Source organism: Janthinobacterium sp. GW822-FHT07H10, from assembly GCF_058798675.1.
In genome coordinates this window covers 57,672-111,269 of sequence record NZ_JBXAKS010000015.1, presented here as the reverse complement: position 1 = coordinate 111,269, position 53,598 = coordinate 57,672, and the positions used below count along the sequence as shown (strand labels likewise).

44 protein-coding genes (1 of these 44 cut by a window edge) are annotated in these 53,598 nt (G+C 62.9%); 22 read left to right on the top strand and 22 right to left on the bottom strand.

Annotation, left to right across the window (positions count from 1 at the left end; translation table 11 throughout):
- Nucleotides 1–195: 195 nt before the first annotated feature.
- From AC1RDJ_RS25145 to AC1RDJ_RS25125, 5 genes are read right to left on the bottom strand one after another with little or no spacing between them, the layout of a single operon-like run.
- Nucleotides 196–924, bottom strand: a complete 729-nt coding sequence (locus tag AC1RDJ_RS25145; RefSeq protein WP_071321652.1) for a YfaP family protein — start codon at nt 922–924, stop codon at nt 196–198.
- Between the two features lie 29 nt (nt 925–953).
- Nucleotides 954–2,636, bottom strand: a complete 1,683-nt coding sequence (locus AC1RDJ_RS25140) for a DUF2300 domain-containing protein (protein WP_493029052.1) — start codon at nt 2,634–2,636, stop codon at nt 954–956.
- On the bottom strand, nt 2,636–7,189 hold the full coding sequence (locus tag AC1RDJ_RS25135; RefSeq protein WP_493029051.1) for an alpha-2-macroglobulin family protein: 4,554 nt from the start codon (nt 7,187–7,189) through the stop codon (nt 2,636–2,638). The genes AC1RDJ_RS25140 and AC1RDJ_RS25135 overlap by 1 nt, the downstream gene beginning before the upstream one ends.
- Nucleotides 7,186–7,860, bottom strand: coding sequence for a DUF1175 family protein (locus AC1RDJ_RS25130; protein ID WP_493029050.1), 675 nt, complete (start codon nt 7,858–7,860; stop codon nt 7,186–7,188). The genes AC1RDJ_RS25135 and AC1RDJ_RS25130 overlap by 4 nt, the downstream gene beginning before the upstream one ends.
- Nucleotides 7,857–9,488 (bottom strand): DUF2138 family protein, encoded by a 1,632-nt coding sequence (locus AC1RDJ_RS25125; RefSeq protein ID WP_493029049.1) that lies wholly within the window; start codon nt 9,486–9,488, stop codon nt 7,857–7,859. The genes AC1RDJ_RS25130 and AC1RDJ_RS25125 overlap by 4 nt, the downstream gene beginning before the upstream one ends.
- 111 nt (nt 9,489–9,599) lie before the next feature.
- Here AC1RDJ_RS25125 and AC1RDJ_RS25120 point away from each other — a divergent pair, with 111 nt between their 5' ends.
- The 9 genes from AC1RDJ_RS25120 to AC1RDJ_RS25080 all read left to right on the top strand — a co-directional run bounded on the left by AC1RDJ_RS25120 (nt 9,600) and on the right by AC1RDJ_RS25080 (nt 18,302).
- Nucleotides 9,600–11,120: a B12-binding domain-containing radical SAM protein gene (locus tag AC1RDJ_RS25120; protein WP_493029048.1), complete on the top strand. Its 1,521-nt coding sequence runs from the start codon at nt 9,600–9,602 to the stop codon at nt 11,118–11,120.
- 57 nt (nt 11,121–11,177) lie between these two features.
- Complete coding sequence (locus AC1RDJ_RS25115; protein ID WP_493029047.1) at nt 11,178–12,311, top strand: MlaE family ABC transporter permease; 1,134 nt, start codon at nt 11,178–11,180, stop codon at nt 12,309–12,311.
- Nucleotides 12,311–13,213, top strand: coding sequence for an ABC transporter ATP-binding protein (locus AC1RDJ_RS25110; protein ID WP_289889687.1), 903 nt, complete (start codon nt 12,311–12,313; stop codon nt 13,211–13,213). The genes AC1RDJ_RS25115 and AC1RDJ_RS25110 overlap by 1 nt, the downstream gene beginning before the upstream one ends.
- Complete coding sequence (locus AC1RDJ_RS25105) at nt 13,213–14,172, top strand: MlaD family protein (protein ID WP_071321645.1); 960 nt, start codon at nt 13,213–13,215, stop codon at nt 14,170–14,172. The genes AC1RDJ_RS25110 and AC1RDJ_RS25105 overlap by 1 nt, the downstream gene beginning before the upstream one ends.
- Before the next feature lie 12 nt (nt 14,173–14,184).
- Nucleotides 14,185–14,799 carry an ABC-type transport auxiliary lipoprotein family protein gene (locus tag AC1RDJ_RS25100; protein ID WP_071321644.1) on the top strand — a complete coding sequence of 205 codons (615 nt, stop codon included), beginning with the start codon at nt 14,185–14,187 and terminating at the stop codon, nt 14,797–14,799.
- Nucleotides 14,796–15,983, top strand: coding sequence for a VanZ family protein (locus tag AC1RDJ_RS25095; RefSeq protein WP_289889685.1), 1,188 nt, complete (start codon nt 14,796–14,798; stop codon nt 15,981–15,983). The genes AC1RDJ_RS25100 and AC1RDJ_RS25095 overlap by 4 nt, the downstream gene beginning before the upstream one ends.
- 40 nt (nt 15,984–16,023) lie before the next feature.
- Nucleotides 16,024–16,341, top strand: a complete 318-nt coding sequence (locus AC1RDJ_RS25090; protein ID WP_034781335.1) for a (2Fe-2S) ferredoxin domain-containing protein — start codon at nt 16,024–16,026, stop codon at nt 16,339–16,341.
- 48 nt (nt 16,342–16,389) lie between these two features.
- Nucleotides 16,390–17,043, top strand: a complete 654-nt coding sequence (locus AC1RDJ_RS25085; RefSeq protein WP_070280179.1) for an alpha/beta hydrolase — start codon at nt 16,390–16,392, stop codon at nt 17,041–17,043.
- 113 nt (nt 17,044–17,156) lie between these two features.
- Nucleotides 17,157–18,302: a D-alanyl-D-alanine carboxypeptidase family protein gene (locus tag AC1RDJ_RS25080; protein WP_071321642.1), complete on the top strand. Its 1,146-nt coding sequence runs from the start codon at nt 17,157–17,159 to the stop codon at nt 18,300–18,302.
- Nucleotides 18,303–18,380: 78 nt separating this feature from the next.
- On the opposite strand, the gene AC1RDJ_RS25075 is transcribed toward AC1RDJ_RS25080, so the two are convergent.
- Genes AC1RDJ_RS25075 through AC1RDJ_RS25065 form a run of 3 tightly spaced genes read right to left on the bottom strand, consistent with a single transcriptional unit; the run spans nt 18,381 to nt 22,339 of the window.
- Complete coding sequence (locus tag AC1RDJ_RS25075; protein ID WP_493029046.1) at nt 18,381–19,793, bottom strand: cytochrome c; 1,413 nt, start codon at nt 19,791–19,793, stop codon at nt 18,381–18,383.
- A 14-nt stretch (nt 19,794–19,807) separates the two neighbouring features.
- Complete coding sequence (locus AC1RDJ_RS25070; protein WP_232251013.1) at nt 19,808–21,595, bottom strand: GMC family oxidoreductase; 1,788 nt, start codon at nt 21,593–21,595, stop codon at nt 19,808–19,810.
- Nucleotides 21,596–21,646: 51 nt separating this feature from the next.
- Nucleotides 21,647–22,339: a gluconate 2-dehydrogenase subunit 3 family protein gene (locus AC1RDJ_RS25065; RefSeq protein ID WP_289889682.1), complete on the bottom strand. Its 693-nt coding sequence runs from the start codon at nt 22,337–22,339 to the stop codon at nt 21,647–21,649.
- A gap of 230 nt (nt 22,340–22,569) precedes the next feature.
- On the opposite strand from AC1RDJ_RS25065, the gene AC1RDJ_RS25060 reads away from it, so the two are divergent.
- Both AC1RDJ_RS25060 and AC1RDJ_RS25055 read left to right on the top strand, forming a co-directional pair.
- Entirely contained in the window at nt 22,570–23,133 is a 564-nt protein-coding gene (locus tag AC1RDJ_RS25060; RefSeq protein ID WP_493029045.1) for a TetR/AcrR family transcriptional regulator, read from the top strand.
- A 56-nt stretch (nt 23,134–23,189) separates the two neighbouring features.
- A complete protein-coding gene (locus AC1RDJ_RS25055) occupies nt 23,190–24,116 on the top strand; it encodes an aldo/keto reductase (RefSeq protein ID WP_071321638.1) in 927 nt (308 codons plus the stop codon).
- A 3-nt stretch (nt 24,117–24,119) separates the two neighbouring features.
- On the opposite strand, the gene pssA is transcribed toward AC1RDJ_RS25055, so the two are convergent.
- Nucleotides 24,120–24,890 carry a CDP-diacylglycerol--serine O-phosphatidyltransferase gene (gene pssA, locus AC1RDJ_RS25050; protein ID WP_493029054.1) on the bottom strand — a complete coding sequence of 257 codons (771 nt, stop codon included), beginning with the start codon at nt 24,888–24,890 and terminating at the stop codon, nt 24,120–24,122.
- Nucleotides 24,891–25,119: 229 nt separating this feature from the next.
- Between pssA and AC1RDJ_RS25045 the strand changes: the two genes are divergently transcribed.
- Together AC1RDJ_RS25045 and AC1RDJ_RS25040 are read left to right on the top strand one after the other, a co-directional pair.
- The gene (locus tag AC1RDJ_RS25045; RefSeq protein ID WP_493029044.1) at nt 25,120–26,073 is read left to right on the top strand and encodes a CAP domain-containing protein; all 954 of its coding nucleotides are present in this window, start codon (nt 25,120–25,122) and stop codon (nt 26,071–26,073) included.
- A gap of 108 nt (nt 26,074–26,181) precedes the next feature.
- Entirely contained in the window at nt 26,182–26,817 is a 636-nt protein-coding gene (locus tag AC1RDJ_RS25040; protein ID WP_071321637.1) for an Hpt domain-containing protein, read from the top strand.
- 17 nt (nt 26,818–26,834) lie between these two features.
- On the opposite strand, the gene AC1RDJ_RS25035 is transcribed toward AC1RDJ_RS25040, so the two are convergent.
- Entirely contained in the window at nt 26,835–27,032 is a 198-nt protein-coding gene (locus tag AC1RDJ_RS25035) for a hypothetical protein (protein ID WP_071321636.1), read from the bottom strand.
- A gap of 184 nt (nt 27,033–27,216) precedes the next feature.
- Here AC1RDJ_RS25035 and AC1RDJ_RS25030 point away from each other — a divergent pair, with 184 nt between their 5' ends.
- Nucleotides 27,217–28,914, top strand: a complete 1,698-nt coding sequence (locus AC1RDJ_RS25030; protein ID WP_493029043.1) for a M1 family metallopeptidase — start codon at nt 27,217–27,219, stop codon at nt 28,912–28,914.
- Nucleotides 28,915–28,937: 23 nt separating this feature from the next.
- Here the strand turns inward: AC1RDJ_RS25030 and AC1RDJ_RS25025 are convergent, their stop codons facing one another.
- The 6 genes from AC1RDJ_RS25025 to rpmH all read right to left on the bottom strand — a co-directional run bounded on the left by AC1RDJ_RS25025 (nt 28,938) and on the right by rpmH (nt 33,405).
- Complete coding sequence (locus tag AC1RDJ_RS25025) at nt 28,938–29,237, bottom strand: hypothetical protein (RefSeq protein WP_493029041.1); 300 nt, start codon at nt 29,235–29,237, stop codon at nt 28,938–28,940.
- A gap of 13 nt (nt 29,238–29,250) precedes the next feature.
- Complete coding sequence (gene mnmE, locus AC1RDJ_RS25020; protein WP_493029040.1) at nt 29,251–30,630, bottom strand: tRNA uridine-5-carboxymethylaminomethyl(34) synthesis GTPase MnmE; 1,380 nt, start codon at nt 30,628–30,630, stop codon at nt 29,251–29,253.
- 174 nt (nt 30,631–30,804) lie between these two features.
- Nucleotides 30,805–32,541, bottom strand: a complete 1,737-nt coding sequence (gene yidC, locus AC1RDJ_RS25015; RefSeq protein WP_493029038.1) for a membrane protein insertase YidC — start codon at nt 32,539–32,541, stop codon at nt 30,805–30,807.
- Nucleotides 32,542–32,552: 11 nt separating this feature from the next.
- Entirely contained in the window at nt 32,553–32,813 is a 261-nt protein-coding gene (gene yidD, locus AC1RDJ_RS25010) for a membrane protein insertion efficiency factor YidD (RefSeq protein ID WP_071321631.1), read from the bottom strand.
- Nucleotides 32,810–33,262 carry a ribonuclease P protein component gene (gene rnpA, locus AC1RDJ_RS25005; protein WP_083412080.1) on the bottom strand — a complete coding sequence of 151 codons (453 nt, stop codon included), beginning with the start codon at nt 33,260–33,262 and terminating at the stop codon, nt 32,810–32,812. The genes yidD and rnpA overlap by 4 nt, the downstream gene beginning before the upstream one ends.
- An 8-nt stretch (nt 33,263–33,270) precedes the next feature.
- Nucleotides 33,271–33,405, bottom strand: a complete 135-nt coding sequence (gene rpmH, locus AC1RDJ_RS25000) for a 50S ribosomal protein L34 (RefSeq protein WP_010401996.1) — start codon at nt 33,403–33,405, stop codon at nt 33,271–33,273.
- Between the two features lie 513 nt (nt 33,406–33,918).
- On the opposite strand from rpmH, the gene dnaA reads away from it, so the two are divergent.
- The 4 genes from dnaA (at nt 33,919) to AC1RDJ_RS24980 (ending at nt 40,663) form a co-directional block, all read left to right on the top strand.
- Nucleotides 33,919–35,313 (top strand): chromosomal replication initiator protein DnaA, encoded by a 1,395-nt coding sequence (gene dnaA / locus AC1RDJ_RS24995; protein ID WP_071326150.1) that lies wholly within the window; start codon nt 33,919–33,921, stop codon nt 35,311–35,313.
- A gap of 150 nt (nt 35,314–35,463) precedes the next feature.
- Nucleotides 35,464–36,570 carry a DNA polymerase III subunit beta gene (gene dnaN, locus AC1RDJ_RS24990; RefSeq protein ID WP_034754341.1) on the top strand — a complete coding sequence of 369 codons (1,107 nt, stop codon included), beginning with the start codon at nt 35,464–35,466 and terminating at the stop codon, nt 36,568–36,570.
- Nucleotides 36,571–36,723: 153 nt separating this feature from the next.
- The gene (gene gyrB / locus AC1RDJ_RS24985) at nt 36,724–39,222 is read left to right on the top strand and encodes a DNA topoisomerase (ATP-hydrolyzing) subunit B (RefSeq protein ID WP_071326149.1); all 2,499 of its coding nucleotides are present in this window, start codon (nt 36,724–36,726) and stop codon (nt 39,220–39,222) included.
- A 298-nt stretch (nt 39,223–39,520) separates the two neighbouring features.
- Nucleotides 39,521–40,663, top strand: coding sequence for a serine hydrolase domain-containing protein (locus tag AC1RDJ_RS24980; RefSeq protein WP_493029037.1), 1,143 nt, complete (start codon nt 39,521–39,523; stop codon nt 40,661–40,663).
- Nucleotides 40,664–40,766: 103 nt separating this feature from the next.
- Here AC1RDJ_RS24980 and AC1RDJ_RS24975 read toward each other — a convergent pair whose 3' ends face one another.
- Nucleotides 40,767–42,092, bottom strand: coding sequence for a hypothetical protein (locus AC1RDJ_RS24975; RefSeq protein WP_493029036.1), 1,326 nt, complete (start codon nt 42,090–42,092; stop codon nt 40,767–40,769).
- 2 nt (nt 42,093–42,094) lie between these two features.
- The gene (locus AC1RDJ_RS24970; protein ID WP_493029035.1) at nt 42,095–43,396 is read right to left on the bottom strand and encodes an McrB family protein; all 1,302 of its coding nucleotides are present in this window, start codon (nt 43,394–43,396) and stop codon (nt 42,095–42,097) included.
- Between the two features lie 505 nt (nt 43,397–43,901).
- Here AC1RDJ_RS24970 and AC1RDJ_RS24965 point away from each other — a divergent pair.
- A complete protein-coding gene (locus tag AC1RDJ_RS24965; RefSeq protein WP_493029034.1) occupies nt 43,902–44,828 on the top strand; it encodes a bifunctional helix-turn-helix transcriptional regulator/GNAT family N-acetyltransferase in 927 nt (308 codons plus the stop codon).
- A gap of 207 nt (nt 44,829–45,035) precedes the next feature.
- On the top strand, nt 45,036–46,097 hold the full coding sequence (locus tag AC1RDJ_RS24960) for a GGDEF domain-containing protein (RefSeq protein WP_493029033.1): 1,062 nt from the start codon (nt 45,036–45,038) through the stop codon (nt 46,095–46,097).
- Here AC1RDJ_RS24960 and AC1RDJ_RS24955 read toward each other — a convergent pair.
- Nucleotides 46,094–46,333: a hypothetical protein gene (locus AC1RDJ_RS24955; RefSeq protein WP_493029032.1), complete on the bottom strand. Its 240-nt coding sequence runs from the start codon at nt 46,331–46,333 to the stop codon at nt 46,094–46,096. The two genes, AC1RDJ_RS24960 and AC1RDJ_RS24955, sit on opposite strands and share 4 nt — an antisense overlap.
- Nucleotides 46,334–46,577: 244 nt before the next feature.
- Between AC1RDJ_RS24955 and AC1RDJ_RS24950 the strand changes: the two genes are divergently transcribed.
- Both AC1RDJ_RS24950 and AC1RDJ_RS24945 read left to right on the top strand, forming a co-directional pair.
- Nucleotides 46,578–47,588, top strand: coding sequence for a hypothetical protein (locus AC1RDJ_RS24950; protein WP_493029030.1), 1,011 nt, complete (start codon nt 46,578–46,580; stop codon nt 47,586–47,588).
- Nucleotides 47,589–47,760: 172 nt separating this feature from the next.
- The gene (locus AC1RDJ_RS24945; protein ID WP_493029029.1) at nt 47,761–48,912 is read left to right on the top strand and encodes an AI-2E family transporter; all 1,152 of its coding nucleotides are present in this window, start codon (nt 47,761–47,763) and stop codon (nt 48,910–48,912) included.
- Between the two features lie 129 nt (nt 48,913–49,041).
- Here the strand turns inward: AC1RDJ_RS24945 and AC1RDJ_RS24940 are convergent, their stop codons facing one another.
- The 3 genes from AC1RDJ_RS24940 to AC1RDJ_RS24930 form a co-directional block, all read right to left on the bottom strand.
- Entirely contained in the window at nt 49,042–50,778 is a 1,737-nt protein-coding gene (locus AC1RDJ_RS24940) for a methyl-accepting chemotaxis protein (RefSeq protein WP_071326141.1), read from the bottom strand.
- A gap of 349 nt (nt 50,779–51,127) precedes the next feature.
- A complete protein-coding gene (locus tag AC1RDJ_RS24935; RefSeq protein WP_493029028.1) occupies nt 51,128–52,744 on the bottom strand; it encodes a toxin-antitoxin system YwqK family antitoxin in 1,617 nt (538 codons plus the stop codon).
- Between the two features lie 40 nt (nt 52,745–52,784).
- A protein-coding gene (locus tag AC1RDJ_RS24930) for a DMT family transporter (protein WP_071326139.1) crosses the window boundary here: on the bottom strand, nt 52,785–53,598 show its 3' portion. Its footprint extends 101 nt past the window's final position; the window shows 814 of its 915 coding nt (coding positions 102–915); the start codon falls outside the window, past its right edge; the stop codon is at nt 52,785–52,787.

Below are 53,598 nucleotides of genomic sequence, written 5' to 3'. Positions count from 1 at the left end.
ATTCGGTTACTGCTTTCGCGCTATCGACAAAGCGTTGTGTTTGTCAGCTGCGAAGAAGGAAGAGTATGAAGCATTTCAGCACAATCGTCAACTCCTTCTTTTTCTCCACTTCACTCGGCATTTGCATGCGTCGTTCAGCGAGGGGGCGAATTATAGCCAAGGTGTGACGGCTCCGCAAGAGCCATTTGCAGCCAGTTATGGCAAGACGAACGATTTCACCAGGGTCAGCTCGCCGGCGGCCCGCATCGGCACCTGGAAGCTCTGCAGCTTTTCACGCGGAGTCCCTTCATTGGTGATGATCGATATGCGGGCGACGGTCAGCATCGAGGTGTTCTCGCCGCTGCCGTAATAATTGACGTAGGCGTGATAGTTGCCCTTCAGGGGTGCCGCGCTGGAAAAGATTTCCGGACCATAACCGGTGGTCACGTCCACATCCAGCGCGCCGCCGTCTTTCAAGACGCGGTTGCCATACCAGGCGTGGCCACCGTCCGGCGTGACCACATGCAGATCGAGATCGGTGCCGGCGCTGTCCCACGACAGCACGATGCGCAGGCGCGCCTGCGTCTTGCCCTGGTAGCTATCGACAAACTGGGTGCGTGCGCGGCTCCTGCCATCGGGCGAACGCACTTCCACGCTGTTCGAGCCGCTGCCGAATCCATACGGGCGGCCGTAGCTGCCGTCTTCGCCCACTTCCATCGGCATCGCCACGCCATTGACCACCAGGGTGGCCGGCTTGCCCTTGACGGCGCCGGCGATGCGTCCCCGTATCTGCGCCGTCTCGGCCTGGCCTGGCTGCAGGTTGACCGAGGAAGCGGGGTAATTGACCGCCTGCGTATAGTCCTCGCGCGCGCCGGCCGAATTGCGCCAGCCGCCCTTCGGCGCATCGATGGTGACCTGGGCCTGCGCCCAGAGTGGCAATAGCATTAGCGGAATCGTGCAACGGATAAGGGAACTCACAGGGCCTCCAGGTTAAGATCGACGAGCCGGCGGGCCAGCCGCTCGACATATTCCTCATCCTGGCCGCGCGGATGCCGGCGCAGGCCAAGATGCAGGTATTCATGGGCCAGGGTGATGCGGTCTTCGCGCGTGGCCAGTGGCCGCATGAAGATGCGGTTGCGCGACTGCTCCGAATACGGCGTGCCGCTCTGCAAGGCGCAGACCAGCGGCGCTTGCGGCGGCGCCTCGTAGCCGGCCTCGCCCAGCAGCACACGCCGCCAGCGCGGCACGGACCGCGCCAGCCAGTCCTCGTTCTGCGCCAGGCGCCGGCAACGCGTGCCGGCATTGCCAACGGTGCTCAACGCGCCGCCGGGATAGGCCGCCGCCAGCAATTCATCATAGTGCTTGCCCTGTTTGGCCTGGCGCACCGCCTCGGTCCACGCCAGGGTACCCTCGGAAGGCAAGTCGCGGTGATAGCGCACCGGCACTCCATCGACGATCAGCTGGTCGGTCCAGCGCGCAATCGCCAGCGCCGCCGGCGTCGCGGGGCTGGGGCTGACGCGCTGGGTCGCGCTGCTGTCGGCGATCTGCTGGCAGCCCGCCACCGTCACCGCGTTCTGCTGCAGATACGTGCGCGCGGCAATCGCCAGCGCCTTGGCCGCTTCCGGCTCGCCAGCATTCGCTTCGCGGTCGAGCACGCGCGCCACATATTCATTGACGCCGAAGCGTCCACGCAATTGCGGGCGGCCGCCTTTCTCCTGCAGCAGCATCAGCTCACCCGTGCTGCGCAGGGCGAGATTCTGGCCATTTTCAAACTGCACATGGTAGCGGCCATTCAGCGGGCCAGGCACCGCCACGCCGCGCTCGCCGCGCACGGCACGGATCGGATAGCGCTTGAAGTAATCGACCACCACGCAGCCGCCATCGTCGGCCGCGCCGACTGGCGGCAGGCTGGCGGCCAGCCTGGGTGCCCACTGTTCGAAGACATTGCTGCTGCCGCCCGCGCCGCCAAACCAGATGGGCGTGCCATCGGCCAGCCAACCGGCCGCGCCGCCGATACGTTCCTCTGCCCGGCGCTGCCCGTGCCAGGAGTACGTCTTCACGCGCAACTGGCTGCCGAACCAGCGCGCCGTGCCTGCGCCGCGGCCATCCAACACCACGCGCAGCAGCGCCGCTTCGGCATCCAGGCGGCTGGCGGCCGGTATGCTGCCCAGCGCGCGCAGCAGGCTATCCAACCGTACTAGGCGCCCCGGCGCCAGCTGCGCAGGATCCGCCAGCCAGGCAAAGTCGCCGGCCGGCGCGCTGCCCAGGCGGCCCGTCCAGTACTGGCGCCACGGCGCCGCGGCGATCATCAGGCGCCTGGGCGAAAAAAACAGGCCGCAGGACTGCGCCAGTGCCGCGTCGTGGCCGACGCTCTGGCCCGCATCGCAGCAATACACTTCTTCCGGATCGCGGCCGCCGCAGCGGTAGTCCGGCATCGCCACCTTGTTATCGGTCGCGTAGACATACACAAACAGCTTCCACAGGCTGGCCAGTGGCACTTGCCGCGCGCCGTCAAACGACGACGGCGCCGCGCCGCCCTGGCGCAGCTGCCGCACTTCGGTCTTGCCGTCCTGCCACCAGGCCACGTCCAACGAGGCCGCGAAAGCGGGCGCAGCCAGCAGCAGGGTCGCCATCAATGCGGGAAGTGCAAGGCGCATCACTCGACCTTCAGCGCGCGCGTGCTCTTGCCACCGCCCTCGAACGCTTTCTGCTCCGGCTGGTACATACGGTAAAAGCGCGCCGGCGGCAGCACATAACCGCCCTTCTGCGCAAAGCGCAGCAAATGGCGCACGGTCACGTCGCCCTCCAGCGGCTCGATCGGCACCGCATAACCGTCGCGGCGCTCGGTATGGCGCGCGCGTTCCAGCGCGACGGGCTTGTCGCCGGCCATGACCATGCCCCAGGTGGTCGATTCGACCATGGCACCCGGCGGCAGCGCCACCTCCAGCAAGCCAAAGCGGTGCTTTGCGCCCGGCGCCGCCTTGAGCGTGATTTCATCGAGGTACAGCGCGTCCGTGCTGAGCGCCTCGCCCGGCTTGACCAACTCCGTCGTGTAGCCGCCCTTACCCTGCTTCATGCGCAGAATCCGCCGTTCGATGGCGACCGGCAGCGTCTGCGTTTCGGCGGCGTGGCTGTCGTACTGCAGCACGGCCACCGTGCCCGCGGGCGCGGGGGCGGCGAGGCGCAACTTATCAGGAGTATTCCTGGCATCAAGCCAGCGCCAGAGCGGCTGGCCGCTGCGGCTGTCCAGCTTTTGCCATGCGCCGTCCAGCGCGACGGCCGGTCCCTTGCCAAACGATGCGCCGCCCAGCTTCTTTTGCACCCACAGCAAGGTCATCGCGCGGTCCAGGGTCGGCATCTCGGCGCGCACGCCGGCCAGCACCGCATCGGCCTGTGATGGCGGCGCTTCGCCGGCCAGCATCAGCAAGGCCTGCGCCACCGGCGCCTTGGACTCGCGCAAGACCTGCCAGGCACTGGCCACCTGCAGCTGCAGCGAATGCGGCAGGGCGATGCCGTTCTGGCTGGCGACCAGCGCCACCAGGCCCAGCGCCATCGATTGCGCCTCGCGATCAAGGGCTCCGCCCAGCAGCAGGCTGCCGCTGTCGCCCGCCTGGCGCGGCTTGCCGCCCAAGGTGGCACTGGCGCTGTCGTCCACCAGGCCGGCTGCCAGCGTCTGCGTGGGCAAGCCCATCTCGCGCGCCATCCACAACACCAGCGCGCGGTCGCCCATCGCGTCCTTCAAGCCATGCTCGCCGTAGACGGCCAGCAGCCTGTTCCAGTGCTCGGGCGGCAGCTCGATATGCAGCGCGCGCGACGCGTACCAGTCGGCGTAATAGGCGTACGCCGTCATCAATGCATTGCCGGCCGTGGCATTGCCCCACCAGCCGAAGACGGCGTTCGGACCGGCCATGGACACCAGGCGCAGGCGCTGCGCGGTCAGCAGCGTTTGCAGGCGTCCGCTTGCCGCGCCGGCGTCCGGCCCCAGGCTTTGCGTGGCCAGCGCCAGCGGAATCAAACGGCTGGCCGTCTGCTCCACGCAGCCGTAGGGATAGTCGATCAAGTCGTCGGCAATGCGCGCGAAGTGGCTGGCCGCGCCCTGCGCGAACGACACGCGGATATTGCGGGCGTCCGCCGGCAGCTTGAACGCGACATCGCCAGCGCTTTCCGCCAGCGGCAGCACCAAGGTGCGCGGGCTGCTCCAGGCGGCGGGCAGCGTTTGCATGGCCGTGTCGAGCGCGTCGACCACTTTGCCATTCTGCTTCAGCTCCAGGCGCAGCGGCCCGGTAGCGCCGGCAGCGAGCGGAAATTCGACGTAATTGACGCCCGGCTTGGCCGACAGTTTTTCCGTCTTCGGCTGTGCACCACCGGAGAGGACGACGTCAAGCGCCTGTTCCTTGCCAGTCTGGTTGAACACCGCCACCGAGGCACGCGGCGCATCGCCGGCGCGCATCCAGTCCGGCGCGGTCCACTTGGCGTAGAAGCTCTTGTCCGAACGCAGATAGGCGGTGCGCTGGCCGACGCGCCCCTGCTCATCCATCGCGCGGCCGGTGATCCTCCAGCGGGTCAGCGCGTCTGGCATGGTGAAACTCACGCGCGCATTGCCATTGGCGTCGGTCTTCAGCGACGGCGCCCAGTAGGCGGTGTCGATATTGTCGCGGCGCGGGCGCTCCAGTACCTTGACGCCGCGCTCGTTGTAATTGTGGCGCGCGGGTGCACCGGCGCTGCGCCCCTGCGCCATGTCGTAGCTGATGAAGGACAGGCTGGCCGTGGTGCGCACGTTGTTGCGGCGCGGGTGGTAGAAGAAGTCGCCAATCTCGGGCGCGATTTCCGGCTGCAGCACATAGATCATTTCATCGACCACGCCCAGCGCCACCATGGTGCTCAGCGGCTTGCCATCGAGGGTGGCCTTGACGTCCAGCGTGACCTTCTCGCCGGGCTGGTAGACCTCCTTGTCGCTCTTGAACTGCAGCGCGATGCGCGGTTCGATCACCTGCAGGCCCGCGTTCTCGAAGACGAAGTCGCCATTGCGCGTGTACGCCACCGAAAACGTCATGTTGGGGCCATGCTCCTCCTTGACGGGAATGCGCACGCGCCACTGCCGCGGCGCCACGCGCTTCGCCTGGTACCAGTCGGCGACGCCGGCCATCAAGCCATGGTGCTCCACCTTGTCGCGCTCGAGCGTGAACAGCGCCTGGTCGACCTTGTCGGAGAACGTGATCAGGGCCTCGGCGGTGTCGCCCGGACGATAGCGGGCGCGGTCCAGCACGATCTCGATGCTGCCCAGCGTGGTCTGCACGCCATCGCCGGCGACCCAGTGGCTGGCGGCGGCCAGCAGGTTGCCGCGTTCGTCGCGCAGCGCCAGCCGATACGAACCCGATGCCGGGAAGGTCACGTCCCAGCCCTTGGCGTTTGGCTCGAAGGCGCCGTCGGTCCTGCTCTGTTTTTCCAGCTGCACCATCTCCCAGCGCACGGGCTTGGCCGCGCCCTGGCCATCGGCCACCAGGTCGAAATGCACGGCCTGGCCCGGATCGGAAAACTGGCGCGTGGCCTTCAGCTGGTAGCTGCTGCTCGAACGCTCTATCATCAGCTCGCGCGTCGCCTTGACGCGGTAGGCCGCGCCATCGGTCGCCAGCACGGTCAATATATAGCGCGAGGGATCGGCGGCGGGCGGCAAGGCGAAGTCCACATTGCCGCTGCCGTCGCTCGTCACCTCTTCGGTCTTCAAGGCCACGGGGAACAGGCCGCTGTAACGCAACTCTCCCTCGACCATGGTGTTTTGCTGGCTGCGCAGCGACAGGGTCATCTTCGCGTTTTTTACCGGCTTGCCATCCGGGTAGCGCAACGCGATGCTGCCCTTGACCGCCTCGCCCGTCTTGAATTCCGGTTTCGAAGGCTGGACATTGATTTCAAAGTGCGGCTTGATGTATTCGGCCACGCGGAAGGCCGCGCCATAGACACTGCCCTTGTAACTGAAGCGCAGCTCATAGCCGCCGGCGGTGGCTTCCATCGGCAGGCGGAAGCGTGTGTCGGCACCCGTGTCACCGGACAGCTGCAGCGCTTGCGTCAGCAGCGGCGTGCCGTTCGGATTGAGCACGGTCAAACTTAGCGGCGCGCTGGCCGCCGCCTGCGAGTTGCGCGCCGAGGTGAATTCGCGGCCCAGGAACTTGACATTGACCTCGTCGCCGGGCCGGTACAGGGGCCGGTCCGTCACGGCATAGATCTTGGTGTTGTAGATTTCGCTGTCGTAGTAAAAATTCTCGGACACGAACACGCCGCCGGCACGGTCCTGGCCCAGCACATAGGTATGCTCGGGACTGCCGCGCTCGAGCGAGGCGACGCCGTCGGCGCCCGTGGTGGCCGACTGCAGCACGCCCGTGCCGTCGGTCCACGCCACGCTGGCGCCGGCCACGGCGGCGCTGGTATCGCGCCGCGCCGTCCATACCAGCATCTGGCCGGACGATACCTTGGTGACGGCCACCGTGTCCGACACGAACACCAGCGTGGTGGCGCGGTGCTCGCCGATGATCGCCTCGATCAGGTACAGGCCCGGCTTGCGTTTACCCAGCGGTATCATCACGTTGCCGGCGCCGGCGACGATGAAGTCGCTGCTGGAACCATCGAGCTTGACGCCTTTCGGCGGCGCGATGGCCCTGGCCTGCCAGATCGGGTAGCGGAAACTGTCGACCAGCTCCATGCCCTTGATCGGCTTGTACTGCGGGTGGTTGGCGAACACGGTCGGCTTGCGGATCGCGTCGTTCGTGGCCAGCTGCGGCTGTTCTTTCGTGACCGCGCGGCGCGCCTCGCCGGAAAACAGCTTGCGCCAGGCCAGGCGCGACTGCTTCCACCAGCTATCCCACAAAAAGCTCAAGGTGTTGGCCAGGCCCTCGCCCTGGTAATTGCCCTCGACCTGGATGCGGTGCAGATTGCGCTGTTTCTTGAGGAACTCCATCGGTTCGGGCACGCGGTAGACGACGATGTCGGCGCCGGAATACGCTTCCAGGTTCATGCGCCCCATGTCGCGGCCCGGCACCTCGAGCCGCACGCGCGACTCGTCGCTGCTGCCATAACTGGCATCCGACAGCAGGAAGAAGGGCTCGCCCTTGAAGGTCGCATAGTTGCTGTGCTCCCGCTCCTGCGCCGAGACACCGCTCACCACCAACAGCGCCAGCACGCCGGCAAACAGCAGCCTCATGAGAAAAATCGGCTTCATGACAAGAACGCCAGCCGGAATACACCGGCGAAATTCGGATTGTTGACCACAGGTTGCCACCGCGTGTCCTTCCAGCTCGTGAGTTCTTTGATATCGACGGTCCGCAGACCATTGTCGTCGGGGGTGACGGTGCCGGTGTGGTAGGCGATGCGCGCGCCCATCCAGACCATCAGGTGCTGTTCGTCGCCCTGGTCGAAAAACAGCAGGTCGCCGGGCAGCGCCTGGCTGATCTCGCGGGCGATGAAACGGCTGTTGTGCTGCACCAGCGCCAGCGCCGTGACGAAGTGGCCGACCTTGCCGCCCGTCTGTATCCAGCGGTTGCGCAAGGCCGCCTGGGCCTCATTCAGTTCCAGCTCGGGCGGCAGGCGCCGGTCGCTGGCGATGCCGTTCGCGCGCAGCCACTTCGCGTCATGCACGGTCAGGGCCTCGTTGACGGCAAAGCGCACCAGGCCTGCGCAATCGCGGTGCGTCCAGCGCGGCGACGGCCCCCGTTCGATCTGCGCGTTGACGATGCGCAGCATCCAGGCCTGGAAGGCGCGGCTCTGGGCCTGCGACAGCTGCACTTGCGGCCCGGCGGCCGCGCGCAGGGCCCACGCCCGGGGCACGGCCACGGTGGCCACGCAGGCCGCCAGCCAGCGCAAGGCGGCACGGCGCGCACGCGACACCGTCATCGCGCGGTCTCCTGCCATTCCAGCGTTTCCCATGACGTGCCGCTGCTTGGCTGCCGCTTGAGCACCATGCGCAGCGGCGGATATTTTTTCAAGGCGTTCAGGCGCGGCACCAGGTGTTCGTTGGCGGCCGCGCGCAGCACCGGTTCGTTATTCGCCGGCAGGGTATCGAAGGCTTCCAGCTGGATCAGGCGGGCCAGCGACGCCGGCGCGATCAGGCCGATCGTGCGCGAAGCATCGGGCAGCAGATCGCTGGCGGCCGGCGCCTGCTTGCGGCGCACGGCCAGCACCTGGTCCACCAGCTTGCCGTCGGCGGAAAAGACAACGGTATTGCCGGCCACGGCCAGCGCCGGCGTGGACTGGCCCAGGGCCGTGGCCACGCTGCGCTCCCAACGCACAGCGCCATCCTTGCCGGTCGTCTTGCGCACGGGATCCTTGCCGCCGATGGCCGCCTCGAACAGGCTGCCATACAGGGCGTCGTCCCAGGCCTGCGCGCGGCGGGTGGCGACAAACACCGGCGTATGCAGGCGCGAACTGCCGTACCAGCAGGCGGCGGCAGGGCCTTGCAAGTGCTCGGCCAGCGGCACCACCAGCTCGGAAGTTTTGCTGCCCAGGCGCTTGAGCACCGGCTGCATCGCGGCCCAGTCCACCGGCACGCTGAAACAGGCGCTGGGACTGTGCGGCAGCAGCGGCCACAGGGCGCCGCTGTCGTAGCCGCCGTTTTTCAGCTTGTCGGCATTGAGCAGCACCTTCGACTGCCAGGCGCCCTTGCTGAAATCGAAACGCAGCGCTTCGAGGGCGCCGAAGAAAGGCTGGTAGCCGAACGACAGGAAGTCGGCCTTGACGGCGATGCTGTGCCCCTCGGGCGCGGCGCTGTCGAGATGGAACTGCGCATGAAAGACGTTCTGCCTGGCCGGCTCCGGCGCCAGCAGGCTGGCCACGGTTTTCTCGGCCGTGCCATCGCCATCCTTGCCGTCGGCACCGCCATACAGCATGCCGGGATGGGACAGGATGAGCAGGCGCTGGCCGTGCGCGGCAAACAGCAAGGTGCGCTGGTGGGCGTAATTGAGCGCATACACCGGTACCTGGCCGCCATCGACGCGCAAGCTGCCGGCCACGCGCATCTGCGTGTCCTTCAAGGCAATCTTGCCCGCTTCCTCGAGCAGGCGCGTCAACTGACTGCGCGATACGGCGATGGCGAAATGCTTGAGCGAGCCGTCGGCATCGCGCCACAAGGCCACTTCCGCCGGCTGGTCCAGCACCATGCGCAGCAGCTGGTCGCCCCATCCCAGCTCATGTTCGTAGGCGATGCGGCGCAGGCTGCCCTTGAGTCCCAGCCGGTCTTCGCTTTGCTCGTAGTAGAACAGGAAATCCTCGCGCAGCACGTCGCGCGCCAGCGGCACCGTCAGCAGGTCGCGCGGCAAGGTCGACAGGCTCGGCGTCCGGACCAGCGCGTCGGGCCTGGATAAATCCAGCTTCAGGCTGTTGACCGGCCCCATCGCGCCCCAGCCAAACACCCGGTAGCCGACCAGCGCGGCAGCCACCAGCGCCACCCCGGCAAGCGCCCCGATCAGGACTTTTTTAGTGAGTACTTTTTTCGCCAGCACCGTGTATCCCTTTTCACCTGCCATAGCATTGCCAAGTTAGTAATTATTGACAAATGGTAACATGGCGTACCCGGCCGCGACGCACCGGTGACGCGACAGCGTAAAATAGCGGTTTCGCCGTTTCAATCGCCTCTCATGACCATCCTGCTCTCCACCCTGAACGCCCGCTACACCCACGCTTCGCTGGGATTGCGCTATTTGCTGGCCAATATGGGCCCGCTGCAGGCGCAAACGCGGCTGCAGGAATTCGTCATCGGCACCAAGACAACGGAACTGGTCGAGCGCATCCTCATCAACAAGCCGCGCATCATCGGTTTTGGCGTGTATATATGGAACGTCGAGGAAACGACGAAGCTGGTCGCCATGCTCAAGCGCGTGGCGCCCGAGGTCATCATCGTGCTGGGCGGGCCGGAAGTGTCGCATGAGGCAGGCGAGCAGGAAATCGTCAGGCTGGCCGACTACCTGATCACGGGCTGGGGCGACGTCACCTTCCCCAAGCTGTGCGGCGAGATCCTCAACGGCCCCAAGCCGCTGATGAAGATCCACGCGGGCGTGCAGGCGCCGCTGGCGGAACTGCAACTGCCCTACTCTTTGTATACAGACGACGATATCCGCCACCGCACCATCTACGTGGAAGCGTCGCGCGGCTGCCCGTTCAAATGCGAATTCTGCCTGTCGGCGCTGGACAAGACGGCCTGGCCCTTCGCGCTGGAGAACTTCCTGGCCGAGATGGAGTCCTTGCATGCCCGCGGCGCGCGCCTGTTCAAGTTCGTCGACCGCACCTTCAACCTGAACATCAAGACCAGTTTGAAGATCATGCAGTTCTTTTTGGACAAGATCGAGGCGAATCCGGACGATCCGATCTACGCCCACTTCGAACTGGTGCCCGACCACCTGCCCGATGCGCTGAAAGAAGGCATCAGCAAATTCCCGCCCGGCGCGCTGCAGTTCGAGATCGGCATCCAGAGTTTCAATCCGGACGTGCAGTCGCTGGTCAGCCGCAAGCAGGATAATCAAAAGGCGGCCGATAACATCCGCTGGCTGTGCGAGGAATCGAACGCCCACCTGCACGTGGACCTGATCGCCGGCTTGCCGGGCGAGGATGAAGCCAGTTTCGCGGCCGGCTTCAACAAGCTGGTGGCATTGAAGCCGCATGAAATCCAGTTCGGCATCTTGAAACGGCTGCGCGGCACGCCGATCATCCGCCACACGGAGAATTTCGGCATGGTGTTCGATCCGCACCCGCCCTACACCATCCTGGCGAACAAGCAGCTCGATTTCATGAGCATGCAGCGCCTCGTGCGCTTCGCCCGCTACTGGGACCTGGTGGCCAACTCGGGCCGCTTCGCCAATACCGTGCAATGGATGCTGGGCGATGCGCCATTTGAAAACTTCATGGACTTTTCGAACTGGCTGTACGCCCATACGGACGCCACCCACCGCATCGCCATGGAGCGCCTGGCCAAGCTGGTGGCGCAATGGCTGCAAACGCGCGGCATGAGCGCGGCCGAGGCCAATGCCCTCGTGGCCAGCGACTATGCGGGCGGGGCGCAGGCCACCGCCCATGCCAAGCCAGCCGAAGTGAGCACTAGCAGCGCCAAGGTGCGCCCGGACATCGCCCTGCCCCAACGGCAGGCGCGCCACCTGGCATCCTGACGGGCCGGTGATCGAACATCGGTGGCGGTCTGCGCCATTCTCCCTTAAACTGACACGATGCCGACTGTACAATCGCCGAAACTGACCCTCTCCCAGACCAGCTCCCAACAGGGAGCCATCGTGACCGCCAGCGGCACCTGGCAGGTGCACGCCCTGGCGCATGACAATGCGATCAAGGCCATCGATGCCCAGCTCAAGCCGCTGCAGGGCGACGCCGGCACCCGCTGGGACCTGTCGCAGATCGACAGCATGGACCATATCGGCGCCCAGCTGTTCTGGAATGCCTGGGGCAGGCAGCGCCCGGCGCAGCTGACCCTGGCGCCATCCCAGGAAGAGTTTTTCAAGCGCATCGAAGAAACGGGGCAGCTGCAAACGCCGCCCTCGCGCGCCAACCGTCTCACGCCCGTGATGAAGCTGGGCATGGCGATCCTGCTGTTTTTCGAACATTTAAAAGGCTTCATCGCCCTCGTGGGCCAGGTGACGCAGGATATCGGCCGCTTCGCGCGCCATCCGCTGCGCGGGCCGTGGCGCGAAATTTCCGCCAATATCTTCCACGCGGGCTTCCAGGCGCTGGGCATCACGGCGCTGGTCGGCTTCCTGATCGGCGTGGTGCTGTCCTACCTGTCGGCACAGCAGCTGCGCGCCTTTGGCGGCGACATCTACCTGGTCAACCTGCTGGGCATGAGCATCATCCGCGAACTGGGGCCGCTCTTGGCGGCCATCCTCGTGGCCGGGCGCTCCGGCTCCTCCATCACGGCCCAGCTGGGCGTCATGCGCGTCACGGAAGAGCTCGATGCCATGCTGGTGATGGGCATTTCGCACGGTTTCCGCCTGATCATGCCGAAAGTGCTGGCCCTGGCCATTTCCATGCCCCTGCTCGTCATCTGGACGGATACGGCCGCGCTGATCGGCGGCATGGTGGCGGCCAAGGTGGAACTGAATCTGTCGGCGCGCTATTTCATCCAGAAGCTGCCGGACGCCGTGCCGCTGGCCAACTACATGATCGGCCTGGGCAAGGGCGTCATCTTCGGCATGCTGATCGCCCTCGTTTCCTGCCACTTCGGCCTGCGCATCAAGGCCAATACGGAAAGCCTGGGACGCGGCACCACCACCGCCGTCGTCACGGCCATCACCGTGGTGATCCTGGCCGACGCCGTGTTTGCCATCGTCTTCAATGGAGTGGGCTACTGATGGCGGACGACAACGATATCGCCTGCAAGGTGAGCGGCGGCCAGGACGGCCAGTTCAACCTGCATGGCAGCGCGCCCGTGGTGGAAATCACCAATCTGTGGACCAAGTTCGGCCGCACCGTCGTGCACCAGGACTTGAACCTGGAAATCGAACGCGGTGAAATCCTGTCCATCGTGGGCGGCTCCGGCACGGGCAAGACGGTGCTGCTGCGCCAGATGCTGGGCCTCGAACACCCGGCGCGCGGCTGCGTCAAAGTCTTCGGCGAAGATATCAACAAGGCAAGTTCCGACCAGTTGCAGCAATTGCGCAACCACTGGGGCATGCTGTTCCAGCAAGGCGCCCTGTATTCGGCGCTGACCGTGTTCGACAATGTGGCCCAGCCGATGCGCGAACTGCGCGTGCTGCCCGAGGCGCTGATCCACGACGCGGTATTATTGAAGATGAATATGGTGGGCCTGGGGCCGGAACATGCGCTGAAGATGCCGTCGGACTTGTCGGGCGGCATGATCAAGCGCGTGGCCTTGGCGCGCGCCCTGGCCCTGGAGCCCAAGCTATTATTCCTCGACGAGCCCACGGCTGGCCTGGACCCGGACTTGTCGGAAAGTTTTGTAGCGCTGATCCAGTCGCTGCACCGCGAGCTGGGCTTGACGGTGGTGATGGTCACGCATGACCTCGACACCCTGTTTGCCCTGTCCACGCGCATCGCCGTGCTGGCGGAAAAGCACGTGATCGCCCTCGGCCCCACGCGCGAGGTGATCGAAGTCGATCACCCGTTCATCAAACAATTTTTCCTCGGCGACCGCGGCAGGCGCGCACTGGCCGTCCTCGATGAAAAACAGGCGGCAGACCAGGCCGCGCAGCCAGGCGCCAGCGCCGGCACCGACAAGAAAGCGGAGAATTAATGGAAAACAGATCACATGCCCTGATGACGGGGTTTTTCACGCTCACCCTGCTGGTGGCCGCCATCCTGTTCGGCGTCTGGTTCAACCGCGACCGCGTGGAACGGGTGCCCTACCTGCTGGCCACCACCCTCTCCGTGCCGGGCCTGAACCCGCAGGCGACCGTGCGCTACCGTGGCCTGGAAGTGGGCAAGGTCGACGCCATCGACTTCGACACGCAAAAGGCGGGGCAAATCCTCGTGCACATCAGCGTGGCGCCCGATACGCCCGTCACGAATACCACGTTCGCCACCCTCGGCTACCAGGGCGTGACGGGCATCGCCTACATCCAGCTCGACGACGAGCACGTCGGTTCCAAATTATTAGGCACCAGCAAGGACAAGCCGTCGCTGATCCCCCTGCGCGCCGGCTTGCTCGACCAGCTGGAAAAGCGCGGCAAGCGCATCCTCGACCAGGCCGAGCAGATCACCAACAAGGTCAACAACCTGCTCAGCCCCGACAACCAGGCGGCCATGCTGGGCGCCTTCAATGAAGTGGGCAAGGCGGCCAAGGCTTTCGGCGCCATTCCGCAGCAGCTGGAACCGACCCTGACGCAATTGCCGCAACTGACGGAACAAACGCGGCAAACCTTGACGGCCGTCAGTACGGCCAGCAAGAATGTGTCCGACCTGACGGCAACGTGGAAAAAGCTGGGCAATGACATCCAGGCGCCCGGTGGCGTGCTCGACAAGGTCAATGGCACGGTCGACAGGGTCGGCAACTCGGTGGAAACGGTGGCCAACGGCGTGTCGCTGGAAGTCTTGCCGCAAGTCATAGAACTGAGCGGCGAAGCGCGTTCCTCGATGCGCGCCCTGAAAACCACCATGAGCACGCTCAATGAACAGCCGCAGAGCATCCTGTTCGGCGCCCCAGACATCCCGCCCGGACCGGGCGAACCCGGTTTTTCGGCGCCGGGCAAATAAGGAGAACACAGCATGCAGATTTCACGCAATGTCAGCATAGTGGCCCTGGCCACGGTATTCCTGCTGGGCGGCTGCGCCAGCCGTGGCCCCGTCCCCACGTTCTATGACTTCGGCCCGGCGGCGCCGCTGGCGGCCATGCCGGCCGGCACGCCGCCCGTGCCCGTGCTGGTGATCGCCGACGCAAATGGCCCTTCCTGGCTGGACAGCCAGCGCATGTACTACCGCCTGCTGTACGCCGATGCGCAGCAATCGCGGCCGTATGCCTACAACCGCTGGAACACGCCGCCGCTGCAACTGCTGAGCCAACGCCTGAAAACCCGCGTCGCCCAGAGCGGCGTGAAAGTGCTGTCGACCACGGATGCGGCGGCCGGCGTGCCGCTGCTGCGCATCGACGTCGATGATTTTTCGCAAAACTTCGACACGCAGACGCAAAGCAGCGGCCACGTCTCGCTGCGCGCCTCGCTGTTCCGCGGCCACCGCCTGCTCGACCAGAAAACCTTCAGCCGCAGCGGCCAGGCCGCCAGCGCCGACGCGCAAGGCGGGGCGCAGGCACTGGCGTCGGCATCGGACGCCGTCGCCGCCGACCTGCTGGCCTGGCTGGGCACGCTGAACTTGCCGAAAGAATGACGGCACCCGCAGCCCCCGCCAGCCCGCCAGCGCCGCGGCCCCCGGCACGCTCTTCGCCCGTCTCGCGCGCGACCCTGCTCGCCTACGTCTTCCTGATCGTGTATGCGAGCTGGTTCCCGTTCACGGGCTGGCACAGCAATGGCCTGTCGCCGCTGACCTTCCTGGAAAACACGCGCATGCCCCGCTACTGGACGGGCTTTGACGTGGGCATCAACGTCGTCGGCTATATTCCGCTGGGCGCCCTGCTCGTGTATTCGCTGTTTCCCCGCATCACCGGTTTCCTGGCCGTCGTCGTCGCCAGCCTGTGCGGCGTGTTCATATCCGGCAGCATGGAAGCCGTGCAAACCTACCTGCCCAGCCGCGTCTCGTCGAATCTCGACTTTTACACGAATACGGCCGGCTGCTGCCTCGGCGCCATCATCGGCGCCTTGACGGCGCGCAAGCTGCTCGACCATAGCCATTTGTACCGGTTGCGCCAGCGCTGGTTTGCCCAGCACGCCAGCCAGGGCCTCGTGCTGGTGGCGCTGTGGCCACTGGCGCAAATCTACCCGCAAGGCTATCTGTTCGGCCTGGGCCAGCTGCTGCCCATCCTGTCGGACTGGTTTTCCACCCTGATGGGCATGGATATCGACCTGGCGTCGTACCTGCGTCCCGACGCGATATTAACAGTTGAACAATATTGGCTATCGGAAACCATCATCACGGCGTGCGGCATGACGGGCGCCGTGCTCACCTTGCTGTGCCTGCTACGGCGCGCCGCGCCCCGCGCCGTGCTGATGCTGGCCCTGATCGCCGCCGCGCTCGTGGTGCGCTCGATGGCCAGCGCGCTGCTGTTCTCGCCGGAAAACGCCTTCGTCTGGATCACGCCGGGCGCCCAGGGCGGCTTCTTGATCGGCCTGATCATGCTGGGCGGCCTGGCGTTCGCACCGCACGTGGCGCAGCGCCGCATCGCGGCCGCCACCTTGATGCTGAGCCTGGTCATGGTGAACACGACACCGATCAACCCGTATTTCATGTCGACCTTGCAAGGTTGGGTGCAGGGCAAGTTCCTCAACTTCAATGGCGCGGCGCAATTCCTGGCCCTGCTGTGGCCCTTCATGGCCCTGTGGTTCCTGTGCCTGCCCTCGCACCGCCTGAACCGGCAGGACGATGCGCAGCGCCAGCGTCGCGAAGACCACTCATAAGCGCTATCATGGCGCATTGATGAATCAGCAGGAGAATAGTATGAGCGACGCACCGTATTTTGAACGCCACGTTTTTTTCTGCATGAATAAACGTGAAGACGGCCGCAACAGCTGCGGCGACCATGGCGCGGAAGCGGCGCAAAAGCATTGCAAGCGCCGCATCAAGGAACTCGACATGAATGGCGCGGGCAAGATCCGCATCAACCAGGCCGGCTGCATGGACCGCTGCGAAGAGGGCCCGCTGCTGGTCATCTACCCCGAAGCGACCTGGTACACCTATGTCGACACCAGCGATATCGATGAAATCATCGATACGCACCTGGTGGGCGGAAAGATCGTCGAGCGCCTGAAAATCTGAGCCCCATCTTTAATCTTAATTTAAGCCTACGCCACCAGTATGAGCATCATGAACAGAAACTCGGAAAAATTTACCCTCGCCGGCCATGCAGGCAGCATGGAAGGCTTGCTCGATTTCCCGGCAGACACCCCGCGCGGCATCGCCCTGGTGGCCCATCCGCACCCGCTGTACGGCGGCACGATGGATAACAAGGTCACGCAAACCCTGGCGCGCGCCTTTGTCGCCCTCGGCTATGTGGTGGCGCGCATCAACTTCCGCGGCGTCGGCGCCTCGGAAGGCGTGCACGACCATGGCGCGGGCGAGACGGATGACATGCAATTGCTGTATGAACACATGCGCGGCCTGTACCCTGGCTTGCCCGTGGCCCTGTCCGGTTTCTCGTTCGGCACCTTCGTGCAATCGAAACTGCAGGAACGCCTGGCCGCCGCCGGCACGCCGGCCGAGCGCCTGGCGCTGATCGGCAGCGCGGCCGGCAAGTGGGCGATGGCCGATATTCCCGCCGACACCATCTTGATCCACGGCGAACTGGACGACACTATCCCCCTGTCCGCCGTCTTCGACTGGGCCCGTCCACAAGACATTCCCGTGATCGTGATCCCCGGTGCCGACCACTTTTTCCACCGCAAGCTCAATCACATCAAGAACCTCGTGATTGCGCTGTGGCATGGTGACAAACCCGCAATCGCAGCGGATGATCATTGAAGTGTGGGCTTACTCCCGCCTCCACGGCTATAATTGATCCGTTTTTTCCACGCGGCCATGCATGCAGCAACGGCATGGCCCTCAGCCTTCATCTTTTTCGCAGACCAGCCTCCATGAAAAAACTTTTAGCGGCACTGGCCTCCAGTGTATTTTTCCTATCCGCCGCCCACGCCCAGAGCGTCCCCGCACCGACCATCGCCGCCAAATCCTGGCTGTTGCTTGACGCCACCAGTGGCCAGATCATTGCCTCGCAAGATCCGGACGCCCGCATCGAGCCGGCGTCGCTGACCAAGATCATGACGGCTTACCTGACGTTTGCCGCCATCCGCGAAAAGAAGCTGGCGCTGGACCAAAAAGTGAATGTGTCCGTGCGCGCATGGAAAGTCGACTCGAGCAGCTCGAAGATGTTCATCGACCCGGCCACGCCCGTGTCGATCGACGACTTGCTGCACGGCCTGATGATTCAATCGGGCAACGACGCCGCCGTGGCGCTGGCTGAAGCCGTTGCCGGCGATGAAGGCACGTTCGTTGTGCTGATGAACCGCGAAGCGCAGCGCATGGGGATGAAAAACACGCGTTTTGCCAATCCGCATGGCTTGCCTAGCCCGGATAATTTTTCCACGGCACAAGACCTGTCCGTGCTGGCCCAGCGCGTGATCGCCGACTATCCGGAATTCTACAAGATCGATTCGATCAAGAGTTTCACCTACAACAAGATCACCCAGCCTAACCGCAACCGCCTGCTGTGGCTGGACCCAACCGTGGACGGCATGAAGACGGGCCACACGGAAGCGGCCGGCTATTGCATGATCGCCTCGGCCCGCCGTCCAGGCGGCACCGGCGAGCGCCGCCTGATCTCCGTGATGCTGGGCACTTCGTCCGACCAGGCCCGTACGCAGGAAAGCCAGAAGCTGCTGAACTGGGGCTTCCAGAACTTCGATACGGTCAAGCTGTACTCGAAAGGCCAGGCCGTGGCCACGCCGGAAGTATGGAAAGGCTCGAAAGGCACCGTGAAAATCGGTTTCGCGCGCGATGTGCTCGTCACCGTACCGAAAGGCACGGCCGCCAAGATGAAACCGGTACTGGAACGCAAGGACCCGCTGGTCGCTCCGCTGGCCGAGAACGCCCCTGTCGGCAAGCTGAAAATGATGGTCGACGACAAGGTTCTGCTGGAACTGCCTGTCGTGGCGCTGGAAACCATCAACCAGGCCACCATCTTCGGCCGCGCCTGGGATTCCATGCGCCTGTGGATGAAGTAATGTTCACTCAGTAATTCGCAACATACAAAAATGCCCGCAGATGCTGCGGGCATTTTTTTCGTCTTGCGCTACGTCAAATTACTTCAGCGGTGCATCCTTCAAATGCGGCTTGCGCGCCACGGGCGGGAAGGTGCCCGGGCGGCCGGCGGCAAACGTCGCTTCCGTCTGCGACGCTGCCACCGGCACGGACAGCTTGCGCACCTTGGCCACCTGCGCCGCCGTCACGGGCGTGCCGCGGTTGCCCCAGCTGGTCTGGATGAAGGTCACCACCTGCGCGGTCTGCTCATCATTGAAAATGTCGGCATACGGCGCCATCGTCAGCGCCGACGGCGCCGTGCGCGTGGCGGGCACGGCGCCGCCCGACAGCACGATGTTGATGGCCGAAGTCGGATCATTCGTCTGCAGCACGGCATTGCCGGCCAGCGCAGGGAATGCCTTGTCGTAGCCCTTGCCGTCGGAACGGTGGCAGCCGGCGCAGCGGTCCAGGTACAACTGCGCGCCTTTCGAGTCGACGATACCGCTGAACAACTGCTTGCCCAATTTTTCATCCGCGACAAACGCGGGCGTGGCCGGATTCGATGGCGGCAGGGATTTCAGGTATGTCGCCATGGCCGCCAGGTCGCCATCCGTCATGTGCTGCATGGAATGGGCCACCACGTCGTTCATGGCGCCAAACGAGGCCGTATGGCTGTTGCGGCCCGTCTTCAGGAATTCGGCGATCTCCGCCGCGCTCCAGCGCGCCAGGCCGCCGCCATGCTCATTGCGCAGCGAGGGCACGGACCAGCCGTCGATCACGCCGCCGCCGCCCAGGAAGGTGGTGTTGCTCTCGTCCGTCAGCGATTTTTCCTGCATGCCCACGCCGCGCGCCGTATGGCAGGCGCCGCAGTGGCCCAGGCCCTGCACCAGGTAGGCACCGCGCAGCAATTGCGCGTCGCCCGTGGCGGGCGCCTTGTATGGCTGCGGCGTGGGCGCGAAGGCCCAGCGCCAGATGGTCAAAGGGAAACGCAGCGACAGCGGCCACGGAATGTCGGCCGCCTTGTTCGGCGTCGGATCCGCCTTCACGCCATGCATGAAGTAGGCGTACAGCGCCTGCATGTCGGCCTCGCTCAGGCGCGAGTACGACGGATACGGCATGGCCGGATACACGGTGTAGCCGTGCTTGGTCACGCCGGTGCGCATCAGCTTGTCGAAATCGGCAAAGCTCCAGTCGCCGATGCCGGCCTTCTTGTCGGGCGTGATATTCGTCGAATACACCTTGCCGATCGGCGTTTCCATGCCCAGGCCGCCCGCGAACGGCTTGCCTTTCGTGCCGGCCGTATGGCAGGCGATGCAGTCGCCGGCGCGGGCCAGGTATTCGCCCTGGCGTATCAGCTGGGCGTTCGGGGTGGCGGTGGCGGTGCCAGCTGCGCTGGCGGACCAGGCGGCGCTGGGGGCACTGGCGGCAAGCGCCAGCAGCAGCGCGCCCACGGTATGGGTGAATGTGTTGTTCATCTTCTTGTTCTTTATCAAGCGACCAGGGGACGGGGATCTTTCAGGTATTGCTCGCGGATGGCCTTGGCCGACCAGTAGGTCAGCGCGCAAGCGAGGCCCGTCGGGTTGTAGCCGATGCCGACCGGGAACACGCTGGAACCGACGGCAAACACGTTGTGCACGTCCCAGCTCTGCAGGTAGCGGTTGACGACGCTGGTCTTGCGGTCCGCGCCCATGGCCGTGCCGCCCGCCCAGTGGGTGGTCTGGTAATTGCGCAAGTCGAGGTGGTCGCCCACGTTCTTGACGGACACCTTGATCGATTCCGGATTCATGGCCTCGGCCACCTTCATCATCTTGTCGGTGACGAAACGGCTCATCTTGATGTCGTTTTCCTTCCAGTCGAAGGTAAAGCGCAGCAATTGCTGGCCATACTTGTCCGTGTAGGTCGGGTCGAGGTCGACATAGCAGTCGCGGTACGTCATGTTGGCGCCGTGGCAGTCGAACGAGACCGTGTTCAGGTAGCTCTTCTTGACGGCCTTCTTCCAGGCCGAACCCCAGGCGGGCGTGCCGTCCGGCGTGGCGATACCCGAGATCGGCTTCGAGCCGGCCGGGTTGCACCAGGCGGGGGAACCGCCGACAAAGCCCAGCGGGCCATGGTCGAAATTGTCGCCATTCCAGTCGTCGAGCGCGACGCCGGTGCCGCCGGCGCCGATGAACGGGTTGGTATTCGTGTCTTCCTTGAAGAAGGTCTGGATGGTCGACATCATCTGGTAGGCGATATTGCGTCCCACCACGCCTTCATTGCTGACCGGGTCATACGGCTTGCCGATGCCCGACAGCAGGAACAGGTGCGCATTGTTGTAGGCAAACGCACTGGCGATCACCAGGTCCGCCGTCTGCTCGACGGCCTTGCCGTCCGCATTGATGTAGGTCACGCCCGTCGCGCGTTTTTTGCTGCCATCGAGGTTGATGCGCACGACGTTGCAGTTGGCGCGCAATTCGAAGTTGGCCACCATGCGCAGGGCCGGCATGATGTTGACGTTGGGCGAAGCCTTGGAATAGTTGTAGCAGGCGTAGCCGGAGCAGAAACCGCAGAAGTTGCACGGCCCCATCTGGCAGCCATACGGATTCGTGTACGGGCCGGACGCGTTCGACGAAGCGTTGACGAACGGGTGGTAGCCGACGGCCTTGGCCGCGCGGCGGAACAATTCCGCCGTGTACGGCACTTTTTGCGGCGCCAGCGCGTAATTGTCGGAGCGGTCGCCCTCGAACACATTGCCGTCGCCGACGACGATGCCGTTCACTTTATACGCCTGGCCCGAGGTGCCGAAGACTTTCTCGACGAAATCGAAGTGCGGCTCCAGTTCGGCGTAGGTCACGCCAAAGTCCTGGATCGTCATGCCTTCGGGAATGAATTTCTTGCCATAGCGGCGTTCGTAATGGCTGCGGATCTGCAGTTCTTCCGGCAGGACGCGCCAGTGCATGCCCGACCAGTGCAAGCCCGCGCCGCCCACGCCCGTGCCGGGCTTGAACGCGCCGATCTGGCGGTAGGGCACGGCCACGCCCGTGATGCTGTGGCGGAAGGTGAACGTGCTTTTCGACATGTCCTGGAACAGCTTGCTGCGCTGGATGTAGGTGAGCTCGTCGAGGGTCTTCGGATAGGCGCCGTCCGGATAGGTGTCGCGGTACTCGCCGCGTTCCAGCGCGACCACGTTCAGGCCCGCTTCCGTCAATTCCTTGGCCATGATGGCGCCGGTCCAGCCGAAGCCCACGATCACGGCATCGACATGCTGCATTTTCAAATCGGGTTTGATATCACTCATGATGGTTTTTCTTTTTCTTTGATCTGGTACAAAAACTATGCGATGACAGGTTTAGGCAATCGACACGGGCGGCAGCGGGTATTTCTTGCCATACTGTTCCACCCAGTCCATGTAATCGGCGCGCGCGCCAGGAAAGCCCACCATCTTCCAGGCCAGCATGTCCTTGTTGCCGCCATGCACGGGGTCACAAAAATAGCCTTCGCGCGTGTTTTGCAGCAGCTGGTTGAAGAAGACCTTGGCTGGCACTTCGCCGATATCCAGGGTGCCCTTTTGCAATTGCGTGATGACGGCATCGCGCTCGGCCGTACTCAGCTGCACGAAAGGCTTGCCGGACTGCTGCTTGACGGCCGTGTTCACGCCAGCCAGGGCGCTCTTGTACAGCTCGCGCGGCGCCATGTGGAACTGGTAGCCGAACTGTTCGATCGATGGCACGAACGGCGCCTGCATGTACCACAGCGCGCCATACGCGTAGGGCGTGTTCATCTGCAAGTCGATGAATTCATGCGCACCAGACTCCAGCGCGCCCGGCCCTTCGCCGTCGGCGGGGATCAGGCGGTCGACCAGCGCCGTCAGCGTCGCCCATTCGGTAGCGTCAAAGAAACGGGGCTTGTAGGCAGGCTGGTCCTTGGAGACGGCCAGGGCCAGGCCGCCGCCGGCGCCGGCCAGCAAGGCCACGGCAGGCGCAGCGCCGACGGCCTTGCGCAAGAAATTACGCCGGTGCGGCGAAATCCCGATGGTTTTCATAGGTTTTCCTCAGGCGGCGCGAACCGCCACAGTGATGGATGTGGGATCAGACAGGAAATGCGGGCATGCGCCGCGGAAAGTGCAGAGTTCACGTTGGACAGACTGGGATATCGCGGCGCTCATCTGTCAATCTCTTGGTTAGTTGACCAGCGTGATTGACAAGCAGTTGCTTTGCATTTACGGTGCGCATCGTACCATAATTAAAAGAAACATTCAGAGACAGGCTCAACATGCTTAAAAATAAGGCAGCGCCGCGTGGCCGCCCGCGCAAGGCGGGCGTGGAAGATGCGGTGCTGGAAGCGATCGTCATGCTGGTGCGCCAGCATGGGCTCGACGCGGTGACGATACAGATGGTGGCCGACGCGGCCGGCGTAGGGCGCCAGACGATATACCGGCGCTGGCCGCGCCGTGAAGAGATGCTGCTCGATGCGCTCGTCAAGCGCACGGCGGAAAAGCTGCAGCGCGCGCTCGACATGCCGGAAGGCCAGGAAATCGAGGCGATCTGCGCGCGCATCTTCGACAACCTGAACGCCGACGGCCGCTTCACCTGCGATTTGCTGGTGCTGATCCACAACGATGCGGCGGCGCAACTGCGCTTTCGCGAACAGATCGTCGCACCGTGGATCACCCTGGTGGTGCAGCGCCTGCTGGGCATCGGCGTGCGCGCCGACCTCGACCTGCGCCTGTTCGCCTTCATGCTGCAATCGGCGCTCGTGTACCAGATGCAGCTGGGCGGCCAGCTCGACGCGGCCTTGCAGGAGCGGTGCTGCCGCTTCATCCGCAGCATGCTGTAGCGTAGCTGGCTATAATCGTGGCGAGTCCTTCCTCGCCACCATCAGAAAGCCAGCCCATGAGCCATGTATTTCCCGCCAGCCTGCAAGCACCGCGCAGCCGTTTGAGCAACAACGGTCCCGAACTGTCGCGCATCGTCGCCGGCATGTGGCGCATCGGCGAGTGGAATATGTCGGCGCAGCAAAGGCTGGCCTTCATCGAGCAATGCCTGGCCCTGGGCGTGTCGAGCTTCGACCATGCCGATATCTATGGCGACTACAGCGCCGAAGGCCTGTTCGGCGAAGCGCTGGCCCTGCAGCCGGGCTTGCGCGACAAGATGGAGCTGGTCAGCAAGTGCGGCATCAAGCTGCTGTCGCCGCACCGTCCCGGCCATGCCATCCAGCACTACGACACGAGCGCGGCGCACATCACCAGTTCCGTGGAGCACACCCTGCGCCAGCTGCAGACGGACCGCCTGGACTTGCTGCTGATCCACCGTCCCGATCCGCTGATGGATTTCGACGAGATCGCCGGCGCCTTCACGCAATTGAAAACGGCCGGCAAGGTACTGCACTTCGGCGTATCGAATTTCAGCCGCCACCAGTTCGAATGCCTGCACCGGCGCTTCCCGCTGGTGACGAACCAGGTCGAATTTTCGCCGCTGCATGTCACACCGCTGTTCGACGAAACCTTCGACGGCTTGCAGGACGTGGGGGTGGCGCCGATGATCTGGTCGCCGCTGGCCGGCGGCCGGCTGTTCCAGGGAGGCGATGCGAATGTGGAGAATTTGCGCAATGTCATCAAGCAGATCGCCGACCAGCTGCAGCGTCCGTTTGCCAGCGTCGTCTTCGCGTGGATCATGCAACTGCCTTGCCGCCCCCTGCCGCTGACGGGCACGGGCCGCATCGAGGCCGTGGGCGTGGCCGTGGAAGGCACGCAGTTCACGCTCAGCCGCAGCGACTGGTTCGCCATCCTGCGCGCCGCCCGCGGGCACGAGGTGGCCTAGGATTTAATCGATCTCGTCCGGATCGTTGAAGACCTGCGGTAGCGCAATACCGCGCCAGCCCAGGTGCCAGGCCAGGTTCAGCGCCAGAGTGGCGCCGATGTAGACGGCAAAGAAGAGCGCAAAGAAACTGGTCTTCAGCCACACCAACAGGGCGATGGCGACGATCAGCACCAGCAGCGCGGCCAGGCTTTTCTTTTGCTTGGAGCTGGGGAAGCGCAAGGTCGACACCATCAGGCTGCCCACGCCGACCAGCAGCAGCATCAGCAGATAGCTGTGCAAGGTGGAATCGATGGGCGCCGGCCACGCCACCACCACGGCCGCCACGCAGGCGGCGCCGGCCGTGATCGGCATGCCGACAAAGTACATGGGGTCGGTACGCCCCACGTTCACATTGAAGCGCGCCAGGCGCATGGCGCCGCAGGCAACAAAGAAGAAGCTGGCCATGCCGCCAAAACGCAGCAGCAGCGGATCATGCACGCCCATCTGCACGAAACCATAGCAATACAACAATACCGCCGGGGCGCAGCCGAAATTCATCACGTCGGCGATGGAATCGAGCTGCACGCCGAACTGCGAGCTGGTGCCCGTGGCGCGCGCCACATAGCCGTCGAGCGCGTCAAAGACGCCGGCCAGCACCAGCAGCGCCGCCGCCAGCCGGTAGTCGGCCGGCTCGCCGATGCCGGCGTTATCGACGGAAATGACGATGCTGGCAAAGCCGCACGCTATCGAAAGCAAAGTCACCATGCTGGGCAAGGCGTATTTGGCGCGCTGCAGGCGCGACTTGGGCAATGTGTTCAAATTATCGGCAATCAAAGAAATCGGAAATACAACGGCGGGATGGCAAACCATGCACTATGCTCATTCTACCCTGCGCCGCCACGGCAGCGTCCGCGCACGAGTAGGCGACTTATCTTTTCATTGATGCTCTACGGCATATAAAAATGCCTTAGAATCGTTTCACAGGGTAGCCCGGCGGCCCCCACCCACTTATACAGGAGTCAGCTTGATTGCCTCGTCCCCGCGTTGGAAACACAGCATCCCCGCCCTCCTGATCGCAGTACTGCTGAGCGCCTGCGGCGGCGGTGGCGATAGCGGCGGCACCACATCATTAGCCACCTCGACACCAGCCGGGCAGCTGACACAGGAACCCGGCGCCCCGCTCGTCAGCAACAATATCGCTACCGATGGCTACAACTGGTTCAATTACCGGCGCAGCCAGACCGGCCTGTCGGTACTGTCGCGCAATGGCTTGATCGACAATGCGGCGCAAGGCCATTCCGCCTATCTGAACACCAACAATACGGTGGCCCATGAGCAAGTGCTGGGCAAGTCCGGCTTTACCGGCGTCAAGCTGGGCGACCGCCTGGCCAAGGCCGGCTACGTCGTCACTTCGCTGCAGGGCGAAGTCATCGCCGGCGCGGCCAACACCTCCGGCTTTTATCTGGCCGAAGAGCTGATCACGGCCATCTATCACCGTTTCGTGATTTTTGAACCGCTGTTCAAGGAGGGCGGCGCGGGCGCGGCCGTCAATACCAGTGGCTACGCGTATTTCACCACGGACCTGGCCGGCAACAGCAGCTACGGCCCCGGTTTGCCCGCAGGACAGCTCGTTACCTACCCGTTCAGCGGCCAGCTGAAGGTCGCCACCAGCTTTTCCAGCAATAACGAATCGCCCGACCCCGTGCCGAACCAGGATATCGTCGGCTATCCGATCAGCGTGCATGCCAACTACGGCTCGGCCATCAGCGTGACCGCCTTCAGCGTGCGCCAGCGCGGCAGCACCACGGACCTGGCGGTGCGCCTGCTGAAAAGCGACAACGATGCGCACACGCCCGTGTCGGCCGCCGCCATCATCCCGCTGGCGTCCCTGAACGCGAACACGGCCTATGACGTGAGTTTCATCGGCAAAGTCAATGGTGCGGACGTCACGCGCAACTGGTCATTCACGACGCGCTAGTCTGGCGGCGCATGGCAAGCGGACGCGGCGTCGGGGGCGACTGGATGTAAAATAGCGGATATTGCATTACTGCAATTGACAAGTTTTGGGGCCCTCTGCACACCAGGCATGATGAAACCACACGCCACTTGCGAAGATGATGCCGCCCTCGCGGCGTCCGACATGGTCCGCATTCTCGATGTCGAGAACGGACTGGGCCGCATCATGGGCGACCGCATCCTGTACCTGAAAATCCTGCGCCGTTTCCTGCACGACCATGGCACCACGCCGTGCCAGATCCGCGCCGAGTTCGACGCGGGCAATTATGCGTGCGCGCGCCTGAAGGCGCATACCCTGAAAGGCGCAGCCGGCATGATAGGCGCGCGCCACGTGCACAGCCTGTCGGAAACGCTGGAAGCGGCGCTGCGGGCGCAGGCGCCCGACCTGGAACGGCAAATGCTGCAACTGGAACTGGCGCAAGACCAATTATTGAAAGCCGTCAGCAGCATGCTGGGCACGCCGGAAGACACGCATACGGCGGCGCAGGATGTGGCCCCCGATCCGGCCGCGCCCGCCATCCAGCTGCTGCTGGCGCGCCTGGCCAGCCATCTGCGCGAAGGCGACGGCGCCGCCATCGACATCCTGGAAAACTCGGCCAGCCTGCTCGCTGCCAGCCTGGGCGTGAACGTCTACCAGGAAGTGGCGGCCGCCGCGCACGAGTTCGATTTTGACGGCGCCCTGGCGGCCCTGCTGCGGCGCCGCTAGCGCGGCCCGGCCTCTGCTCAGCGGTTGTACTGCGCCTCTTCCGCATACGCCACGCCACAGCTCTTGCCGCAGAAGCGGCGCACGGCGTCGAGCGGCTTGTCGCAGTACCAACACGCGCCTTTCGGCGGCAAGGCCGCGATCAGCTCCGGCATGGCGGGCAGCGCCACCATCACCTCCCCCTCGCGTTGCACGACTTCCGGCTGTTTGCTGTCCATGGCGCTTCCTTTCCTAGCGGCACTGCAAGGCCGCTCAGCAAGATTACGTCAGCGCAGTTTTGAGCACATGACATTTCTCAACGGCGGCCACGCTTGCTCCTCATCGGCCATCTGAAATTTCCACACGACAACGTTGTCACTTAACACTACAATCGTCATTCCGTTCACTTGCCGCGTGCCCGCCATGAAACATCTTCCCCTGCTGTTCTCTTGCCTGCTGCTCACCGCCTGCGCCACGCGCGCGCCCACCGACTACACCCTCGCTTCGGGCGCCGAGCGCACGCCGGAACAATTGGCAGTGGTGTTCGAACACGCCGACCTGACCCTGCGCATCGAACCGGCCAGCCGCAGCATCGTCGGCGATGCCCGCCTGACCTTCCTGGCGACGCAGCCGATCACGCGTTTCGCGCTGGACCTGGACCGCAACCTGCCCATCGATGCCGTCGAGGTCGACGGCAAGGCGCTGCGGGCACAGGACTATGCCAACCCGCAAGGGCGGCTCAACATCACCTTGCCCGCCACCATCGCGGCAGGCGCCCGCACCACCATCCGCGTCGTCTACCACGGCGTGCCGCACGTCGCCGTGAAGGCGCCGTGGGATGGCGGCATGGTATGGTCGAAGACGGCCGATGGCGCGCCGTGGATTGCCAGCGCCGTGCAAGGCGAAGGCTGCGACCTGTTCTGGCCCTGCATCGACCATCCGATGGGCAAGGCCCAGCTGATCGACCAGCACATCCAGGTGCCGGCGCCGCTGGTAGCCGCCGGCAATGGCATCGCGCTCGGCATGGATGAGGCCGACGGCTGGCGCACTTACCACTGGCGCGCCAAGCATCCGAGCACCTATGGCATCGCCCTCAACGTGGCGCCCTACCGCAGCCTGCAGGGCGAGTATGCTAGCCGCTACGGCAACCGCATCCCCCTGCAATTCTGGTACCTGCCGGAAAGCGAAGCCAAGGCGGGCGCCCTGTTTGCCGAACTGCCGCCCATGCTCGATTTCTTCGAAAGCGTCATCGGCCCCTACCCGTTTGGCGACGAAAAGGTCGGCATCGCCGAAACGCCGCACAAGGGCATGGAACACCAGACCATCAATGCCTATGGCAACAAGTTCGCCAAGACCAGCTATGGCTACGATGAATTGCTGCAGCATGAGTTTGCCCATGAATGGTTCGGCAACCAGCTGACCAACAGCAACTGGGACGATATGTGGCTGCACGAAGGCTTCGGCACGTATATGCAGCCGCTGTACATGCAATACCTGCGGGGCGAGCAGGAATATTTTGCTGCATTGCAGCAGATGCGCGCCGGCATCGCCAACAAGGCGCCCATGGTCTCGGGCAAGCCGAAAAGCGAGGAAGAAGTCTACGACCCGAAGAAAGGCGGGCCGGGCGGCGACATTTATGTGAAAGGAGCGCTGGTGCTGCACACCTTGCGCGGACTGATCGGCGACGACGCCTTCTTCCGCGCCGTGCGCCTGCTCGTCTACGGCACGGAACAGCCGCAGCCAGGCCAGTTCCAGCCCCGCTACGGCAGCACGCAGGAATTCATGGCCATCGTCAACAAAGTCACGGGCAGCAATTACGACTGGTTTTTCCAGGCTTATCTGTACCAGGCGGCATTGCCCGAGTTGTCCGCCACGCGTGACGGCGACACCCTGCGCCTGCTATGGAAGACGCCTGCCGACATCGCCTTCCCGATGCCGGTGGAAGTGCGTATCGGCAAGGAAATCCATACCGTTTCCATGTCGCTGGGCTTTGGCGAACTGCCGCTGCCGGCTGGCGCCACTTATACACTCGACCCGCGCTCACGCGTGCTGCGCCGGGCCGAGCACATCGAAACGTTCCAGAAATTCAGGGAAGAACAGGCCAAGGGCAAGAAGAGCTGAAGCAGCGCCGACCAGGGCCGCCGCTATTTCCGGAAACTGCGCACCGCGTCATTGGCATTCTCGGCAATGACTTGTTGCAGCTTGGGCTGTCGCGCATACTTGGCCGACAGCCGCTTCCATTGCCGCTGCGCCTGGCCGCAGGAGCTGGCCACGGCTTGCGTGATCTCGCGCTGGCGCGCCTTGTCGTGATCGTCCCATTCGCCGGCAAAATGCTCGCACATTTGCGCATTCTCAATGAATTGCGCCACGTCGCGCGGCAGCTTGTCCTGTGCCGTCACCAGCAGCGGCAGACAGCACAGTGCGGCAGCGATCCATGTTTTCATCATCGCTCCCCGCTTACTTGCCGATGCAGAAACGGCTGAAGATCACGCCCAGCAGATCGTCAGGCGAAAACTCGCCCGTGATGCTCGACAGCTGCACCTGCGCCAGGCGCAGCTCTTCGGCGAACAGGTCCAGCGACTGGTCGTCCTGCGCCGCGTGCTCGGCGGCGACATGCAAGTGCTTGCCGGCCGACTTGAGCGCGATCAAATGGCGTTCGCGCGCCAGGTACAGCGATTCGCCCGTCTGCTGCCAGCCGGCGATGCGCAACAGCTCCGTGCGCAGCAGGTCGATGCCGATGTGCTCGTGCGCCGACAGATACACGTGCGTGGCGTCGGGCAGGCTGTCGACGCTGGGCTTGTGACCGGAGAGATCGATCTTGTTCCACACGCGCACCACGGGCACGCCTTCGGGGAAGGCGGCGACGATGGTTTCGTCGGCCAGCGTCGGGCCGTGGTCGGCGTCGAGCAGGTGCAGGATCACGTCGGCCTTGCCGATTTCACCCCACGTGCGCTCGATGCCGATGCGCTCGACGGCGTCGATGGTGTCGCCCGCGCTGCGGATGCCGGCCGTGTCGATGATGTTGAGCGGTATGCCCTCGATCTGGATGGTTTCGCTCACCTTGTCGCGCGTGGTGCCGGCGATCGGCGTGACGATCGCCACGTCGGCGCCCGCCAGCGCGTTCAGCAGCGACGATTTGCCGACGTTGGGCTGGCCGGCCAGCACGACATTGAGACCTTCGCGCAGCAGCGCGCCCTGCGCCGCCTGCGCAAACACCTTGTTCAGCGCTTCGATGACGGCCTTCAACTGGCCGCGCGCATTCGATTTTTCCAGGAAGTCGATTTCCTCTTCCGGGAAATCCAGGGTCGCCTCGACCAGCATGCGCAAGCCCGTCACCTGTTCCACCAGCGCGTGAATCGTGTTGGAGAACGCGCCCGACAGCGATTGCGAAGCGGACTTGGCCGCCGCTTCCGTGGAAGCGTCGATGAGGTCGGCCACGGCTTCGGCTTGCGCCAGGTCGAGCTTGTCGTTCAGGAATGCGCGGCGCGTGAATTCACCGGGCTCGGCCAGGCGCAGACCGCTGTCCTTGCCCGCCGCCAGCACGCGCGCCAGCAGCAGCTGCAGCACCACGGGGCCGCCATGACCCTGCAATTCCAGCACGTCTTCGCCCGTGTACGAATGCGGACCCTTGAAGTGGATGGCGATGCCCTGGTCGATGATGCTGCCATCGGCTTCCGTGAACGGCAAATAGGTGGCGTGGCGCGGTTTCAGCTGCTGCGCGCCGAACAGGGCGGCCATCAAGGGGGCGAGGTTTTTGCCGGAGGCGCGTACCACGCCGATGCCGCCGCGTCCGGGAGCGGTGGCGATGGCGGCGATAGGGGAAGAGTCGAGTTTCATGGAGTAATTGTAGTGTATTCGGGAAGGCTGCAGGAGCCGCGATATTTTCAGCGACAAACCGGGTGCACATGAAGGGGGAGGTCAGTGGACAACCGGCAAAACCCACTTTTTTTTGACATGTACGATGTCAAAAAAAAGCCCGCGCGAGGCGGGCTTTCTGGTCGCTGGCCGGACTTACTTGACGGCAGGCGCGTATTTCTTGGTGATCACCCATTGCTGGCCGATCGACAGGACGTTGTTGACGACCCAGTAGAGTACCAAGCCCGACGGGAAGAAGAAGAACATCACCGAGAATGCCAGTGGCATGAACAGCATCATCTTCGCTTGCATCGGATCGGCCGGAGCCGGGTTCAGCTTGGTCGTGATGTACATCGAGATCGCGTACAGCACGGGCAGGATGCACCATGGGTCATGCTGGGCCAGGTCGGTGATCCAGCCGATCCATGGCGCGCCGCGGATTTCCACGGACGCGTTCAGCACCCAGTACAGGGCGATAAAGACAGGCATCTGGATCAGGATCGGCAGGCAGCCGCCCAGCGGATTGATCTTTTCCGTCTTGTACAGCTCCATCGTGGCCTGGTTCATCTTTTGCGGATCGCCCTTGTAGCGTTCGCGGATCGCCTGCATCTTCGGCGTGACCAGTTTCATCTTCGCCATGCTGCGGTAGCCGGCGGCCGACAGCGGGAAGAATGCCAGCTTGATCAGGATCGTGAAGGCGATGATGGTCCAGCCCCAGTTGCCGAGCACGCTGTGGATCTGTTCCATGACCCAGAACATCGGCTTGGCGATGATGGTCAGCCAGCCATAGTCCTTCACCAGCTCCAGGCCGGGCGAGACAGGCTCGAGCAGGTGGGCGATTTGCGGACCCGAGTACAGCTTGCTGTCCATGCTGGCCGTAGCGCCTGGCGCCAGGGTCGGCAGCGGCAGCACGTTGCCGATGGCGTACAGGTTGGTGCCGACCTTCTTCGTGAAGATGTCGCGCTTGGCGTTCTCAGGCGGAACAAAGGCGGACACGAAGAAGTGCTGCGAAATCGCAAACCAGCCGCCATTCGCCGTCGCCGGGTGCAGGCCCTTCATGGCGTTGTCGTTGCCCTTCTTCTCGTCTTCCACGGCCGCTTTTTCGATTTTCTCGAACGTCAGCTTCTGGTACTTGTCCTGTGGCGTGTACAGGGTCGGACCGGTGAAGCTGCTGTTGAAGAAGGAGTCGCCGACCGGCTTGTTGCCATCGTGCGTCAGTTGCAGATACAGCTGCGGCGTGACGGGGGCTGCGCCCACGTTGGCCACGTCATGGCGCACGTCGATGACGTAATCGCCGCGCTTGAAGGTAAACGTCTTGGTCAGCTTGACGCCGCCTTCGACGGCTTCCATCACCAGTTGTACTTGCTTGCCGTCACCCAGGGTGCGCACGCCAGGCTGCACGGTGAAACCGCTCGCATGGGTGGGGAAAGGACCGCCAACCAGGCCCGACTGTGCCAGATAGGTGCGGTTCGCGCCTTCGTCGAACAGCACTTCGTTTTGCTTGCCGTCGTCAGGCTGACACCATTTGAACAGGCCGAAGCAGCCGCCAAACCAGCCCGGATTGCCCGCGCCCTTGAATTTCAGCAATTCCAGACGCTTGACCTGGCCGCCCAGGGTGTCGATATCGACCTTGATGACGTCGGTGGTGATGGTAATCACTTCGCGCTTGAACGCGGCGGGATCGGCAGCGTCACCAGGCACGGCGCTCGCGCCGGCAGCCGCGCTGGCAGCCAGGGCGGCCGTCGCGGCCGGGGTGGCAGGCGCCTTGGCGGTTTGTTCCGTGTTCGCGGAGAACATCGACGGCTTGCCGTTCGAGATCATCCATTCGTTCCAGAGAATTACCAGCGAGACGGAAAACACGATCCACAGGATGGTACGTTTATTGATATCCATTAGGGTATTTGTCAGGAGTGGTTGCAACCGCAAGCGGTCGTTGAAGATTGTTTGCAATCGGCCGGCGGCACCGGGTCGACGCCCCCTTCATTCCAGGGGTGGCAACGGCACACGCGCTTGGCAGCCAGCAGGCTGCCCTTGGCGGTGCCGTGCACGCGCAACGCTTCCATCGCGTAATGCGAACAGCTCGGATAGAAACGGCAATTCTGTCCCAGCATGGGGCTGATCAGCAACTGATAAGCTCGCAGCAAGAACAGCAGCAGGGTTTTCATGGCGCGGACGGTGGTGGCGCAGCAACAGAACGGGCCTGGGCGGCGATTTGCGCCGCGAACAGGCGGCTCAATTCTTCACGCAGCTCGGCTTTGAGCCGGGTCGTGGTGGCCGGGCCATCCTTGCTGTTGACGGCGCGCGACAGGCGCACCACGCAGTCGACCGGCGGCAGCGCGCTGTTGCGAAACAGCTCGCGCGTGACGCGCTTGATCGTGTTGCGGGTCGCCGCGCGTGGCGCGAAACGCTTGGCCACAACGACGCCCAGCCGCGCATGCGGCAATTGATTGTGTCGGGTGTACAGCACAAAATGCGCTGTTTTTTGCGAAGGGCGCAAACGAAAAACGGATGAAAATTCATCCGTTTTAACGATACGCCGAACGCGCGCGAAGTCGTGTGAACCTTCGCGTTGATTGCCGACTGGAGTACAGCTAGCCACGCGATCAGCTGTCAACGACAAGCCTAGACGGCCAGACGTTTGCGGCCCTTTGCGCGACGTGCGTTGAGCACATCACGGCCACCACGGGTAGCCATACGAGCGCGGAAGCCGTGCGTACGCTTGCGGCGAACGACGGAAGGTTGGTAAGTACGTTTCATGTTGGTCTCGCTAAAAACAAAAAAAATGCAAAATCGGGTCTGACGTCCCGTCAGTTTTTGGTGCCAATGACAATCGCGCACTTATGCCAAGGCACAAGCTGGCCAATCTCATCGCCCGCTTAATCCACGCTTAGTCCATATTGTCGTTCCAAATGAATAAACACGGAATACGGGCGGGGAACCCTGAATTATTCAGCATATGCCCCCCTCTTGTCAAGGATTGCCGTGATCGCCTGGAAATTTGCGCGCCGCGCCCCATCTGCCGGCAAGGCCCCGCCACAGGCCGCGCCAGCACTGCCTGTGACGGGATAACCGGGGGATAAGTCGCTTCTTATACACATGGCGCCCCACCCCGCCACATAAAAATAACAGCCGTGCCTGTGGATAACTTTCGCAGTCGGGAGTAGAATAGCGCGTTACGTGTGGCGAGCCCTCGCGCGACGCCGGCCTTGCAACACGGTGAACGCAGGGCAGAATCGATACGCCCTCCCACACCTTTTCACATAGACATACATGGATAATTTCTGGCAGGCCTGTTCCGCGCAGTTGGAACTGGAGCTGACACCGCAACAATTCAGTGCGTGGATCAAACCGCTTATCCCTCTCGATTACGAAGAGGGCAAGCTGCGCATTGCTGCGCCCAATCGCTTCAAGCTCGATTGGGTCAAGACCCAGTTCGCCAGCCGCATCACGGCCCTGGCCATTCAATACTTTGAAGCGCCGACGGACGTGCAATTCGTGCTCGACCCCCGCCTGGCCCTGCCGAAGAAGCCCGTGACCGCCAGCACCCCGGCCAGCGATCCGAATGGCGGCGCGCCCAGCGCGCGCGCCGCGGAACCGCAGCCCAGCGTGCCGGAACTGAGCATCGGCGCCGCGCCGCGCCGCGAGCAGAGCCGCATCAACACCGACCTGACCTTCGACAGCTTCGTGACCGGCAAGGCCAACCAGCTGGCGCGCGCCGCCGCCATCCAGGTGGCGAACAATCCGGGCGTGTCGTATAACCCGCTGTTCTTCTACGGCGGCGTCGGCCTCGGCAAGACCCACTTGATCCACGCCATCGGCAACCAGGTGATGGCCGACAATCCGGGCGCGAAGATCCGCTACATCCACGCAGAACAGTACGTTCGCGACGTAGTGACCGCTTACCAGCGCAAGGGTTTCGACGACTTCAAGCATTACTATCACTCGCTCGACATGCTGCTGATCGATGATATCCAGTTCTTTGGCGGCAAGAGCCGCACGCAGGAAGAGTTCTTCTATGCGTTCGAGGCATTAATTGCCGCAAAGAAACAAATCATCATCACCTCGGATACGTATCCGAAGGAAATCACGGGCATGGACGACCGCCTGATCTCGCGCTTCGACTCGGGCCTGACAGTGGCCATCGAACCGCCGGAACTGGAAATGCGCGTGGCCATTCTGCTGAAAAAAGCCAAGCAGGAAGGCGTGACCTTCTCCGACGACGTGGCCTTCTTTGTCGCCAAGCACTTGCGCTCGAACGTGCGCGAGCTTGAAGGCGCGCTGCGCAAGATCCTCGCCTATTCGCGCTTCCATGGCAAAGACATCACCATCGATATCGTCAAGGAAGCCCTGAAGGACTTGCTGTCGGTGCAGAACCGCCAGATTTCCGTGGAAAACATCCAGAAAACGGTGGCCGACTTCTTCAATATCAAGGTGGCCGACATGTATTCGAAGCGCCGCCCCGCGAATATCGCCCGGCCGCGCCAGATCGCCATGTACCTGGCCAAGGAATTGACACAGAAGAGTCTGCCGGAAATCGGCGAGCTGTTCGGCGGCCGCGACCACACCACGGTGCTGCATGCCGTGCGCAAGATCGCGCTGGACCGCACCAAGAACCCGGAATGCAACCATGAGCTGCATGTGCTGGAGCAAACGCTGAAGGGCTAAGCACGGCTTGGGCAAGACTGGCTCAAAACGTGCTTTACCCTTATTATCTGGGAGGGCGCCGCAGCCGGTCTGTCGGGGCTCCCCATGGCGATAATTGTTAAATTAATACGTTAAACTTAGTACTGTTCAACCTATACATTGAGGATAAATATGCAATTGGTCAAAACCACCCGAGATACCCTTCTCCGGCCACTGCAGATCGTGAGCGGTATTGTCGAGCGTCGGCACACTATGCCGATTCTGGCCAATATCCTCATCCGCAAAGACGGTGAAAATGTCTCCTTCCTGTCGACCGACACCGAAGTACAGATCACCACGCACGCGGAAATCGGCTCCGGCGCGGACGTCACGGGCACCACCGTGGCCGCGCGCAAGCTGCTCGACATCTTGCGCGCGCTGCCCGAATCGGGCGACGTCACGATGACCCTGCTCAACAAGCGCCTGACCGTGCAAACGGGCAAGTCGCGTTTCGCGCTGCAAACCTTGGCGGCGGAAGAGTTTCCGACCGTGCAACAAGCGGAAAGCTATAACGCCTCCGTCACCCTGCCGCAGAAAACGCTGAAGCACCTGTTCAACATGGTGCATTTCTCGATGGCGCAGCAAGACATCCGCTATTACCTGAACGGCTTGCTGCTGGTTCTGGATGGCAATAATGTCATCGCCGTGGCCACCGACGGCCACCGCCTGGCGTTTTGCCAGGTCGCCACCGAGCAGACGTTTGCGCGCCAGGAAGTCATCATCCCGCGCAAGACCATCATCGAACTGCAGCGCTTGCTGGAAGAGAACGATGAGCCGGTGCAACTGGATATCGCCGCCAACCAGGTGAAACTGACCTTTGCCGACATCGAGCTGATCTCGAAGCTGGTGGAAGGCAAGTTCCCCGACTACACGCGCGTGATTCCTAAAGGCTACAAAAACGACTTCACGATCGGCCGCGATGAACTGCTGCGCTCGCTGCAACGCGCCGCCATCATGACCAGCGACAAGTTCAAGGGCGTGCGCTGCATCATCACCCCGGGCAGCATGAAGATCAGCTCGACCAATGCGGACCAGGAAGAAGCCGTCGAAGAGCTGGAAATCGACTACGGCGGCGATTCCGTCGACATCGGCTTCAACGTGACCTATCTGCTGGACGTGCTGAACAACCTGAAGTGCGAATATGTCAACATCGCGCTGGGCGACTCGAACTCGTCCGCCCTGATCTCCATCCCGGACAATGCCGACTTCAAGTATGTCGTCATGCCGATGCGCATCTAAAGACCACAGCAGTGACGTAGGTCGGATTAGCGCAGCGTAATCCGACATGCTGAATCGCCGTCTGTCGGGTTACGCCGTTCCGGCTAACCCGACCTACGGTCATCAGCCAGCAGCCCCGAATCAATCAGCAATCGTTATTTGAGAAAGCAGTCCATGTCCGAGAATCCACAAGACACCCCGATCCAGGCCAAAACGGAAGAATACGGCGCCGCCTCCATCCAGATCCTGGAAGGCCTGGAAGCCGTACGCAAACGCCCGGGCATGTACATTGGCGACACCTCGGACGGCACCGGCTTGCACCATCTGGTATTCGAAGTGCTGGACAACTCGATCGATGAATCGCTGGCCGGCCACTGCACGGAAATCCATGTCACCATCCACAGCGACAATTCGATCTCGATCACCGACAATGGCCGCGGCGTGCCGACCGGCCTGAAAATGGACGACAAGCACGATCCGAAGCGTTCGGCGGCGGAAATCGTCATGACCGAATTGCACGCGGGCGGCAAGTTCGACCAGAACTCGTACAAAGTATCGGGCGGTTTGCACGGCGTCGGTGTGTCCTGCGTCAATGGCCTGTCGAAATTGCTGAAGCTGACCATCCGCCGCGACGGCAAAGTGCATCACATGGAATTCGTGCGCGGCGTGCCGCAAGACCGCCAGATCGTCATGGTCGGCGACATCGCGACGTCGCCGATCAAGGTCATCGGCGAAACGGACAAGCGCGGCACCGACGTGCATTTCTGGGCCGACGAAGAAATCTTCACGCACGTGGAATTCCACTACGAAATCCTGGCCAAGCGCATCCGCGAACTGTCCTTCCTGAACAATGGCGTCAACATCAAGCTGTCGGACCAGCGCACGGGCAAGGAAGAAATCTTCGCCTTCGAAGGCGGCACGCGCGGTTTCGTCGAGTACATCAACAAGGCCAAGTCGGTCTTGCACCCGACCATTTTCCAGGCCACGGGCGAACGCATGTCGGACCAGGGCACGAATATCTCGGTCGACGTGTCGATGCAGTGGAACGATGCCTACAACGAACAGGTGCTGTGCTTTACGAATAACATCCCGCAACGCGACGGCGGCACCCACCTGACGGGCTTGCGCGCGGCCATGACGCGCGTGATCAACAAATACATCGATGAACACGAATTCGCCAAGAAGGCGAAAGTGGAAATCAGCGGTGACGACATGCGCGAAGGCCTGACCTGCGTGCTGTCCGTGAAAGTGCCGGAACCGAAATTCTCGTCGCAGACGAAAGACAAGCTGGTGTCCTCGGAAGTGCGCGGCCCGGTCGAAGAGATCGTCGCCAAGACCCTGGCCGATTACCTGCAAGAAAAACCGAACGACGCCAAGATCATTTGCGGCAAGATCGTCGAAGCGGCGCGCGCGCGCGAAGCGGCCCGCAAGGCCCGCGACCTGACCCGCCGCAAGGGCATCATGGACGGCCTGGGCCTGTCGGCCAAGCTGGCCGACTGCCAGGAAAAAGACCCCGCCCTGTGCGAACTGTACATCGTCGAGGGTGACTCGGCAGGTGGCTCGGCAAAACAGGGGCGCGACCGCAAGTTCCAGGCCATCCTGCCGCTGCGCGGCAAGGTCCTGAACGTGGAAAAAGCCCGTTTCGAGAAAATGCTGTCGTCGGAGCAGATCACCACCCTGATCGCCACCCTGGGCACCTCGATCGGTCCGGACGAGTTCAACGTCGAGAAACTGCGCTACCACCGCATCATCATCATGACCGATGCGGACGTCGACGGCGCCCACATCCGCACCCTGCTGCTGACCCTGTTCTACCGCCAGATGCCGCAACTGGTCGAACGCGGCCACATCTATATCGCCCAGCCGCCGCTGTACAAGGTAAAGGCCGGCCGCGACGAGCGCTATCTGAAAGATGATGCCGAGGAAGCAAGCTACATGATGACGGTGGCCCTGAACACGGCCGTGCTGGTGCCAAAGGAAGGCGCGGAAGGCATTTCCGGCGAAACCCTGGCCGAACTGGTGCGCAAGTTCAACCTGTCGAACACCATCATGACGCGTTTGACGCGCGTAATCGACCGCGCCGCCCTGACGGCCATCATGACGGGCGTGCAGCTGGACCTGTCGACCCTGGACCTGGCGGAAGCGTCGGCGCTGGCCCTGCAGACGGCCATTAACGACAGCGCCGTGCAAGTGCGCGTACGCTCCGACGACCTGTCGGAAAAACACATGCTGCGCATCGAGCGCATGCACCACGGCAACGTGAAAGTCAGCGCCATCGACGCCGAATTCGTGCAAGGCCCCGACTACGCCGTGCTGAGCAATGGCGCCGCCACCTTTGAAGGCTTGATCGGCGAAGGCGCCTTCGTGCGCCGCGGCGAAGGCGAGCGCGTCAAGGAAATCGCCGTCGTCGACTTCCACCAGGCCATGCAATGGCTGCGCGACGAAGCCGAACGCACGGTCTCGAAACAGCGCTACAAGGGTCTGGGCGAGATGAATCCGGACCAGCTGTGGGAAACCACGATGGACCCCACCGTGCGCCGCCTGCTGAAGGTACAGATCGAAGACGCCATTGCGGCAGATCAAATCTTCACGACCTTGATGGGCGACGACGTGGAACCACGCAGAGCGTTCATTGAGAATAATGCGTTGCGGGCGGGGAATATCGACGTGTAATTTGTCGGGTGACACGTAAGGCGCCAGAGTATGTGCAACTGGCCTATGGTTTTCGCTAAGCTGAATGCAAAAGCCGTGCAGACTTAGTCAGCAACTGATGGCACGGGGACTCAAGATCCTTGTGCCGGTGGTTCGAGTCTCCCCGGGCCACCAGGAATAAAAAGAAAACGCCACCTCCGGGTGGCGTTTTCTGTATCAGGCATTGCCCTTCACTATCTGGAAAAACCATGCGGGTGACTTTTTTCTGTCACCGCTGAATCCATTGTGCGAAAATGCCACTCCCCCCTGGATGGTGCGCATGATGACCAAACTCGCCGCAATCATAACTGGAATGACACTCATGCTGGCAGCTTGCAAGCCTGCGGCCACAGCACCTGCGCATGACATTGCTACCGCCATGAGCCAGACCGCGACCACCCTGCTGCAGTCGACATTGCTGCACGCGACCTCGATTGCTGTCATTTATCGCGGCAAGGAATTCATTCTGCATCAAGGCGAACTGGAGACCGGCAAAGCCAATCCGCCGAACGATACAACGCTGTATGAAATCGGTTCAGTCAGCAAAACTTTTGCCGGCTTGCTACTGGCGAACGCCGTGCTGGATGGGAAGGCGGCGCTCGACGATCCCATACAAAAGTACCTGGCGGCCGCCTATCCGAACCTGCAGTCGCAGGGGCAGCCGGTTCGCCTGCGCCATTTGGTCACGCACACCAGCAATATGCCGGGCATGCTGCCATTGCAGGTGAACACCGTGTTGAAGGATTTCACGGCACACGCCACGCCGGCAAGGCTCAATGCGGCCTACGCCAGCTATGGACAACGGCAATTCTGGCAGGACTTGCACACAGTCAGCATCAAGGGTCCGCTTGGCAAGGACTATGCGTATTCCAGCGCCGGCACCGAACTCATTGCGCACACGCTCGAAACAATCTACGGCATGCCCTACGAAGTCCTGCTCACGCAATTCCTCGCGCGCGAAGCCGGCATGCAAGATACCAGGCTGAGAATCACAGCCCAGGATGCCGGCCGGCTGGCGCCCGGCTACCACAGCGACAATCCCGTCATCACGACACCGATGCCGCAACTGCCCTGGGGCGCAGCCGGCAACCTGAAGTCGACCATGCCGGATATGGCGAAGTACCTGCGCCTGCAATTGGGCGCCCATCCCGCGGTCGTCGAATCGCACAAGCCGCTGGTCCGCTTTCAGGACGACTTCAGCATTGGCTATTTCTGGAACATCGGTAGCAATCGCCAGTTGGGCACGCATTATGTGCACCATGGCGGCGTGCCACGTGCGCAAAGCTACGCCTACGTCGTTCCCAAATATCAGCTTGGGGTCTTCATCATCACCAACCAGAGCGGCGACGCTACTGCCGGCGCCATGGAAAGCGCGCTGGCGCATATTTTCGACGCAGTGGAAGCCATGGACGGCGCAAAGTAGGCCGGCCCTTGTTTTGAAAATCCTTGTGTCGCTGGTCCGATTCCGCCCCGGGCCACCAGGCACATCCCAAGCACAACGCCAAGCCGCCCGGGCCTGGTCCTGACTAGCGCATCTGCCTGAGGCGGGGATATAACGCCACATAGCCTCGCAGCAGTTCCACGGCAGGCAGATGCACCACACTGAGCGGCGGGTTCCATGGCGGCTGCTGTCTGGATGGCTGGCGCCCGGCCTCGCTGCCGGGCAGCCAGAATTCCAGCGATACCGTCGTGGCCCTCGGGTCGGCATTGAGCAGAAAATGGTTTTGCAGCAGCAGCCCATAGGCTTCCATGCTGAGGTAGTCCTTCTCTACCTTGTCGATGTCATCCCCGTCGGCAGTGCGGCGGCGCTGCCGCATATAAGCATAGTATTTGAAGTCGACGACCTTGACGCCATCGACGTCGGCCAGCACCAGGTCCGGACGACGATGGATGCCATTGCGGGAAAACAGCAATGCGCGCTGCTGCAGCCAGGCTTGCCGCTGCTCCGGCACCACCAACAAGACCGGCAAGTGCTCCATGTCACAGGTGAGGATATCGCTGGTCTGCCGGTCCAGCGCATGGACCAGGCAAGCGGATTCCCACACCGCCCAGAAGTCCTTGACGCCCCATACCAGTCCATCTTTGGCCGCACCATCTATGCCCGCATGCAGATAGCCATACAAGGCCTCATGGATCTCCCGGTATGCGCCATGACGGAACGGCGTGTTGCGGTCCACCATTTGCAGGATATGGCGCAGCAACTCGGCAAGTTCTTCGCACCGTGCCGCTTCGCCGGCGTACAGCGAAGCCTCGGGAGTCAGGTAGCGGTGCCGGAAGTCGGCGGCCAGCGCCACGCCTTCGCCGGCAAAGCTGCCCCAGACGGTTTCCAGATCCTCGTGCAGGAACCGTACATAGAAGTCTTCCGCGATGAAGCAGTACAGGCCGACGATATCGCCGGTCTGGTAGCGCAGTTCTCGCCGGCGGCCGACAGCGCGCTCCAGATAGGGTGCGCCATCCTCATCGAACAGGGCCTGGTGCCAGTTGCGCTCGATATGCAGATGAGTGTCACGGTGAGTGCTCGCCCGCGTCTCGCTCAGGCCAAGTAGACGCATCGGATCGGTGTGCTCGAACAGCGTGTCCAGCGCCAGCGCGTCGCGGAAAGTAAAGCTGTCAGCGCCGACATCCGCACCGGCCTGCGGCACGGCCTCTACGCCATCCAGCGCATCCAGCCGCTCCAATGCCCGCTGCGTGCCGCGAAAGACCACCAACGCCTTGTACAACAAGGCCAGCGCGGCGGCCGGCGCCATACCGGCCATGCCCTTCGGCACATGCAGGTGCAGCACACCGTCCAGCCGCTGCAATCCGATCATCTTCTCACTCTCAACCACAGCTAATGTGGATGGCAGTAGCATGGTTAGCCCTTCGCGGCAGCGGTGTCCGGCGGCGGATTGCAGAGCCGCTCGATGAAGTCATCTGCATGAGCAACAAACTGGCCGAAGGTCCGCATCGCGTTACGCTCCAGATTGAGCCGCTTGCAGAGCGGCGTCTTGTCACGGTCGAAGACGTTATCCCAGAGGTACAGGAACAGCTTGCCGACCACGTCGCCTTTGGAGATACGCGGCGCCAGCTGCTGTTCGGCGATGCATGACTCCAGTGCTATCACGAAGTCCTCGATCAGGACCGGGCCGTCGGACGACGGTTCGAAGTTTTTGCGCGACTTGGACTTGTAGTAATGCGATACCGGATCGGCCGCGATCTTCTTCAATACGCTGGGGCCCTGGCTAGGCTGGTAGCCCGCCAGGTCATGTACTTTCTGTTGCATCGCGCCGCCCATCTTGGCGGCGAACGCCAGCAGTGCCTGTTCAAATTTTCGGCTATGGTCAGCGCCATAGTTGTAGATGGCCACCTGCGGCGCCATTTCCTTTAACTGCGCCAGATCGGCACTGCAATCGAGCGGCGCTTTCTGGGCCTTGATGAACCAGGGGCCGACCAGCTTGTCGTCAAGCTTCGGCGCGCTGCAATTCTCCACAATGAACCTGTTCAGCGCATCCACAAACTGCTTGAGTGTGTACATGCTATGAGGCCCGAACAGCCGCGCGTCACGCTGCTCGGCCGGCACGTCGTCAAAGCCGCAGGACAGGAATTCAAAATTCCAGCGGCGCTTGAATGCGCTGTCCATGAAATAGATCGACTCGTCACTGGTATTCATCGTGCCGATCAGGTAGAGGTTAGCGGGCAGCTTGAGCTGCCGGGCCGCCATCAACTGCTTGAGCGGCTCGCTCCACTTGCCATTATCGTGCCCCAGTGCGTCGAGCTCCTGGCGAAAGGCGCCAATAGTCAGTTCCGAGACCACGATCTCATAGCACGAGCGGCCATCATCATCGCGGTCGAGTAGCTGGAAGGTATCGCCGAAAATCTCGGCGCAATTGCCACGGTTGATTTCGTCGATCAGCAGCACGACATTGCGTTCGTCATCCGCATAGGCCAGCGCCAGCGCGCGCAGGAACGGTCCCGCATGCACCTTGTAATGGATTTTGCCGTCCACGCTCATCGGCAACAGCCGCGCCACGAACTCGCCATAGGAGAACTCGGGGTGAAATGCGACAGGCACCAGTTGTGCACCCAGATCCTTCACCTTCACATGCTTGGCCGTGTAACTCTTGCTGGTGCCGGGCGGTCCAAACAAAATCAACTGGTGCGGAGCGACAACGGTCATCGAACTTCCTTTCTCGTGGAGGCGACTGAACTGCGGAGGGGGTGCAAATTATTACACATTAATTTCCGAAAGAAAACATTCCATGTTTAGCATGTCCCGGCTATGGACGCGCGGTGCGCCGCATTGCGCCGGCGGCGATGCTGCGACAAGATGGCCGGTCCGTCACGCTACCGATAAGAGCTGCCTTGTCCACACTGCCGCTGATTGCCTGCCACGCTAATGTTCCGGACTGTTCCCGACCTTTTCTTGCGCAATCGCCGCGCTCACGCGGGTAAGGCACTCGTCTTGAAGATCCTTGTGTCGCCGGTCCGGTTCCGCCCCGGGCCGGGCCGGGCCGGGCCGCCAAGCACATGCCTGGCGAAAGGCCAGCCATCACCGCTTGGCCTTTTATTTATGGATGTCGTAGTCCTCGGCTCCGGTCCATCGCCCCCCGGCATACACTGCATTGACATAGTTGCTAAAAGCAAGCAATAATCTGCCATAAGCAAGCAACTGGAGCCAGCCCATGCACACAGACCTACTCGGCGAGCGTACGGAGATCGTGCGTCGTTTCAACCGTTTCTATACGCACCAGATCGGCGTGCTACACGAGCACTTGCTCGACAGCGCGTTTTCGCTGACGGAAGTGCGCATCCTGTATGAACTGGCGCACCGGGAGCAACTGACCAGCGCGGACCTGTGCCGCGAGCTGGGCTTGAACGCCGGCTACCTGAGCCGTGTCATTGCCGGCTTCGAAAAACAGGGGCTGATCGCGAAAACGCGCTCGCCCACCGATGCGCGCGCGGTGCAGTTGCAGCTGACCGAACAGGGCCAGCGCACCCTCGCCCCGCTGGTCGATGCGTCGCGGCGCGAAGTGGCGGCCATGCTCGAGCGCCTGCCGCCCACGGCGCAGCAGGCGCTGGTCGAGGCCATGGGCCAGATCCAGCGCCTGCTGGGCGCAGCACCGCCAAGCTCAAGCTATCTCCTGCGCAATCCGCAGCCGGGCGACATGGGCTGGATCATCCACCGGCAAGCCGTGCTGTATGCACAGGAATATGGCTGGAACAACGAGTACGAGGGCCTCGTCGCCGACATCCTCGCCAAGTTCGTGCGGGAATTCGATCCGGCCGTCGAACGCTGCTGGATTGCCGAAAAGGACGGCAAGGTGATCGGTTCCGTCTTCATCGTGCGCCAGGATGAAGCAACGGCAAAGCTGCGCCTGCTGTATGTCGATCCCGGCGCGCGCGGCCTGGGCATCGGCAGCCGCCTGGTCGATGAATGCCTGCGCTTCAGCCGCCAGGTTGGCTACAAGAAAATGGTGTTGTGGACCAACAGCATCCTCACCGATGCGCGCCGGATTTACGACAAGGCCGGCTTCCAGCTGGTCGAGGAAGAAGCACATCACAGCTTTGGCAAGGACCTGGTCGGCCAGGTGCTGGCGCGCGACCTGTGACGGCGATGCGCGCTTGCCGCGCCGCGGTATGTCGATGTGGCGGCGGCAGGACAGTCGCCGTCGAATTCCTCACCCAGCCCACCATTTCCCCAAAGAAACCAGTACACTAGTTCCTGAGCGCAACTAATTTTGCGCGCGCACCATGTCGCCTGCCGTTGCCGGGAGGCGCCCCTGCCGCAAGGCTTGTTGTCTGCCTGGACGAATGCAATGTGGACTACGCGCAGCCTGTCGCCTGCCTTCTATTACCTGTTCTTTTCAGGAGAACGGGAGCAACAGCAACGCTTTTTCAGGGAACTGCATTTCATTTCGATAGCCATCCTGACCTTTGGCCTGGCTTGCTGGATCGTCACCTTCAGCGTCACGCAGCACCGCGCTTCGCTCGATTACGCGAACGCGGCGCTGGCCGGGACGGGCATGCTGATCGGCCTGGTACTGACCAGGTATGCGAAGTCGCTGCAAGCCATCATCGTCAGCGGCACCATCAGCGTGCTGTTCATCAGTTTCGGCTTTCGCGTGCTGATGCTGGGCACGGAAGACCCCGCCTTCTGGGTGCTGCCGCTGGGCGTGATGATCACCCTGACGACGGCGCCCATCTTCAGCGGCATCGCGTATTACCTGGGCGTATCGCTGTGCGTGTGGGCCATGCTGGGGTTGGGGCAGTTTCCCGTGCATGCGGGCCAGGCTGACCAGCATTGGCCCGTGCTGGCCGTCACCATCAGCGTGATCATCGGCCTGGCGCTGAATATCTATTTTCTCGTCTTGCGCATCCACAACTACCGGTCCCAGCGCGAACTGGCGACGATGGCCTACAAGGATGGCTTGACCGGGCTCAACAACCGCCGCATGTTTACGCAAAGCGCACGCGTGCTGCAGCATACGGCGCGCACGCCCGCGTACTTCCTGATGATCGACATCGACGACTTCAAGCAGATCAACGATGTGTACGGCCACGACGTGGGCGATGAAGTGCTGAAAAAGATCGCCGGCGTGATCGCGGAACTGTCCGGCGAGCACTTGTGCGGCCGCCTCGGCGGCGAGGAGTTCGCCGTCATTTACCAGGGGGAAAAGAATGCGGCCTGCGCCTTTGCCGCGCAACTGGTCGACAGCGTCGAGGCGGCCTTCGTACTCGAACGCAAGGTGTCCGTGAGCATCGGCGTCGCCGAGCTGCTCAAGGAAGTCGACTTGTCGCACAGCTACCGGCGCGCCGACGAATCGCTGTACCTGGCCAAGAAGAATGGCAAGAACCGCTACGTGCTGAACGCTGCCTAGGCGCCGCCGTCCGGCGTGGCATCGAGCAGCGCCAGCAAGGCTTGCGGTGAAATCTTCCACGGATCGCGCCGCTCGGGATCGACCTCATACCAGCTGTCCTGGGCGCCGATCTTGAGGATGGTCAAAGGAATCGCCTTGGCCTCAAAGAACGCCAGCATGCGGCGGATCAAGCGGCTGAGCTTCACGTGCTCGTCCGTATACAAAGGACAGGTATAGAAACAACCAGTCTCCCCCATGCGCAACATCCTGGCCGTGCTGACGCGCGACCTGCCTACGAGCTTGTGCAGGAATTCGCTAACGTCGGCAACATCGTCATCGGGGACGGGAATACTGCAAGAGATGGTGATCTGGGCCATGGCAACGCGGGACGGTGATTCAATAGCCAAGCTTAGCAGAAAGCATTTCATTCCTGAAATGCTAAGATCGCGCCGCGCGCATGCCGGCACACGGACCAGCATGGCGACTCGACAAGGACCGCCATTGAACGCCCCCGTAAACACCATCATTGCCCTGCTGTCGCTGTGCGCCGCCCTGGGCTCGCCTGCGCTGGCGCTGGCGCAAGCGGCCGAGGATGCCGCCTTCGTGGCCGCCACCGTGCCCGTGCCATCGCCGCCGCTGCCCCTGAACGCGCATCCCGAGATCCGCGCCGACGTCTTCAAACTGCTCGGCTATGCACGCGGTAACTATACGCAGGGCGATACCCTGGTCGCGCTGCAGGTGCTCGACAGCATGCGTTCCTTGCATGATATCCAGCGCACCATGCTGCCCGACGGGCGTTCGGTGCTGGCATCCATCAATCCCGGCGCGCTCGGCGCGCAGCGCGCCGCCATGCTGTTCGACCCGCAACGCAAGCTGTTGGCGCTGGGCTTGGTCAACGGGCATTGCCAGGCCGATATCGGCAATGCCGCGCCCGCCTGCCTGCCATCCACGCACGCCGTGCTGACGGTGTTCGTGCCGCCGGGTGCCGAGGATGACATGGCCGCACCGCTGCTGGTGTGGGCGCGGCAGTTGCCGCCCATGCTGGCCCAGGCCCAAGCCGCAGGGGAGCCACGGCAAATGATTGCTGCGGTGGAATACATCACCACGCGCCCCGGCCAGCCCGGCTGGGAGCCACGCGACGTGCCGCCCGGCTTTCCCGCCAGCCTGCTGCATTTGCTGCTGCCAGCCGCCGAGTTCAACAGCAGCTCCAGCGGCGGCAAGATCGTCGCCCCGGCAAGCCTGGCCGGTTTGCCCATGCGCACGCCCACGGAGGCTGCCGCAGCCGGCGACGAGCCCGTGCCCGACGCCGACATCACCGTGCGCAGCTATGCCGATTTCCACTGGGTGCTCAACACCTACGCCAGGCTGGCCAAGGGCGCGCACGTGCAGGGCCATGACGAAAAAGTGGTGTTCAGCGGCAACGACGCCAGCGGCCGCTACACGGTGACCCTGCGCGAACCGGACAAGGAGAACGGTGTCTTCATCACCGTGGCCAGCTGGCGCGGAAAATAGGCCGGCGGCGGGTACGGACAGGGGAAAGCATTGCCATCGCGCACAGGAACATGGCATTTTGGCATTTTGCGGTATGATTTCCCACCGTGCGGCGCTGCCCGATCCCTGCCCTGCCCACCTCCCCCATCAAGCAAAGCCACGCTTGAGTAGCATTCTGTCTGAAGGAACTCCTATGTTCGGTTTTAACTTGCGCGTCGCCAAGATGGTGTGGACGGCCTTCCTCATCCTCCTCTTGCTGTTCATCACCTACCAGGTGTCGTCGACCCTGATCGTGGTGGTGTTTGCGATTTTTTTCAGCTACCTCGTGTATCCGCTGATCGAGCTGCTGGAGCGCCATGGCCCGAAGCGCTTGCCGCGCACGGCCGCCATCGGCATTGTCTTCCTCGTGGTGGTATTGCTGGTGGCCATTTTGGGCTCGATTTTCGGCGCCCGCATCGAGGAAGAGGCTACCAAGCTCAGCGCACAATTGCCGACTCTGCTCAAAGGCAATAACTTTGCCGAACGCATCCCGCTGCCCGAGTTCATGGAACCGTTGCGCGCCCGCATTTTGTCCTTCATGCAGGAGCAGCTGAGCAGCGGTACGGGGCAGGCGATGCCGCTGGCGAAGGAAATCAGCCTGGGCGTGATGCACGCGGCCAGCAACCTGATCTACCTGGTGCTAGTGCCCGTACTGAGCTTTTTGCTGATCAAGGAAGGCCCGGACATGCGCGATGGCTTGCTCTCGCTGCTGAACCGCCCGAACAAGAAACTGTGGGGCGCCATCATCGACGACCTCGATGTGCTGCTGTCGCGCTATGTGCGCGCCCTGCTGCTGCTGTCGATCGCCACCTTCGTGTCCTACAGCATCGCCTTTTCGCTGATGGGCGTGCCATACGGCCTGTTGCTGGCCGGCGCCGCTGCCTTGCTGGAATTCATCCCGTTTGCCGGCCCGCTGGCGGCCGCCATCATCGCCGTCGTCGTGGCCGGTTTCAGCGGCTACGAGCACGTGTTCTGGCTGATCGGCTTTATCGCCGCCTACCGCCTGTTCCAGGATTACGTGGTCAACCCGTATCTGATGAGCGAAGGCGTGGAAGTGAGCCCGCTGATGGTGATCGTCGGCTTGCTGGCCGGCGACCAGCTCGGCGGCGTGGTGGGCATCTTCCTGTCCGTGCCCGTGATGGCGGCCATCAAGATCGTCTTCGTGCGCGCCCGGGCGGCCTTGCAGGCGCGCCACGATGCCTTCGAGAAAGCAGAACAGGCGGCGGAAGAAGCGCGCGCCCAGGCCCTGGCTGAGGCGGCGCTCTTGCAGGAACAGGGCAGCAAGGTCACCCTGGAACAACAATAATTTAAAGTCAACAATACCTAACAAACCGTGGCAGGCGGCAGCAGCTCGTGGCCGAGAAGCGCACGGTGCCAGAGCACAGTGCGCATCGCAGGCCGCAAGTTACGACGCGCAGCAGGTTTTTAGGTGTTGTTAAAACTCTTCCCATTCACCGCTGCTATCCGCGGCGGGCTTGGCGGGACGCGGTTTTGCAGCAGCGACAGGTGCTGCCGCGGCGCGGGCCGTCGCCAGGCGCAGGGCCGGGCGCGGCGCGGCCGGGCTGGCGGCGGCCGCCACGGCCGGCTTGCGCAAGGCGGGTTTGGCCGCGGCCGGACCGCTGTGCGCGGCGTCCAGCGTGAAGATGCTGACCATCTCGGCCAGCGCGGCCGCCTGCTCCTGCATCGATTCCGACGCGGCCGCCGCTTCTTCCACCAGCGCCGCATTCTGCTGCGTCACGGTATCCATCTCCGCCACGGCCTGGTTGATCTGGCCGATGCCCAGTTCCTGTTCGCGGCCGGCGGCGCTGATTTCGCCCATGATATCCGTCACGCGGCGGATGCTGGAGACGATCTCGTCCATCGTCGTGCCCGTCTGGCTGACCAGCTCGCTACCGGCGCCCACATTCTGCACCGACGCTTCGATCAGCATCTTGATGTCCTTGGCCGCGCTGGCCGAGCGGTGCGCCAGGTTGCGCACTTCCGTGGCGACGACGGCAAAGCCACGGCCCTGCTCGCCGGCGCGCGCCGCTTCCACGGCCGCGTTCAAGGCCAGGATGTTGGTCTGGAAGGCGATGCCGTCGATGACGCCGATGATGTCGGCAATCTTTTTCGACGATTCGCTGATGGAACCCATGGTGTCGACCACTTGCGCCACCAGCGCGCCGCCCTTCACGGCCACCTCGGAGGCGGAGACGGCCAGCTGGTTCGCCTGGCGCGCATTGTCCGAGTTCTGTTTGACGGTCGACGTCAGCTCTTCCAGCGAGGACGCCGTTTCTTCCAGGCTCGAAGCTTGCTGTTCCGTGCGGCTCGACAGGTCCAGGTTGCCCGAAGCGATTTCATTGCTGGCCGTGGCGATGGCGCCGCTGCCGTCGCGCACGCCGCGCACGGTAGTCGACAGGCGTTCCTGCATCTGTTTCAAGCCCGTCAGCAAGGCGCCCATCTCGTCGTGGCGCGCGATGACGATGTCATTGGCGAGGTTGCCGTCGGAAATGGCGCCGAAGTGGCGCAAGGCCTGGTCCAGCGGGCCGAAGATGGCGCGCAGCAAGAGAATGCTGGAAATGACGATCAGCAAGCCGCCCACCACGATGCCGATGATGGCCATCGTCACTTGCGTGTGGTAGCTGGCCTGGCTGTCGGCGTACATCTTGGCAGCCGAGCTTGCTTGGTATTGCGTCAAGGTTTCAGCCGCCTGATCCAGGCTACGATACAGGGGTGACAAGCCCGTCATCATCAGGCTGTCCGCCTGCGCGATATTGCCCTCGCGCAAAGCCTTGCCCATTGCCAGCACGCCATTGTTGATATAGTCGCTGCGCTTCTTGTCCATGTCGTCGGACAGGCGCTTCTCTTCCGTGCTTTGCGGCAAGCCCAGATACAGTTTCCAGGCCTTGTTCGACGCTTCCAGGAATTGTTCGGAACGGGCCAGGGTATCCTTGGCGTCGGCGGCATCGGGATGCACCATCACGCGGTCCATCGTGAAACGGGCGCGGCCCAGGGAAATCTGCGATTCGCCGATGGCCTGCGTCGATGCCAGCTGGTTGCTGTACACCTCGTTGAGGCTATTATTGGCCGATTTCAGCCCGATCATGCTCATGGCGCCCAGTACGGCGATCAGCAGGCCCAGCACACTCATGGTGGCAATCAGGCGCATCTTTATTGTTATGTTCGACAACATGCTCTTCCTCGGTAAGGGCGCAACCATCCACACGCTTGCCAACGAAGATCGCGGCAAACGCCAGATAGGCGGGTCAGGTGAATTGTTCAGGACAGGTCGATACGGCGTGTGCGGCAGCAGGGGGAAAGGCGGCCAGCGCATATCGTCAGGAGTGCAATACAGAGCAACAGGGTTGAGGTTTTCTGTATTTTTAATTTCCTGACTGCAAGATACAGAAAAAGATTACCAGTAGCAATATCCAGTATGGATTTTCACGCTTTGTAACAAGGAGATGATGTTTTTTGCGCAGAACTGGCGTTCCGGCGACGCACGAGGTCGCGCCGGCATGCCATTTATGTTAGTCAACAAGTTAATACATGGTTTCTTCGATGAGCTGGCCATCGTCGCGGAAATATTGCTGCCGCCCCGTTTTCTTGCCCATGTTGTAACTGCCTATCTGCTTCGGCTTGCCGTTCTGGAAATTCTCGATGCTGACGCCGTGCAGCACGCCCTGGTGCCAGTGGCGGTGAAATTGCGGCGATTCGCCGTCCGCATAAAACAGGGTTTCCGCGCCATCGCGCTTGCCGTCGGTAAACGTGCCCTGGTAACGCCGCTTGCCATCCGGATAAAAACTTTCCATCGGGCCGTCAAGCACGCCCAGGCGATAATGTTCAACCAGCTGCAGCCGGCCATCGGCCGCGTATTGCTCCAGCTTGCCGTCCGGTTCGCCATCGTGCATGGTCAGCACTTGCCAGCCGCCATCCGGCGTCGCCTGCTTCCACGGTCCCTGTTTCACGTCATCGACGTAATTGCCGCCACCGCCAGGTTGGAGCCACTGGCCCTGCTTCTTGCCATTCACATAGTTACCCTGCCAGTGCACCACCGCGCCGATGCGGCGCTCGCTGGGGCCGTCCAGCCTGTCCCTGGCAAAGGTATCGTAGCCCTGGTAATTGCCCTTGCCCTCGTCGCGCCACTCGGCCACGCCTTCGCTCACTTGCCAGCGCCCCGTGCGCTGGCCGTTGAGCATCTGGCCTGTCGTGGTTTCCTCGCCGCTTTCATACGTCCACTGGCCTTGCGCCTTGTCGTCGACAAAGGCGCCAGACGAACGGATGGTGAGCGGCTCCTCGTAGTGCCATTGCCCCGTGCGCTTGCCGTGCGCATATTGTCCACGCGCAAACACGCTGCCCGTGCAGCAATTCACCTCGTATTCGATGAATAGTCCATCCTGGCTGGCGGCAAAACGCTGGGGCTGCGTTTCCCAGCTGATCCACCTGACGTGATAACTGGGCGCGCGCCCCCCTTCCCACCCCTTGCCCAGCAGATAGGTGACCGTGAGGAAAAGGCCCGCCTTTTCCTGAAACGTTTTTTTATAGGCAAACGCGGGCGCTGCCGTCGGCTTGCCGGGCAATAACTCGCCATCGATATTGAAATAGCCGACCAGCTTGCCATGGCCATGCTCGATGGCATCGAATTCGGCCACGCCCGTGGGCGCATACGCAATGCTGTAATCGATCAGCTGCAGCGATGCCAGCGCGGCGCGCAGCCGCGCCTCGTCCATGGACCTGGCCCCGCGCACGATGGCGTCCAGCGTCGGCTGCAGGGCGGCAACCTTGAACATCCTGCCGCCGCTACGCTCGTAGCGATAGGCATGCAAGCCATAGGCACGGTTGCCGGCGCTGCGGCTGAGGACGAACGTGGTTTCGCCTTCGCTGTCAAGGTCCAGCTGGAACACGGCCTCGATGCTGGCCTGGCCGTACCTGTCCAGGTTCATGCGTTTTTCGCTGTCGCCATTGCACTGGCAGTAGTAACCGTTGACCTCGCCATTTTCGCGCAGGAACGCCAGCACCACGCCACCGTCGCGGCGCTCGACAACACTGGCGGTGGCCATCGGCTGGCCTGCATAGAAGCGCGCCGCGGCCTGGACCGGCGCCAGGGCGCCCAGCGCCAGCAGCGCCGCCATCGTGCTCATCAATACTGTTTGCCGCATGCCAGCTCCGCTACCGAAAACCGCCATTATGCATGGCCATTCAGGCAAGGCCCGACACCCGAGCACGCCGGCCGAACAGGGGCCGCTGCACCGTTTGCGCCAGCAGCACGCCCAGCAGCGAGATGCCGCCGCCGACCAGGTGGTAAATACGCATGCTTTCATGCAACCAGACGATCGCCAGCAGCGCCGTCAGGATCGGCAGCAGGTTGACATAGATGCTGCAGCGGTTCGGCCCCAGCAGTTTGACGCCCTCGATCCACAGGTAGGACAGGACAATGGAGGAACCGATGCCCGCATAGCCGATCAGGGGCAGGGTGGTGGCGTCGAGCCTGGCGCTGCCCGCTGGCAGCAGCAGGAAAAACGGCAGCATGCAGGCCAGGGCCGCCAGCGCCTGGCAATAAATGGCTTGCCAGGCGGGAACCGATAAGCGCCAGCGGCGCAGCAGCACGCCGTACAGGGCAAAGATCAGGCAAGCGAGCAGCATCAAGGCGTCGCCCGCATGCACGCCCTCGTGCAGCAAGGCCAGCACGTCGCCGCGCCCCACCAGGTACAGCAAGCCGCCGAACGACAGCACGCCGCCGGCCGCCATGCCCAGGGTCAATCGCTCGCCCAGCAGCAGCACGCTGAGGATGGCCGTCATCAGGGGCGCCAGTGCCGTGACGATGGCCATGTTGGTGGCCGTCGTCGATTCGGCGGCGCGGTAGGACAGGCTCTGGAACAGCGCCATCGACATCAGGCCGCACAACGCCAGCTGCCACCACTGGCGCCGCAGCGCCGCGCGGTTGCGCCACAGGGGACGGGCAATAAACGGCGTCATCACGAGCAGCACCAGCACCAGGCGGTAAAAGGTGATG

Excerpts from the sequence above, each read along its gene's own strand:
- AC1RDJ_RS25115 (WP_493029047.1), top strand. The coding sequence starts at position 11,178 with ATGCCGACTGTACAATCGCCGAAACTGACCCTCTCCCAGACCAGCTCC.
- AC1RDJ_RS25105 (WP_071321645.1), top strand. The coding sequence starts at position 13,213 with ATGGAAAACAGATCACATGCCCTGATGACGGGGTTTTTCACGCTCACC.
- AC1RDJ_RS25145 (WP_071321652.1), bottom strand. The coding sequence starts at position 924 with ATGCTATTGCCACTCTGGGCGCAGGCCCAGGTCACCATCGATGCGCCG.
- AC1RDJ_RS25140 (WP_493029052.1), bottom strand. The coding sequence starts at position 2,636 with ATGCGCCTTGCACTTCCCGCATTGATGGCGACCCTGCTGCTGGCTGCG.
- AC1RDJ_RS25075 (WP_493029046.1), bottom strand. The coding sequence starts at position 19,793 with ATGAACAACACATTCACCCATACCGTGGGCGCGCTGCTGCTGGCGCTT.
- AC1RDJ_RS25100 (WP_071321644.1), top strand. The coding sequence starts at position 14,185 with ATGCAGATTTCACGCAATGTCAGCATAGTGGCCCTGGCCACGGTATTC.
- AC1RDJ_RS25130 (WP_493029050.1), bottom strand. The coding sequence starts at position 7,860 with ATGACGGTGTCGCGTGCGCGCCGTGCCGCCTTGCGCTGGCTGGCGGCC.
- AC1RDJ_RS25040 (WP_071321637.1), top strand. The coding sequence starts at position 26,182 with ATGATGAAACCACACGCCACTTGCGAAGATGATGCCGCCCTCGCGGCG.
- dnaA (WP_071326150.1), top strand. The coding sequence starts at position 33,919 with ATGGATAATTTCTGGCAGGCCTGTTCCGCGCAGTTGGAACTGGAGCTG.
- yidC (WP_493029038.1), bottom strand. The coding sequence starts at position 32,541 with ATGGATATCAATAAACGTACCATCCTGTGGATCGTGTTTTCCGTCTCG.
- AC1RDJ_RS25060 (WP_493029045.1), top strand. The coding sequence starts at position 22,570 with ATGCTTAAAAATAAGGCAGCGCCGCGTGGCCGCCCGCGCAAGGCGGGC.
- AC1RDJ_RS25135 (WP_493029051.1), bottom strand. The coding sequence starts at position 7,189 with ATGAAGCCGATTTTTCTCATGAGGCTGCTGTTTGCCGGCGTGCTGGCG.
- AC1RDJ_RS25035 (WP_071321636.1), bottom strand. The coding sequence starts at position 27,032 with ATGGACAGCAAACAGCCGGAAGTCGTGCAACGCGAGGGGGAGGTGATG.
- AC1RDJ_RS24980 (WP_493029037.1), top strand. The coding sequence starts at position 39,521 with ATGATGACCAAACTCGCCGCAATCATAACTGGAATGACACTCATGCTG.
- AC1RDJ_RS25055 (WP_071321638.1), top strand. The coding sequence starts at position 23,190 with ATGAGCCATGTATTTCCCGCCAGCCTGCAAGCACCGCGCAGCCGTTTG.
- AC1RDJ_RS25065 (WP_289889682.1), bottom strand. The coding sequence starts at position 22,339 with ATGAAAACCATCGGGATTTCGCCGCACCGGCGTAATTTCTTGCGCAAG.
- AC1RDJ_RS25080 (WP_071321642.1), top strand. The coding sequence starts at position 17,157 with ATGAAAAAACTTTTAGCGGCACTGGCCTCCAGTGTATTTTTCCTATCC.
- AC1RDJ_RS24955 (WP_493029032.1), bottom strand. The coding sequence starts at position 46,333 with ATGGGGGAGACTGGTTGTTTCTATACCTGTCCTTTGTATACGGACGAG.
- AC1RDJ_RS25090 (WP_034781335.1), top strand. The coding sequence starts at position 16,024 with ATGAGCGACGCACCGTATTTTGAACGCCACGTTTTTTTCTGCATGAAT.
- mnmE (WP_493029040.1), bottom strand. The coding sequence starts at position 30,630 with ATGAAACTCGACTCTTCCCCTATCGCCGCCATCGCCACCGCTCCCGGA.
- AC1RDJ_RS25025 (WP_493029041.1), bottom strand. The coding sequence starts at position 29,237 with ATGAAAACATGGATCGCTGCCGCACTGTGCTGTCTGCCGCTGCTGGTG.
- AC1RDJ_RS24960 (WP_493029033.1), top strand. The coding sequence starts at position 45,036 with ATGTGGACTACGCGCAGCCTGTCGCCTGCCTTCTATTACCTGTTCTTT.
- AC1RDJ_RS25120 (WP_493029048.1), top strand. The coding sequence starts at position 9,600 with ATGACCATCCTGCTCTCCACCCTGAACGCCCGCTACACCCACGCTTCG.
- AC1RDJ_RS24935 (WP_493029028.1), bottom strand. The coding sequence starts at position 52,744 with ATGCGGCAAACAGTATTGATGAGCACGATGGCGGCGCTGCTGGCGCTG.
- AC1RDJ_RS24975 (WP_493029036.1), bottom strand. The coding sequence starts at position 42,092 with ATGCTACTGCCATCCACATTAGCTGTGGTTGAGAGTGAGAAGATGATC.
- AC1RDJ_RS24970 (WP_493029035.1), bottom strand. The coding sequence starts at position 43,396 with ATGACCGTTGTCGCTCCGCACCAGTTGATTTTGTTTGGACCGCCCGGC.
- AC1RDJ_RS24945 (WP_493029029.1), top strand. The coding sequence starts at position 47,761 with ATGTTCGGTTTTAACTTGCGCGTCGCCAAGATGGTGTGGACGGCCTTC.
- AC1RDJ_RS25095 (WP_289889685.1), top strand. The coding sequence starts at position 14,796 with ATGACGGCACCCGCAGCCCCCGCCAGCCCGCCAGCGCCGCGGCCCCCG.
- AC1RDJ_RS24940 (WP_071326141.1), bottom strand. The coding sequence starts at position 50,778 with ATGTTGTCGAACATAACAATAAAGATGCGCCTGATTGCCACCATGAGT.
- dnaN (WP_034754341.1), top strand. The coding sequence starts at position 35,464 with ATGCAATTGGTCAAAACCACCCGAGATACCCTTCTCCGGCCACTGCAG.
- AC1RDJ_RS25030 (WP_493029043.1), top strand. The coding sequence starts at position 27,217 with ATGAAACATCTTCCCCTGCTGTTCTCTTGCCTGCTGCTCACCGCCTGC.
- AC1RDJ_RS25110 (WP_289889687.1), top strand. The coding sequence starts at position 12,311 with ATGGCGGACGACAACGATATCGCCTGCAAGGTGAGCGGCGGCCAGGAC.
- rpmH (WP_010401996.1), bottom strand. The coding sequence starts at position 33,405 with ATGAAACGTACTTACCAACCTTCCGTCGTTCGCCGCAAGCGTACGCAC.
- yidD (WP_071321631.1), bottom strand. The coding sequence starts at position 32,813 with ATGAAAACCCTGCTGCTGTTCTTGCTGCGAGCTTATCAGTTGCTGATC.
- gyrB (WP_071326149.1), top strand. The coding sequence starts at position 36,724 with ATGTCCGAGAATCCACAAGACACCCCGATCCAGGCCAAAACGGAAGAA.
- AC1RDJ_RS24965 (WP_493029034.1), top strand. The coding sequence starts at position 43,902 with ATGCACACAGACCTACTCGGCGAGCGTACGGAGATCGTGCGTCGTTTC.
- AC1RDJ_RS25070 (WP_232251013.1), bottom strand. The coding sequence starts at position 21,595 with ATGAGTGATATCAAACCCGATTTGAAAATGCAGCATGTCGATGCCGTG.
- AC1RDJ_RS25085 (WP_070280179.1), top strand. The coding sequence starts at position 16,390 with ATGAACAGAAACTCGGAAAAATTTACCCTCGCCGGCCATGCAGGCAGC.
- AC1RDJ_RS25125 (WP_493029049.1), bottom strand. The coding sequence starts at position 9,488 with ATGGCAGGTGAAAAGGGATACACGGTGCTGGCGAAAAAAGTACTCACT.